At 64.8% G+C, this 57,671-nt stretch carries 54 protein-coding genes (1 of these 54 running past the window's edge); 27 read left to right on the forward strand and 27 right to left on the reverse strand.

Features of this window, described 5'->3' with window-relative positions:
* The first annotated feature begins 359 nt into the window (after nucleotides 1-359).
* The 3 genes from sdhC to ON44_RS32950 are packed head-to-tail and all read left to right on the forward strand — an operon-like array spanning nucleotide 360 to nucleotide 3,910.
* The gene (gene sdhC, locus ON44_RS32940) at nucleotides 360-1,190 is read left to right on the forward strand and encodes a succinate dehydrogenase subunit SdhC (protein ID WP_040697645.1); all 831 of its coding nucleotides are present in this window, start codon (nucleotides 360-362) and stop codon (nucleotides 1,188-1,190) included.
* A 30-nt stretch (nucleotides 1,191-1,220) separates the two neighbouring features.
* Nucleotides 1,221-3,161 carry a fumarate reductase/succinate dehydrogenase flavoprotein subunit gene (locus ON44_RS32945; RefSeq protein WP_040697648.1) on the forward strand — a complete coding sequence of 647 codons (1,941 nt, stop codon included), beginning with the start codon at nucleotides 1,221-1,223 and terminating at the stop codon, nucleotides 3,159-3,161.
* A gap of 2 nt (nucleotides 3,162-3,163) precedes the next feature.
* Nucleotides 3,164-3,910 carry a succinate dehydrogenase/fumarate reductase iron-sulfur subunit gene (locus ON44_RS32950; RefSeq protein ID WP_040697651.1) on the forward strand — a complete coding sequence of 249 codons (747 nt, stop codon included), beginning with the start codon at nucleotides 3,164-3,166 and terminating at the stop codon, nucleotides 3,908-3,910.
* 56 nt (nucleotides 3,911-3,966) lie between these two features.
* Here the strand turns inward: ON44_RS32950 and ON44_RS53540 are convergent, their stop codons facing one another.
* The 4 genes from ON44_RS53540 to ON44_RS32970 all read right to left on the reverse strand — a co-directional run bounded on the left by ON44_RS53540 (nucleotide 3,967) and on the right by ON44_RS32970 (nucleotide 5,688).
* Entirely contained in the window at nucleotides 3,967-4,089 is a 123-nt protein-coding gene (locus ON44_RS53540) for a hypothetical protein (RefSeq protein ID WP_281005320.1), read from the reverse strand.
* Between the two features lie 235 nt (nucleotides 4,090-4,324).
* Nucleotides 4,325-4,552, reverse strand: a complete 228-nt coding sequence (locus ON44_RS32960; protein WP_051182707.1) for a DUF397 domain-containing protein — start codon at nucleotides 4,550-4,552, stop codon at nucleotides 4,325-4,327.
* Nucleotides 4,553-4,564: 12 nt separating this feature from the next.
* On the reverse strand, nucleotides 4,565-4,762 hold the full coding sequence (locus ON44_RS32965; protein ID WP_040697659.1) for a DUF397 domain-containing protein: 198 nt from the start codon (nucleotides 4,760-4,762) through the stop codon (nucleotides 4,565-4,567).
* Nucleotides 4,759-5,688, reverse strand: coding sequence for a helix-turn-helix domain-containing protein (locus ON44_RS32970; protein WP_051182708.1), 930 nt, complete (start codon nucleotides 5,686-5,688; stop codon nucleotides 4,759-4,761). The genes ON44_RS32965 and ON44_RS32970 overlap by 4 nt, the downstream gene beginning before the upstream one ends.
* Nucleotides 5,689-6,217: 529 nt before the next feature.
* Here ON44_RS32970 and ON44_RS32975 point away from each other — a divergent pair.
* Both ON44_RS32975 and ON44_RS32980 read left to right on the forward strand, forming a co-directional pair.
* A complete protein-coding gene (locus ON44_RS32975) occupies nucleotides 6,218-6,511 on the forward strand; it encodes a hypothetical protein (RefSeq protein WP_306306531.1) in 294 nt (97 codons plus the stop codon).
* Nucleotides 6,511-6,717, forward strand: coding sequence for a hypothetical protein (locus ON44_RS32980; RefSeq protein WP_040697671.1), 207 nt, complete (start codon nucleotides 6,511-6,513; stop codon nucleotides 6,715-6,717). The genes ON44_RS32975 and ON44_RS32980 overlap by 1 nt, the downstream gene beginning before the upstream one ends.
* Nucleotides 6,718-6,869: 152 nt before the next feature.
* Here ON44_RS32980 and ON44_RS32985 read toward each other — a convergent pair whose 3' ends face one another.
* Both ON44_RS32985 and ON44_RS32990 read right to left on the reverse strand, forming a co-directional pair.
* A complete protein-coding gene (locus tag ON44_RS32985; protein ID WP_051182714.1) occupies nucleotides 6,870-7,817 on the reverse strand; it encodes a DNA-3-methyladenine glycosylase family protein in 948 nt (315 codons plus the stop codon).
* A gap of 313 nt (nucleotides 7,818-8,130) precedes the next feature.
* Entirely contained in the window at nucleotides 8,131-10,908 is a 2,778-nt protein-coding gene (locus ON44_RS32990) for an FAD-binding and (Fe-S)-binding domain-containing protein (protein ID WP_051182709.1), read from the reverse strand.
* 151 nt (nucleotides 10,909-11,059) lie between these two features.
* Between ON44_RS32990 and ON44_RS32995 the strand changes: the two genes are divergently transcribed.
* The gene (locus tag ON44_RS32995; protein WP_040697674.1) at nucleotides 11,060-12,940 is read left to right on the forward strand and encodes an ABC transporter ATP-binding protein; all 1,881 of its coding nucleotides are present in this window, start codon (nucleotides 11,060-11,062) and stop codon (nucleotides 12,938-12,940) included.
* Between the two features lie 48 nt (nucleotides 12,941-12,988).
* Here the strand turns inward: ON44_RS32995 and ON44_RS33000 are convergent, their stop codons facing one another.
* Together ON44_RS33000 and ON44_RS33005 are read right to left on the reverse strand one after the other, a co-directional pair.
* Nucleotides 12,989-13,984: an oxidoreductase gene (locus ON44_RS33000; RefSeq protein WP_040697830.1), complete on the reverse strand. Its 996-nt coding sequence runs from the start codon at nucleotides 13,982-13,984 to the stop codon at nucleotides 12,989-12,991.
* 52 nt (nucleotides 13,985-14,036) lie between these two features.
* A complete protein-coding gene (locus tag ON44_RS33005; protein WP_040697678.1) occupies nucleotides 14,037-15,107 on the reverse strand; it encodes a DNA polymerase IV in 1,071 nt (356 codons plus the stop codon).
* Nucleotides 15,108-15,218: 111 nt separating this feature from the next.
* Here ON44_RS33005 and ON44_RS33010 point away from each other — a divergent pair, with 111 nt between their 5' ends.
* Both ON44_RS33010 and ON44_RS33015 read left to right on the forward strand, forming a co-directional pair.
* Nucleotides 15,219-15,779 (forward strand): TetR/AcrR family transcriptional regulator, encoded by a 561-nt coding sequence (locus tag ON44_RS33010; protein WP_040697681.1) that lies wholly within the window; start codon nucleotides 15,219-15,221, stop codon nucleotides 15,777-15,779.
* A gap of 12 nt (nucleotides 15,780-15,791) precedes the next feature.
* Entirely contained in the window at nucleotides 15,792-16,235 is a 444-nt protein-coding gene (locus ON44_RS33015; RefSeq protein ID WP_040697683.1) for a PaaI family thioesterase, read from the forward strand.
* A gap of 47 nt (nucleotides 16,236-16,282) precedes the next feature.
* Here ON44_RS33015 and ON44_RS33020 read toward each other — a convergent pair whose 3' ends face one another.
* The gene (locus ON44_RS33020) at nucleotides 16,283-17,902 is read right to left on the reverse strand and encodes an FAD-dependent monooxygenase (RefSeq protein ID WP_040697686.1); all 1,620 of its coding nucleotides are present in this window, start codon (nucleotides 17,900-17,902) and stop codon (nucleotides 16,283-16,285) included.
* Nucleotides 17,903-18,009: 107 nt separating this feature from the next.
* On the reverse strand, nucleotides 18,010-20,352 hold the full coding sequence (lon, locus tag ON44_RS33025; protein WP_051182715.1) for an endopeptidase La: 2,343 nt from the start codon (nucleotides 20,350-20,352) through the stop codon (nucleotides 18,010-18,012).
* Nucleotides 20,353-20,536: 184 nt separating this feature from the next.
* Here lon and ON44_RS33030 point away from each other — a divergent pair, with 184 nt between their 5' ends.
* The 7 genes from ON44_RS33030 to ON44_RS33060 all read left to right on the forward strand — a co-directional run bounded on the left by ON44_RS33030 (nucleotide 20,537) and on the right by ON44_RS33060 (nucleotide 26,836).
* Nucleotides 20,537-20,980: a MerR family transcriptional regulator gene (locus tag ON44_RS33030; protein WP_040697691.1), complete on the forward strand. Its 444-nt coding sequence runs from the start codon at nucleotides 20,537-20,539 to the stop codon at nucleotides 20,978-20,980.
* 119 nt (nucleotides 20,981-21,099) lie between these two features.
* The gene (locus ON44_RS33035; RefSeq protein ID WP_040697693.1) at nucleotides 21,100-22,455 is read left to right on the forward strand and encodes a DUF445 domain-containing protein; all 1,356 of its coding nucleotides are present in this window, start codon (nucleotides 21,100-21,102) and stop codon (nucleotides 22,453-22,455) included.
* A gap of 130 nt (nucleotides 22,456-22,585) precedes the next feature.
* Entirely contained in the window at nucleotides 22,586-23,371 is a 786-nt protein-coding gene (locus tag ON44_RS33040) for a TIGR03084 family metal-binding protein (protein WP_040697695.1), read from the forward strand.
* A gap of 345 nt (nucleotides 23,372-23,716) precedes the next feature.
* Nucleotides 23,717-24,424, forward strand: a complete 708-nt coding sequence (locus ON44_RS33045; protein ID WP_157187380.1) for a hypothetical protein — start codon at nucleotides 23,717-23,719, stop codon at nucleotides 24,422-24,424.
* Nucleotides 24,425-24,443: 19 nt separating this feature from the next.
* On the forward strand, nucleotides 24,444-25,625 hold the full coding sequence (lhgD, locus tag ON44_RS33050; protein WP_040697699.1) for an L-2-hydroxyglutarate dehydrogenase: 1,182 nt from the start codon (nucleotides 24,444-24,446) through the stop codon (nucleotides 25,623-25,625).
* A gap of 151 nt (nucleotides 25,626-25,776) precedes the next feature.
* Nucleotides 25,777-26,247, forward strand: coding sequence for an SRPBCC family protein (locus ON44_RS33055; RefSeq protein WP_040697701.1), 471 nt, complete (start codon nucleotides 25,777-25,779; stop codon nucleotides 26,245-26,247).
* 10 nt (nucleotides 26,248-26,257) lie between these two features.
* Nucleotides 26,258-26,836 (forward strand): ribonuclease H family protein, encoded by a 579-nt coding sequence (locus ON44_RS33060; protein WP_040697702.1) that lies wholly within the window; start codon nucleotides 26,258-26,260, stop codon nucleotides 26,834-26,836.
* A gap of 101 nt (nucleotides 26,837-26,937) precedes the next feature.
* On the opposite strand, the gene ON44_RS33065 is transcribed toward ON44_RS33060, so the two are convergent.
* From ON44_RS33065 to ON44_RS33105, 9 genes are all read right to left on the reverse strand, one after another.
* Nucleotides 26,938-27,666 carry a hypothetical protein gene (locus ON44_RS33065; protein WP_051182710.1) on the reverse strand — a complete coding sequence of 243 codons (729 nt, stop codon included), beginning with the start codon at nucleotides 27,664-27,666 and terminating at the stop codon, nucleotides 26,938-26,940.
* A gap of 183 nt (nucleotides 27,667-27,849) precedes the next feature.
* The gene (locus ON44_RS33070; RefSeq protein WP_040697704.1) at nucleotides 27,850-29,028 is read right to left on the reverse strand and encodes an MlaD family protein; all 1,179 of its coding nucleotides are present in this window, start codon (nucleotides 29,026-29,028) and stop codon (nucleotides 27,850-27,852) included.
* On the reverse strand, nucleotides 29,025-30,131 hold the full coding sequence (locus ON44_RS33075) for an MCE family protein (protein WP_040697707.1): 1,107 nt from the start codon (nucleotides 30,129-30,131) through the stop codon (nucleotides 29,025-29,027). Before ON44_RS33075 ends, ON44_RS33070 begins: the two co-directional genes overlap by 4 nt.
* Nucleotides 30,128-31,240 (reverse strand): MlaD family protein, encoded by a 1,113-nt coding sequence (locus tag ON44_RS33080; RefSeq protein ID WP_040697834.1) that lies wholly within the window; start codon nucleotides 31,238-31,240, stop codon nucleotides 30,128-30,130. Before ON44_RS33080 ends, ON44_RS33075 begins: the two co-directional genes overlap by 4 nt.
* 5 nt (nucleotides 31,241-31,245) lie before the next feature.
* On the reverse strand, nucleotides 31,246-32,241 hold the full coding sequence (locus ON44_RS33085; protein ID WP_040697710.1) for an MCE family protein: 996 nt from the start codon (nucleotides 32,239-32,241) through the stop codon (nucleotides 31,246-31,248).
* Nucleotides 32,238-33,281, reverse strand: a complete 1,044-nt coding sequence (locus ON44_RS33090) for an MCE family protein (RefSeq protein ID WP_040697713.1) — start codon at nucleotides 33,279-33,281, stop codon at nucleotides 32,238-32,240. Before ON44_RS33090 ends, ON44_RS33085 begins: the two co-directional genes overlap by 4 nt.
* Nucleotides 33,278-34,777 carry an MlaD family protein gene (locus ON44_RS33095; protein WP_040697716.1) on the reverse strand — a complete coding sequence of 500 codons (1,500 nt, stop codon included), beginning with the start codon at nucleotides 34,775-34,777 and terminating at the stop codon, nucleotides 33,278-33,280. The genes ON44_RS33090 and ON44_RS33095 overlap by 4 nt, the downstream gene beginning before the upstream one ends.
* A 6-nt stretch (nucleotides 34,778-34,783) precedes the next feature.
* Complete coding sequence (locus ON44_RS33100) at nucleotides 34,784-35,647, reverse strand: ABC transporter permease (protein WP_040697719.1); 864 nt, start codon at nucleotides 35,645-35,647, stop codon at nucleotides 34,784-34,786.
* 4 nt (nucleotides 35,648-35,651) lie between these two features.
* The gene (locus ON44_RS33105; RefSeq protein ID WP_174415204.1) at nucleotides 35,652-36,470 is read right to left on the reverse strand and encodes an MlaE family ABC transporter permease; all 819 of its coding nucleotides are present in this window, start codon (nucleotides 36,468-36,470) and stop codon (nucleotides 35,652-35,654) included.
* A 566-nt stretch (nucleotides 36,471-37,036) separates the two neighbouring features.
* Between ON44_RS33105 and ON44_RS33110 the strand changes: the two genes are divergently transcribed.
* Nucleotides 37,037-37,711: a S1 family peptidase gene (locus ON44_RS33110; protein ID WP_040697725.1), complete on the forward strand. Its 675-nt coding sequence runs from the start codon at nucleotides 37,037-37,039 to the stop codon at nucleotides 37,709-37,711.
* A gap of 43 nt (nucleotides 37,712-37,754) precedes the next feature.
* Here the strand turns inward: ON44_RS33110 and ON44_RS33115 are convergent, their stop codons facing one another.
* Together ON44_RS33115 and lppU are read right to left on the reverse strand one after the other, a co-directional pair.
* Nucleotides 37,755-39,275, reverse strand: coding sequence for an MFS transporter (locus ON44_RS33115; RefSeq protein WP_040697728.1), 1,521 nt, complete (start codon nucleotides 39,273-39,275; stop codon nucleotides 37,755-37,757).
* 107 nt (nucleotides 39,276-39,382) lie between these two features.
* Nucleotides 39,383-40,018: an LppU family putative lipoprotein gene (gene lppU, locus ON44_RS33120; RefSeq protein ID WP_040697836.1), complete on the reverse strand. Its 636-nt coding sequence runs from the start codon at nucleotides 40,016-40,018 to the stop codon at nucleotides 39,383-39,385.
* A gap of 273 nt (nucleotides 40,019-40,291) precedes the next feature.
* On the opposite strand from lppU, the gene ON44_RS33130 reads away from it, so the two are divergent.
* From ON44_RS33130 to ON44_RS33165, 8 genes are all read left to right on the forward strand, one after another.
* Nucleotides 40,292-40,846 carry a DUF6764 family protein gene (locus ON44_RS33130; protein ID WP_040697732.1) on the forward strand — a complete coding sequence of 185 codons (555 nt, stop codon included), beginning with the start codon at nucleotides 40,292-40,294 and terminating at the stop codon, nucleotides 40,844-40,846.
* A 37-nt stretch (nucleotides 40,847-40,883) separates the two neighbouring features.
* Nucleotides 40,884-42,158, forward strand: coding sequence for a serine hydrolase domain-containing protein (locus ON44_RS33135; protein ID WP_040697734.1), 1,275 nt, complete (start codon nucleotides 40,884-40,886; stop codon nucleotides 42,156-42,158).
* Nucleotides 42,159-42,174: 16 nt separating this feature from the next.
* Nucleotides 42,175-43,566 carry a cytochrome P450 gene (locus ON44_RS33140; RefSeq protein WP_083898275.1) on the forward strand — a complete coding sequence of 464 codons (1,392 nt, stop codon included), beginning with the start codon at nucleotides 42,175-42,177 and terminating at the stop codon, nucleotides 43,564-43,566.
* 385 nt (nucleotides 43,567-43,951) lie between these two features.
* A complete protein-coding gene (locus ON44_RS33145; protein WP_040697736.1) occupies nucleotides 43,952-44,857 on the forward strand; it encodes a L,D-transpeptidase in 906 nt (301 codons plus the stop codon).
* A 342-nt stretch (nucleotides 44,858-45,199) separates the two neighbouring features.
* Nucleotides 45,200-46,129, forward strand: a complete 930-nt coding sequence (locus ON44_RS33150) for a carbohydrate ABC transporter permease (RefSeq protein WP_040697738.1) — start codon at nucleotides 45,200-45,202, stop codon at nucleotides 46,127-46,129.
* Between the two features lie 138 nt (nucleotides 46,130-46,267).
* Nucleotides 46,268-47,059: a carbohydrate ABC transporter permease gene (locus ON44_RS33155; protein WP_373283240.1), complete on the forward strand. Its 792-nt coding sequence runs from the start codon at nucleotides 46,268-46,270 to the stop codon at nucleotides 47,057-47,059.
* 56 nt (nucleotides 47,060-47,115) lie between these two features.
* A complete protein-coding gene (locus ON44_RS33160; protein ID WP_083898276.1) occupies nucleotides 47,116-48,444 on the forward strand; it encodes an ABC transporter substrate-binding protein in 1,329 nt (442 codons plus the stop codon).
* Between the two features lie 26 nt (nucleotides 48,445-48,470).
* Complete coding sequence (locus ON44_RS33165) at nucleotides 48,471-49,550, forward strand: ABC transporter ATP-binding protein (protein ID WP_040697742.1); 1,080 nt, start codon at nucleotides 48,471-48,473, stop codon at nucleotides 49,548-49,550.
* A 29-nt stretch (nucleotides 49,551-49,579) separates the two neighbouring features.
* Here the strand turns inward: ON44_RS33165 and ON44_RS33170 are convergent, their stop codons facing one another.
* The 3 genes from ON44_RS33170 to ON44_RS33180 form a co-directional block, all read right to left on the reverse strand.
* Entirely contained in the window at nucleotides 49,580-51,607 is a 2,028-nt protein-coding gene (locus tag ON44_RS33170; RefSeq protein WP_040697744.1) for a M13 family metallopeptidase, read from the reverse strand.
* A 70-nt stretch (nucleotides 51,608-51,677) separates the two neighbouring features.
* Entirely contained in the window at nucleotides 51,678-52,055 is a 378-nt protein-coding gene (locus ON44_RS33175; protein WP_040697841.1) for a DUF397 domain-containing protein, read from the reverse strand.
* 10 nt (nucleotides 52,056-52,065) lie between these two features.
* Nucleotides 52,066-52,917 (reverse strand): Scr1 family TA system antitoxin-like transcriptional regulator, encoded by an 852-nt coding sequence (locus tag ON44_RS33180; RefSeq protein ID WP_040697746.1) that lies wholly within the window; start codon nucleotides 52,915-52,917, stop codon nucleotides 52,066-52,068.
* Between the two features lie 132 nt (nucleotides 52,918-53,049).
* On the opposite strand from ON44_RS33180, the gene ON44_RS33185 reads away from it, so the two are divergent.
* Nucleotides 53,050-53,592 carry a hypothetical protein gene (locus ON44_RS33185; protein ID WP_051182711.1) on the forward strand — a complete coding sequence of 181 codons (543 nt, stop codon included), beginning with the start codon at nucleotides 53,050-53,052 and terminating at the stop codon, nucleotides 53,590-53,592.
* On the opposite strand, the gene ON44_RS33190 is transcribed toward ON44_RS33185, so the two are convergent.
* A complete protein-coding gene (locus tag ON44_RS33190; RefSeq protein ID WP_040697749.1) occupies nucleotides 53,570-54,046 on the reverse strand; it encodes a DUF4190 domain-containing protein in 477 nt (158 codons plus the stop codon). The two genes, ON44_RS33185 and ON44_RS33190, sit on opposite strands and share 23 nt — an antisense overlap.
* A gap of 83 nt (nucleotides 54,047-54,129) precedes the next feature.
* Nucleotides 54,130-54,909, reverse strand: a complete 780-nt coding sequence (locus tag ON44_RS33195) for a pirin family protein (RefSeq protein WP_040697753.1) — start codon at nucleotides 54,907-54,909, stop codon at nucleotides 54,130-54,132.
* A 295-nt stretch (nucleotides 54,910-55,204) separates the two neighbouring features.
* On the opposite strand from ON44_RS33195, the gene ON44_RS33200 reads away from it, so the two are divergent.
* Both ON44_RS33200 and ON44_RS33205 read left to right on the forward strand, forming a co-directional pair.
* A complete protein-coding gene (locus ON44_RS33200) occupies nucleotides 55,205-55,666 on the forward strand; it encodes an NUDIX domain-containing protein (RefSeq protein ID WP_040697756.1) in 462 nt (153 codons plus the stop codon).
* A gap of 194 nt (nucleotides 55,667-55,860) precedes the next feature.
* Nucleotides 55,861-57,213 carry an MFS transporter gene (locus tag ON44_RS33205; RefSeq protein WP_040697759.1) on the forward strand — a complete coding sequence of 451 codons (1,353 nt, stop codon included), beginning with the start codon at nucleotides 55,861-55,863 and terminating at the stop codon, nucleotides 57,211-57,213.
* Here ON44_RS33205 and ON44_RS47200 read toward each other — a convergent pair.
* A protein-coding gene (locus ON44_RS47200; protein ID WP_051182712.1) for a hypothetical protein crosses the window boundary here: on the reverse strand, nucleotides 57,203-57,671 show its 3' portion. The gene runs 62 nt beyond the window's last position; only the last 469 of its 531 coding nucleotides appear in the window; its start codon lies off the right edge, out of view — the gene reads right to left on this strand; its stop codon occupies nucleotides 57,203-57,205. The genes ON44_RS33205 and ON44_RS47200 overlap by 11 nt on opposite strands.

The raw sequence follows: 57,671 nt of genomic DNA on the forward strand, positions 1-57,671 counted from the left end.
GGTACCGGACAGCAAATCCGACGAAGCCGCGTGGATGGGCGCACAGGACGAGGGCCTCGGCTTCCATTCCCGCCCGCGCACAAAGTAATCCGGTTCGCGGCCCCGACTCGACGCCGAGCGGGCCCGCGACCGTATCTGCTCGCAATACCGCTCTGATCTGCGCGGTGTAACGGGTTCACCACCCTGTGTGGCGACCAAACCTGGATCGAATGTGGCAGAAATCACGGCCCCCTAGGCGGGCCGGCTTTGCCGGGACCCCGCTCGAGCCATAGCGGGGGTGTCGTATGGTGCTCAGCATCACATTCGATTGCGGAGGTCACGGGGACCATCCGCACAGCAGATCAGCGAGGCATCCACCTGTGAGTGCCGCACCGACCGCCGCCCCGGAAACGGGCACCGGCGTCTTCAGCAAGACCAGGGCCGCCATCTCCGCGCGCACACTGCGCACCGACCGGTGGTGGGTCCCACCGCTAGCAACCGCCGTCGGACTAGCCGCTTTCGTCATCTACGCGACGATCAGATCGTATGTGCGAACGGCATATTGGGTTCCGGAGTACCACTACCTGACCCCGTTCTACTCACCGTGCGTGAGCAGCGACTGCGTCGAGGGTTCCAGCCATTTCGGCGCATGGTTCGGCCACATCCCGGCGATCCTGCCGCTGGGCTTCCTGGTGCTGCCGTTCCTGCTCGGGTTCCGGCTCACCTGCTACTACTACCGCAAGGCCTACTACCGCGCGGTGTGGTTCTCCCCGCCCGCGTGCGCGGTCGCCGAACCGCACGCCAAGTACACCGGCGAAACCAAACTGCCCCTGATCATCCAGAACGCGCACCGCTACTTCTTCTATGTGGCCGTGCTGGTTTCGCTGATCAACACCTATGACGCGATCACCGCGTTCCACGGCAAGACCGGCGGCGTCGGCTTCGGTCTCGGCAATATCGTCCTGGTCGGCAATGTGGTGCTGCTGTGGGCCTACACGCTGTCGTGCCATTCCTGCCGGCACATCATGGGCGGCAAGCTCAAGCACTTCTCCGCCCACCCGGTGCGGTACTGGTTCTGGACCCAGGTCTCCAAGCTCAATACCCGCCATATGGCGCTGGCCTGGACCACCCTCGGCACGCTGGCGCTGACCGACTTCTACGTGATGTTGGTTGCCAGCGACACGATTTCGGATCTGCGGTTCATCAACTAACCGCCCTCACAAACCAGGAGTTTCGCGGCCATGCCAGAAGTGGAACGGCACAAGTACGACGTCGTCGTCATCGGTGCCGGGGGCGCCGGACTGCGCGCGGTGATCGAAGCACGCGAACACGGTCTCTCCGTCGCGGTGGTGTGCAAGTCGTTGTTCGGCAAGGCGCACACCGTGATGGCCGAGGGCGGATGCGCCGCCTCGATGGGTAATGCCAATGAAAAGGACAACTGGCAAGTCCATTTCAAGGACACCATGCGCGGTGGCAAGTTCCTCAACAACTGGCGGATGGCCGAACTGCACGCCCAGGAGGCACCCGACCGGGTGTGGGAACTGGAAACCTATGGGGCGCTGTTCGATCGGACCGCCGACGGCCGGATCAGCCAGCGCAACTTCGGCGGCCACACCTACCCGCGGCTGGCGCACGTCGGCGACCGCACCGGACTCGAGATCATCCGGACCATGCAGCAGAAGATCGTTTCGCTGCAGCAGGAGGATTTCGCGGAGACCGGCGACTACGAGTCACGCATCAAGGTTTTCGCCGAATGCACCATCACCGAATTGCTCAAGGACGGCGACCGGATCGCCGGTGCATTCGGATACTGGCGCGAGTCCGGTCGGTTCGTGCTGTTCGAGGCGCCCGCCGTGGTGGTCGCGACCGGCGGCATCGGCAAGTCCTACAAGGTCACCTCGAACTCGTGGGAGTACACCGGTGACGGCCACGCGCTGGCCCTGCGGGCAGGCGCGACGCTGATCAATATGGAGTTCCTGCAGTTCCATCCGACCGGCATGGTCTGGCCGCCCAGTGTGAAGGGCATTCTGGTCACCGAGGGTGTGCGCGGTGACGGTGGGGTGCTCAAGAACACCGAAGGCAAGCGGTTCATGTTCGAGTACATTCCGCCGGTCTTCAAGGGGCAGTATGCCGAGACCGAGGAAGAGGCCGATCAGTGGTTGCGCGATAACGACTCCGCCCGCCGCACACCGGATCTGCTGCCGCGCGACGAAGTGGCCCGCGCCATCAACTCGGAGGTGAAGGCGGGACGCGGCACCGAACACGGTGGTGTGTACCTGGATATCGCCTCGCGACTGCCCGCCGAGGAGATCCGGCGGCGGCTGCCCTCGATGCACCATCAGTTCAAAGAGCTTGCGGACGTGGACATTACGAAGGAGCCGATGGAGGTCGGTCCGACGTGCCACTACGTGATGGGCGGAATCGAGGTCGATCCGGATACCGGCGCGGCGACCGTACCCGGATTGTTCGCCGCGGGCGAGTGTTCCGGCGGTATGCACGGCTCGAACCGGCTCGGCGGCAATTCGCTGTCCGATCTGCTGGTATTCGGTCGACGGGCCGGACTCGGCGCCGCGACCTACGTCGAACAACTGTCCGCGCGCCCCGCGGTGGCCGATGTCGATATCGACGCGGCCGCGAAAGCCGCTGTGGCGCCGTTCGATCCGCCCGCCGAAGGGACCGGCGAGAACCCGTACACCCTGCACACCGATCTGCAGCAGGCCATGAACGATCTGGTCGGCATCATCCGCAAAGAACACGAGTTGCAAGAGGCGATCGAGCGCCTCGCGGAACTGCGGACCCGTTTCAACGGCGTGACGGTGGAGGGCCATCGGCAGTTCAATCCGGGCTGGCATCTTGCCCTCGACCTGCGCAATATGCTGCTGATCAGCGAATGTGTCGCGCAGGCGGCACTTTTGCGAACCGAAAGTCGCGGCGGACACACCCGCGACGACTTCCCCGCGATGGATCCGGAGTGGCGCAACAAGCTGCTGGTGTGCGCGATCGATCCAGCCGATGCGGACGGACCGGTGCCCGGCGTGCGGGTCACCCCGGAGGACCAGATCCCGATGCGGGACGATCTGCTCGCGCTCTTCGATCTGGGTGAGCTCGAAAAGTATTACAACTCAGCCGATCTCGCCTCCCATCCGGCAGGTTCGGTTTCGGCCACGGAAGGCGAGGCGTAAGAATGGGTTACGACGCCAAATTCCGCGTGTGGCGCGGTGATATCGACGGCGGGGAACTGCACGACTTCACCGTCCTGGTGAACGAGGGCGAGGTGGTGCTCGACATCATCCACCGGCTGCAGGCCACCCAGGCCCCGGATCTCGCGGTGCGGTGGAATTGTAAAGCGGGCAAATGCGGTTCGTGTTCGGCCGAGGTGAACGGTCGGCCGCGGCTGCTGTGCATGACCCGGATGTCGACCTTCCAGCCGGACGAGCTGATCACCGTCACGCCGATGCGCACCTTTCCGGTGATCCGCGATCTGGTGACCGATGTGTCGTTCAACTACCAGAAGGCAAGGGAGATACCGTCTTTCACGCCGCCTGAGGATCTGAAGCCGGGCGACTACCGGATGCAGCAGGTCGATGTGGAGCGCTCCCAGGAGTTCCGCAAGTGCATCGAATGTTTCCTGTGCCAGAACACCTGTCACGTGGTCCGCGACCACGAGGAGAACAAGGAAGCGTTCGCCGGTCCGCGCTTCCTGATGCGGATCGCCGAATTGGAGATGCATCCACTCGACGTGGCCGACCGTCGCGATCTGGCTCAGGAAGATCAGGGGCTCGGGCTCTGCAATATCACCAAATGCTGCACCGAGGTCTGCCCGGAGCACATCAAGATCACCGACAATGCCCTGATTCCGATGAAGGAGCGGGTGGCGGACAAGAAGTACGATCCACTGGTCTGGTTGGGCAACAAGCTCTTCCGGCGCTGATCAACCGATATTGGACCACCGGCCGGGGTAAGAACACCCGGCCGGTTGGCGCACCCTTATAACAACGCGACAACCCCGACGGCGACGACCCACACGAGCACCCCGACGAAAAGCGCCGAGAGGAACGAGCCGGTCAGGACGAATACGCCGACCGCGGACACCGCGAAAAGCAGTGCCACGATCAGCCATTCAACCCAATCGCCCGGCCGCAATTTCTTGTACCGGGGATGGGAACTCTTGAGCCCACGGTCCACAAGATGTGGGCTACCCGTAATGACCCTCGGCAAACGCGATTTCGTTGTCGAATCTGCGCTAATTCGTGATCTTTCCGAGCACATCCGATCAATACGGCGGGACCCAGTCTGCCGTCAGGTGACAGGACCCGGCGGACACGACACCGCCGGGTCGGTCGCCCTATGACTCGGGCCGGTCGAACTCACCATCGTGCACACCCGCCGTGAAAGCGGCCCATTCACCGGGAGTGAAGACCAGAACCGGCCCGTCCGGGTCCTTACCGTCGCGCAGCGCCACGTGCCCGGCATCCAATAGCGCCACCTCGACGCTGTCCTTACCCGCGCCCTCGCCGGCTTTACGCCAGACCGCACCGGTCAAATCTACTTTCGCCCCGTCATTGATGCTCACGCCCGCAACTCCTCAGAACTCGCCGCCCGCAACACCTGCGGTGAAAGCGTCCCATGCGCCCGTACCGAAGACGAGGGCAGGTCCACCGGGATTTTTGCTGTCGCGCACGCCGACCCGGCCGCCGGCGAGAAATGCGACCTCGACGCAGTCCTTGCCCGCACCGCTGTGCATGCTCTTGAACCATTGCGCGCCAACCAAATCCATACTCATGCCACATACTCCTTCGCTATCTGCCGGAGCAGATGTCTACTGGGTTGAATATCCAGCGCGCAGCGCTGGAGGCACTCGTGCGCACGCTCGTACCGCCGTACATCAGCATGTCTTTCGAGGTAGAGATCCCCCGTGAAGCCCTCTGCGTACACAACCGGCGGCTCGACCGGCTGGCCTTTGCCATCGATACCGAATTCGAGAACTGTGAACGGTCCGGTGGACACTCCGAGCGGAACACCGGCCGCGAACGGCAGAATACGCAGGGAGATATTGGGTTGGGTGCTGATATCGGCAAGATGACGTAGCTGCGCCGCCATCACTTTGGCGCCACCGACCACCCGGCGCAAAACCGACTCGTGCAGGATTACGTTCACCGTAGCCGGTGCGACCTTGCGGGTGATCAAAGCCTGCCGCTGCATACGCAATTGGACCCGGCGCTCGATCTCCGCGTCCGAATCATCCGGGTAGCCGAGACGATTGAGTGCCCTTGCGTAGTCTGCAATCTGAAGTAGGCCGAGTACGATTTCGGATTGGTAGGAGGTGAGTTTCTGAGCCGATGCCTCCAAACCGACATAGACGTCGAAGTTTTCGGGGATGAGATCGCCGTAGGCATGCCACCAACTCTTGACGGCGGCTTGTTGGGCCAGGCCCTTCAGACCATCGGACAATTCGTCCGGTATGCCGTAGATACGACACAGTTCTTGGATATCGATCGTTCGGATGCGGTCGGCCTGGCCTTTTTCCAAGCGCTGCAACGTGCTTGCGCCCCACTCCATCAGCCTGGATGCCTCCGCGATGGTGAGACCCGACTGGGTGCGCCAGTCCCGGAGATACCTGCCGAGCTGGCGTCTGGGTAGAGTGGAGGCGGCGTTCTCAGGGGATAGCCGGTCCGGGGTTGCCGACGCTCTTGCCGAATTCGCTGACACAGCACGCTCCGTTCTGTATTCAATTGCGATGTTCGCGGGCGCCTACGTGGTTGCGCAGGCTTCCGCCACCGGGCCCGTCGCTCACGCGATGCGCCCTGCGACATGGTTCGCTCGCTACGCTCGCTCACGTCGCGGGCTCGGATGCAAACCCAACGGTTGCTCCGGGTCGACCCCCACAAGCTCGGTTTCCCCGGCACTTCGCTTGGGCAGAGAGCTCTTTCGTCCACTATGGAGAATCCTCCCTTCCCTGCTGGGTTTTGTGCTGGGAATTCGCCTCAAATCTTTGGATATCCACGAAGGACGCTGTTCGTGACCTGCCGCGATGGTGTGCTGGGAGTGTGCCCGGAGCGGAACAGGCGCCTTTCCCTCCTCCTGTGAAACCTCCGGGCGCGCACAGTATTCGATGGCGACGCTCGCGGCGCCCTCCGTGGTCACGCAAGCTACCGCCTCCGGGCGCGTCGCGAGCGTCGCAGGAATCGCACCGAAGGAACGAGGAGTCATGGCTGTTAGTGTCATAGCGTCGTCCTTGATGACCAGCGATTTGACCCCGCATCGTGCCCGCAGCGTCGGGCAGGAGAGCTGGGTGGTTTCCTATTTGCCCGGACGCACGCTGACCTGCGACCAGGCGGTTGCCGCGTTGAAGGTTGCTGAGGTGGTGCCATCGCTGTTCGCCGCGGTCGGCGATCTCGCGGACGAGGTCGGCCTGACCGTACTCGAGGCGCTCGGTATGGCCGTTCGACAGGCCCCGTGGGACCAGGGACCGATTTCCCGGTACACCCGACAAGTCCGGGCGGTGCGCCGCCGGGCGGAGGTCGTCGCCTGATGCAACTCACCAACCTGCACATGCCGGTCGCATCCCTATTGGCCTGCGGAAACGACCCTGGTGTGCTGACAACCGAACAAGCCCACGCCGCAATGCAGTTGCATATCGACTGCACCGTCGACCGGTGCCGGGTCCGCCGTGCGGCGCGGACCACGCTGGTCGAGGCGGGCAAATGTGTGCTGGACGAGCGCGCCCTGCCGTTATGAGGCCCGCTGCCGAACCACCGGGTGTCCCGGAGGTGCTTGCCGACTGCATTCGGGTGCTGCGCTGGGTGACCGCCGAGTCTGTGTCATATCGACGTCACGCTGTCGCGCAGACGAAATACGGCCTGCCGAAACGAGCTGTCCGGCGGATCCGCTCAGTGCCAGGTGTGATCGGTGAGCGGGGTGCGCGGGCCGAACTTCGGCTTGTGCGCGTAACCGCTGATCTCCAGCAGGCGGACGGCCCGATAGCGATGTGGCCGTAGCGGTTCCAGATATTCGACCATCGCGTCGTCGTCGATGGGTTCACCGAGCAGCGTCCAGCCGACGATGGCCGCCAGGTGGTAGTCGCCGACCGAGAGGGCATCCGCGTCACCGAAGGCGCGCTGCCCGATCTCGGCGGCGGTCCACACGCCGATACCGGGCACCGTGCGCAGGCGGCGGGCGGCTTCGGCCGGACTTTCGGCCGCCGCCCGCTCCAGCGCGTCCGCCACCCGGGCCGCGCGCACGATCGTCTGCGCGCGCTGCGGCCCGACATTGGCGCGGTGCCAGGTCCAGGACGGGATCTTGCGCCAGGTATCGGCGTCGGGTGGCAGCAGCAGTCCGGCCGGTGCTGGGCCGGGTGCGGGAGAGCCGAACTGTCGCACCAGCTTTCGCCAGGATGCGCGGGCGGAGACGGTGTGCACCTTCTGTTCCAGCACGGCCGGGACCAAGGCCTCGAAGACCAGACCGGTGCACAGCATGCGCAGCCCGGGAAAGCGGCGGTGCGCGTCGACGATCTTCGGATGTTCGGGGGCGAAGTCGGAAACGTCCTCGTCCAGGCACAGCATGTGATCGAGGCCGTCGAGGAATTCGGCCGCTCCTGGACCCCAGGCGCGGGCGTCGACGGTTTGGCGATCGGCTTGGATAAGACGGTAGGTGACCGGGCCGGTCGGCATTCGAGAGGCGTGCCAGTGCGCGCCGTCATGGGCGACCTGGTGACACGGGTCACCGCGGCCGCGGGACAGTGGCGCGAGGGTGGGCGCGAGATCGATCGGCCGCTCGGCCGTGATCGTCCTGGTCAGGCCGGTCCGGTTCAGGTCCGGCGCGGCCGTCTGATTGCGCACCGCCTCATTGTGCCCCCGTAGGTGGGCGGCGAGCGCGCGGGTCTCGAATGTTGCCCGGCTCACAATTATTTCGGTCCTAATGCGCGATTTGTCATACAGATTCGGCATAACCGCAGATCGCCGCTATTTTGTAACGCGGATAATTAGCGTGGCGATATTGATGCGTTCGGCAAACAGCTGGCAGTCGCCATATCGGAGGTACGAAATGATCACCAACGCGCTCAACTGGTTGCTCAATGCCTGGGGTGCGGTTTCCGCGGGCAGCTCGGGCTACCAGATTCCGTCCGGCACGCTGCCGTTCGGCAGCTGAGACTCATTCGCCGAGCAAGAATTGCGCGAGGTGTATGCCTCGGCGGCCGCTCAGCTGCACGGCCTGGGTTCGACACGAGAAGCCATCGGCTATCAAGATCGAATCATCGTCGGCATTCCGTAGCGCCGGGAGCAAGCCATTCTCGGCGACAGCGACCGAAATGTCGTAATGGTCGGATTGCATTCCGAAGTTTCCGGCCAGACCGCAGCATCCGGTGACCTCTGTCACATTTATCTGCATGCTGGCTAATAGTTGGCGATCTACGTCGAAGCCCATTACGGCATGGTGATGGCAATGCGGTTGGACGACCACCGACTGTCCCGGTCGCGATGGCGGCCGCCAGTTCGGCTGTTCGGCAAGGAATTCGGCGAGTGTGCGCACAGCCGCTGCGGTAGCGGCCGCGCGCGGGTCGTCCGGTAGCAGTTCCGGCAGGTCCGAGCGCAGCACCGCCGTACATGACGGTTCGAGGCCGACGACTATGCCGCCGCCGCGCACATGCTCGTCCAGTTCGGTCAGTGTCGCGCGCAGCCGAGCCCGAGCACCGTCGAGTTGTCCGGTGCTGATCCAGGTGAGCCCGCAGCACACGCGCCGCCGCGGTATGCGGACTCGGTAGCCGAGGGATTCCATCAGTTGCACTGCGGCCTGGGCTATTTCGGGGTCGAAGGCATCGGTGAAGGTATCGATCCACAGCAGCACTTCGGGTGCCCCGTCCGAATTCCCCCGGTCGTGCCAGCTCCTGCGGAAACCGCGGTCGGCGAGTCGCGGTACCGGACGTCGCGGATCCATTCCGCCCGCACGCAAGGCGATTCGGCGCAACCACCCGATTTCGGCCAGCGCATTCGCCGCTCGCGGCATGCGACCCGCGACACCGAGCCAGCGCGGCAGCCATCCCAGCGTGTAATGATCAACGGGACGCGGGCGGTGCCGGTAACGACGGTAGAGCGCCTCGGATTTATAGGTCGCCAGATCGACCCCGGCCGGGCAGTCGGAGCGACATGCCTTGCAAGACAGGCACAGATCGAGCGATTCGGCGACCGCCTCGGACGACCAGGGGAGTGCACCGCGCACCACCTCCTGCAGCACACGCGCCCGGCCGCGGGTGCTGTCCTTCTCGTCGGCGGTGGCCAGATACGACGGGCACATGAAACCACCGGTCGCGCGGGTGTCGGCACGGCATTTGCCGATACCGACGCAGCGATGGACGGCGGCGGCGACATCGCCGTTGTCGTGTGGAAATGCGAAACCGCCCGCTCCGATCGGCCGCACTCCGACCAGCCGCAGGTCGGCATCGATGGGGCGCGGCGCAACCAGGACGCCCGGGTTCAACACATCATCTGGATCGAAAAGCGCCTTGTACCCCGCGAATGCGTCGAGCGCGTCCTGGGAGTACATGATCGAGAGCAATTCCGAGCGGGCCCGGCCATCGCCGTGCTCGCCGGAGAGTGAGCCGCCGTAGCGGACCACCAGCTCGGTCGCATCCTGTATGAAGTTCCGAAAGCGTTGCGGCGCATCGGCAATCGGCAGATCGAGACGGACGTGGATGCAGCCGTCACCGACGTGACCGTAGAGCAGTCCGTCCACGCCGTGGTCCTTTGTCAGCGTGGCGAAATCGCGCAGATACGCACCGAGGTGCTCCGGTGGGACGGCCGCATCCTCCCAGCCCGGCCAGGCCGGATGACCCGCCGGAGTGCGACCGGCCAGGCCCGCGCCTTCGGCTCGAATGCGCCAAAGTGCTGCGGCGGCACCGGGATCGGCGACAATCCTGGAGTCCAGCGCACCGACGGTTCGGCAAAGCTTCTCGGCCGCGGCATACGCCTCGGCGGGGGTATCACCGGCGGACTCGACGAACAGCCAGCCGCTACCGCGCGGCAGTTCCGGCACACCGCTGGTGGCCCCTCGGTGCACGCGCACGATATCGACCAGTCGCGCATCTATACCCTCGACCGCAATCGGGTCGCAGGCCATGACCGCAGCGACATCGTCGGCGGCCGTTGCGATATCGGGATAGCCGAGCACTGTGAGAACGGTGGCCCGCGGCAACGGGACCAGATCTACCGTTGCTTCGAGCAGCAACCCGCAGGTCCCCTCGGTGCCCACGAATGACTTCGCAACCGCCGAACCACGTTCCGGCAGTAGATGTTCCAGCCCGTAGCCGGAGGCCTGCCGATCGAATCGGCCGAGTTCGGTGCGGATCACCGCGAGACCGGCTCTGGTGAATTCGGGCAGGCCAGGAATTGCGGACGGGTCGGCCGCCAGCCTCCGCTCGGCTCCTGTTCCGTCGAGAATGCGCAGCTCACGCACATTATCCGAGGTGCGCCCCCACGCCACCGCATGCGGTCCGCACGCATTGTTGCCGATCATCCCGCCGAGCGTGCACCTGTTCTGCGTCGAGGGATCGGGTCCGAACCGCAGCCCGTGCACAGCTGCCCTTCGCTGGAGCTCGCCGAGGACGACACCAGGCTGGACGCGTGCGATGCGCTGCTCGGGGTCCAGCTCACCGATGCCATTCATGTACCGGCTGAAGTCCACCACGATCCCGGGCCCGATGGCATTGCCCGCCACCGAGGTCCCCGCACCCCGCGCGGTAACCGACAGCCCATTACCCCTGGCGAATTCGAGCGTGCGCGCCACATCCTCGGCACCACGCGGAAAAACGACCGCGACCGGGAGCACCCGATAATTCGACGCATCGGAGGAGTACTCGGCACGCCTACGCGCGGACGCATCGACCTCGCCCGCAATCCCGCGCCCCAACGTCGCCGCCAGCCTATGTACACCCACCCCGCCAGCCTATGCACCCGCGCGACGCAAGATCAGCACTCTGTTCGCTGTGCGCGGAATCGATGCGGAATGGGCTTGCACTCAACCTTTGTTGAGGTCTTAGTGTCGGTGACCAGGTGTTCGATGGGTGGGGACGAGAGGGAGCAACACAGTGAGTATCGAATCGGTGGCCTGGAGCCAGATGTATCGGCGGGCGAACGCGCCGCAGGAGCAGCGGCCGTTCCGGCTCGCGACCGCGCAGCGCATTCTGCGCTTCGCGCGCCCGCACCGCCGCCGGATCGGTGCGTTCCTGCTGTTCAGCGTGGTGTCCGCATTGCTCGCGGTGGCGACGCCGGTGCTGGCGGGACGGGTGGTCAACGACATCGTCGGCGGCGCGGCGCCGCGCGCCGTGGTCACCCTCGCCGTCCTGATCGGCGGGCTCGCGGTGGTCGATGCCGCACTCGGGGTGATCATTCGCTGGCTGTCCTCGCGGATCGGTGAGGGGCTGATCCTGGATCTACGCACGGCCGTGTTCGATCATGTGCAGAAGATGCCGGTCGCGTTCTTCACTCGGACCCGCACCGGTGCGCTGGTCAGCCGCTTGAACAGTGATGTGATCGGGGCGCAGCGCGCGTTCAGCGACACACTCTCCGGTGTCGTCACGAATCTGGTCACCCTCGCGCTCACCCTCGCCGTCATGGTCCGCATCTCCTGGCAGATCACGCTGCTCGCGCTGGTGCTGCTACCGGTATTCGTGGTTCCGGCGCGGCGGATGGGTAATCGACTGGCCGGATTGCAGCGCGAAGCCGCGGGCCTCAATGCGGCGATGAGCACCCAGATGACCGAACGGTTCTCCGCGCCCGGCGCGACGCTGGTGAAGCTGTTCGGACGGCCGCAGCAGGAGTCGGACGAATTCGCACTCCGCGCACGTCGGGTACGCGATATCGGGGTGCGCACCGCGATGCTGCAGACGGTTTTCGTCACCTCGCTGACCCTGGTTTCGGCACTGGCACTGGCCCTGGTCTACGGACTCGGCGGGTGGTACGCGCTGCGCGGTCAGTTGGATGCCGGTGCGGTGGTGTCGCTTTCGCTGCTGCTGACCCGCCTCTACACGCCGCTTACCGCACTGGCCAGTGCCCGGATGGAGATCATGTCCGCGCTGGTGAGCTTCGAGCGGGTCTTCGAGGTGCTGGATCTGAAACCGCTGATCGAAGATGCACCGGATGCCGTCGCGGTGCCCGCGGGTCCGGTCGCGGTGGAACTGGACAATGTCACCTTCGGCTACCCGTCGGCCGATAAAGTGTCGCTCGCCTCGCTCGAGGATGTCGCGACACTCGATACCCGCGGCGGGGTGGAGGTGCTGCACAATATTTCGCTGCGGGCCGAGCCAGGTCAGCTCGTCGCGCTGGTCGGTTCCTCCGGTGCCGGGAAATCTACTGTGGCCCAACTCGTTTCCCGGCTCTACGATGTGGTCGGCGGTACGGTGCGGCTCAACGGAACCGATGTGCGCGACCTGACCACGACCTCGATCCGGGACACCGTCGGCCTGGTCACCCAGGACGGCCACCTGTTCCACGACACCATCCGCGCCAATCTGCTGCTGGCCCGACCGGAGGCCACCGAGCCCGAGCTGTGGGATGCGTTGCATCGGGCTCGGTTGCGTGAGCTGGTGACGTCACTGCAGGACGGCCTGGATACCGTCGTCGGCGAACGCGGCTACCGCCTCTCCGGCGGTGAGCGCCAGCGTCTGACCATTGCCCGGCTGCTGCTCAAGCAACCACGCGTGGTGATCCTGGACGAGGCGACCGCCTCGCTGGACTCGACCTCGGAAGCCGCTGTCCAAGAGGCGCTTTCCGAAGCGCTGGACGGTCGAACCGCACTGGTCATCGCACATCGCCTCTCCACCATTCGGGCCGCCGACCAGATCCTGGTGCTCGAGGACGGCCGAATCGTGGAGCGCGGCACGCACACCCAACTGCTCGCCGCCGATGGACGCTATGCGGAGCTGTACCGCACACAGTTCGCGGACGAGCCGGTCGAAGTCGCGGCCTGAGTCCGAACCCACCGAAGCCCGGCTCGTTCCGGGCTTCGGTGGTTACCGTCAGAATTCGCCTGCGACGCCGAATACGGTGCGGCCGGAGTGGCTGCCCTGCTGAATGGCGTGCAGGACCCTCTCGGCCTCGGTGATGGGAACTAAGTTCTCGATGGTCGAAAGGTGTTGTGGCCGCAGCTCATTGGCGAGTCGCGCCCACAGCACGCGCCGCTTGTCGATCGGGACGTACGCGGAGTCGATGCCGAGCAGCGATACGCCGCGCAGGATGAAGGGCATGACGGTGGTCGGCAGATCCGAGCCGCCGGTGAGGCCGCTGACCGCGACCGCACCGCCGTAGCCGATCGCGCTGAGAATATAGGCGAGGGATTTGCCGCCGACGCTGTCCACCGCACCGGCCCAGGTGGCCTTCGACAGTGGACGCAGTTTCGCATTCGGATCCTCCGGCAGCCGACCGATCACCTCGTTCGCACCGAGTTCGGCGAGCAGATCACCCGCATCGGTCTTTCCGGTGGAGGCGATCACCTCGAAACCGAGGCCCGACAGGATATCGATGGCCACGCTGCCGACACCGCCCGTCGCTCCGGTGACGAGCACCGCGCCGGTCTCCGGGGTGAGCTCGTGATCGAGCAGACCCTGCACGCTGAGTGCGGCGGTGAAACCGGCGGTACCGAGCGCGGCAGCGTCACGGGTGCTGAGACCATCGAGTTCGACCACCCAGTCGGCGGGCACCCTGGCATATTCGGCGAAGCCACCATGATGCGAAACGCCGATGTCATAGCCGTGCGCCACCACCTGGTCACCGGGCGCGAAATCGTCGACCTCGGAGGTGACGACCTCGCCGGTGATATCGATGCCGGGGATGATCGGATACTTCCGGACCACGCCACCGCCCGCGGTGATAGCAAGCCCGTCCTTGTAGTTCGCGCTCGAGTAGTGCACCTTGATCGTGACCTCACCCGGCCCGAGGAAGTCCTCGTTGACCTGCTGCCGCGTGAGCACGATCCCACTGTCCGATTCGTGTGCCACCATCGCCCAGAACTCCATGCCGACGAGCATACGAGCGTCGGGCGGTGCCGGGGTGGATCTTCGCCGGTGGCTATTGCGGTACGAGTTCGAGGCGCACGCCGAGCAGCCTGACGGGGCGATCCAATTCGAACCGGTCGATGATACGCAGGGCGGTTTCCACGATGGCCGCGATATCGGTGGTCGGCTCGGGGAGTTTCTCCTGTTTGCTGCGGGTATAGAAGGTATTGCTGCGGACGGTCACCGAGACGCGCAGCGGGGTGCGGCCCGCGGCGGCCATCTCCTCGCCGACCTCGGTGGCCAGTCGCGCCACCTGTGCGCGGATCTCCCCGGGATCGGTCAGGTCGTGTGGGAAGGTCTCGGATTTACTGCGGCCCACCGGAATTCGCGGTTCGGTGGTGACATCGGTATCGCCCTTGCCGTGGCCGAGCACCCAGAAATACGGGCCGGTATTCGGACCGAATTCGGCGGCGAGACGCTGGCGATCGGCGGCCATCAGGTCGGCGACGGTTTCGATGCCGAGTTCGGCCATCCGCGCGGCGATCCGATTTCCGATGCCCCACAGCGCATTCGTCGGACGGTGCGCCATCACCTCGACCCAGTTCGCGGCGGTGAGCCGGAAGATCCCCGCCGCCGCGCCGACGGTATCGGCGGGCGCGGCCGAGGACTTGCCTGCGGATTTGGCGAAACCGGTCGCCAGCTTGGCCGTGAGCTTGTTGTCGCCGATGCCGATGGCGCAGGTCAGTGCCAATTGTGCGATGGCGCTGCGGATTTCGCGTGCGAGCTGCTCCGGATCGTCGGTATCGGCGGCGAGGAAGGCCTCGTCCCAGCCCCACACCTCGACGCGGCCGGGAAAGGTCCGCAGCAGCGCCATGACTTCGTCGGACGCCTCCTCGTAGGTGGCCATATCCAACGGCAGGAAGATCCCGTCGGGACATTTGCGCTTGGCCGAGCGCAATGCCATCCCCGCGCGCACTCCGAATGCCCTGGCCGGATATGAAGCGCAGGTCACTACCTTGCGCGGTTCGTCGGGATCGCCATTGCCGCCGACGATGACCGGCAGACCGCGCAACTCCGGATGGCGGCGGAATTCCACCGCCGCCTGGAACTGGTCGAGATCGACGTGCAGCAGCCACCTGGGCATATATAGGTCTTACCGCATGACCATGACAAGCAGCGGAAATTGGCCACGAACGTCCGTGGTCGACTCGGAAACGGCATTGCGCCGCCCACAAAACAGAACTAAATTCTGGTCATGAAGATTCGAGATCGGTTGCTGTTGGCGGCCGAGCGACAGTTCGCGGAACGGGGGACGCTGGAGACCACGCTGACCCAGATCCGCGATGCGGCGGGGGCCAGTGTCGGCGCGCTCTACCACCACTTTCCGGATAAGGCGGAGCTGTATCGCGAGGTGTGGACGCATGCGCTCGCCGACTATCAGGAGCACTTCTGGGTGGTTGTCGGCGAAAGCACCGATGCGCGCGCGGGGGTCACCGCGGGCGTCATCGAGCATCTGCGGTGGGTTACCGAAAATCAGTACCGCGCAAAGGTTCTCACCTCGGCCCGGCCGCCCGGCGTCCGCGACAGCGACAGCAACCGCGAATTCCTGCGCAATATATTGCGCTGGTGGCGTACCCACGCCCGCTACGGCGCGGTGCGCGATCTCGAGTTCGACCTCGTCTACGCACTGTGGCTCGGCCCCGCGCAGGAGTACTCGCGACACTGGCTCGGCGGTGAAATCCGCACCGCCCCAATCGATGTCGCGCGCGAGCTTGCCGATGCCGCCTGGCAGGCGCTGGGCACAACCAACGACTGAACGGAGTCATCTATGCCAACGATCACCCTCGACTTGGATCTCGCGAAGCAGGTGCTCGCCGCGCAGCCGTTCGCGCAGTTGGTCGGCACCGAGATCACCGCCTTCGGCGACGGCGCGGCGACCCTCATCATTCCCATCCGTCCCGAGCTGCGCCAGCAATTCGGCTTCGTACACGGCGGTGTGGTGTCCTACGCGGCCGACAACGCCCTCACCTTCGCCGCGGGCACGGTGCTCGGCGCCAATGTGCTGACCGGCGGCTTCACCATCACCTACCTGCGGCCTGCCGCCGGTACCCGGCTGCGCGCCGAAGCCACCGTCACCGGGTCGACGCGGCGGCAGGCCGTCGTCGCGTGTGAAATCTATGCCGAGAGTGCGGACGCCGAACCAGTGCTGTGCGCGGTCGCCCAGGGCAATGCGCGCTCCGTCGAGCGCGAACCAGGGCCCGACGGCAGCTGAGGTCCATTACGGATCATTGTGCGGCACAGCGGAAACGCCCCTCAGGATCAAGCCGTGGCCTTGGTGTCCAGCACCGACGCCGACAAACCCACGAGCGACCGCAACATCGCGACCAGCGACCGGGGATACAGGCCCTGATCGGAGCGTGCCGCCACATGCCCGTCCGGACGCACCAGCAGCGCCCCGCCCTCCGGCAGATCGGTGCAGGCACCCCATTCGGCGCCCAAGCCGTGCACCGCGATCTCGATACCGGTCTCGCGCTGCGCATCGGCCGCGGCATCGCGCCAGGCAGCCGAGTTTCCGGCGATCAGGATCGCGTAACCGGGTCCACAGAGATCCAAGGTCGACGTGGTGCGCTCGGCGTCGAGCCACAGGTGCGGCAGTCGCGTTCCGACCTGTCCGGTCAGCCGATCGACGTGCGGCTCGACCCATTCGACGCAATCCGCCGGCTTACGCGATACCGCGCTCGACGCGTACCGGAAGCGCGACATCACCGCCCCGAAATCCAATCGACGCGCCAAAATCTCCGCATTGTCAGGGGTTTCGATGCCGTAGCGGGTTTCGAAGTCGTCTCCCAGATTGGCCTGTTCGGCGGCGATGATCGCACGTGACCAGCGTTCGGCCTGATAGGAATCGAGCAGTGCGGGTCCGCCGGTACCCGACAGCACGGCGGCCAGCTTCCAGACCAGATTATGTGCGTCGGCGACACCGGTATTGCCGCCGAAACCACCCCACGGCGCGTGCCGGTGGGCGGCGTCACCGGCGAGGAAGATCCGGCCGCGCCGATACTCGTCGGCCACGAAACTGCCGGTGTCCCAAGCACTTCGCGCCAGCACCTCGACCTCGATATCGGGCACGCCGATCACGGCGCGGATCAGCTCGACGCAGCGTTCGTCCGGATAGTCCGCGGCCGTCTCACGGGTCGGATCGTATTCGAGCTGGAAGGACCATTCGTCGGTGTTGTTCTTGGACAAAACGAGTCCGCGCACGGTGTCGTTGCTGATCTCGCACTGGCTGAAGGTGCGACCGCCCAGCACCCCCGTAAGATCCGTCCGCACAAAGGCATTGATGTAGTAGCGCGTCGGCGGCAGCTCCCAACCATCGATACCCAGTGCCCGACGGATCGGGCTGGCCGCACCGTCGGCCGCGATGAGGTAGTCGGCCCGGATAACCGAGCTGCGGCCCGACTCGTCACGCAGGGTTGCGGTGACACCCGCGTCATCGGTTTCGAAGTCGATGAGCTCGACCCCGAATCGGAGGTCACCACCGCGTTCGCGTGCCTGCTCCGCGAGCACCGGCTCGAGCAGTACCTGGGGCAGGAAGCAGAACTGCGACGGGCTGGGATCGGCCGCCGCCATTGCCGCCCGCAAGTGACCGAGGTCGAGCGGCTCGGCGGTGATCAGACTGGTGCCTCGGCTCGCGCCACCGAAGCTGCCCGCCCGCAATGCGGTCGCGGCGGCCTGCTCGACCCGCCCCTCGACGCCGACCTGACGGAACAGCTCGGTGGTCCTGGTGTGCAGGCCGCGCGCCTTCGGCAACGCCGATGCCCTGGTCCGTTTTTCGACGAGAACATAAGGGACATCGTGATATTCGAGGAACAGCGCGGCCGATAGTCCGACCAGGCCGCCACCGACAACGAGAACGGGAATCCGCTGCGTAGGAGTCATGCCACGATCGTGTGCGCACAGGCTTGCACCGCCCTTGCGTCGCGGTCACGGCGACCATGCATACGAAACGGGCCGTACCCGCAGGTACGGCCCGTTTCAGGCGAATATCAGGCGCTCGCCGCGAAGGCGGGGGCGCCCAGGGCCGGTTCGGCGACCGGCTCGATGGCGTAGGCCAGGATGTCGGCCACATCGGCGACCGGGCGCACATCCAGGGCGGCCAACACCTCGGCGGGCACGTCGTCCAGGTCCGGCTCGTTGCGGGCCGGGATGAACACCGTCTTCAGCCCCGCACGCTGCGCGGCCATCAGCTTCTGCTTCACACCGCCGATCGGCAGCACCCGGCCGTTCAGCGTGACCTCACCGGTCATGCCGACATCCGCGCGCACCTGCCGGCCGAGCGCCAGCGACACCAGGGCGGTGACCATGGTGACACCCGCCGACGGCCCGTCCTTCGGCACCGCACCCGCCGGGAAGTGGATGTGGATATTGCGATCCAGCACGGACGGTTCGATGCCGATCTCTGCCAGGTGCGACCGCACGTAGGTGAGGGCGATCTGCGCCGACTCCTTCATGACATCACCCAGCTGACCGGTCAGGGTGAGCGCACGCTCGCCCTCGGCGCCATTGGCCTCGATGTAGAGGACATCACCGCCGAGACCGGTGACCGCCAAACCCGTTGCCACACCGGGGACCGCGGTGCGTTCCACCGAATCCGGGGTGAAGCGCGGGCGACCCAGGTAGTCCTTCAGGTTGTCCAGGTCTATGGTCAACGACTCCAGCGCGTCGTAACCGAGCTCGGCGTCGTAACCCAGCGACACCACATTGTCGGCCGAACCACTTCCATCCTCGGACAGCCGAGTCGCGGCCTTGCGCAATGCCTTCGCGATCAACCGCTCCATCTGCCGCACACCGGCTTCCCGGGTGTAGTTGGCCGCGACCTCGCGCAATGCCTCGTCGGTGATCGAAACCTCCTCGGCGGTAAGCGCATTGCGTTCCAGCTGCCGTGGCACCAGGAAGTCGCGGGCGATGGCCACCTTGTCGTCCTCGGTGTAACCGTCGACGGTGATCATTTCCATGCGGTCCAGCAGCGGGCCGGGAATGGTGTCCATGACATTCGCGGTCGCGATGAACAGCACGTCGGACAGGTCCAGATCCAGATCCAGATAGTGGTCGCGGAATGTGTGGTTCTGCGCCGGATCCAGCACCTCGAGCAGTGCGGCGGCCGGATCGCCGCGGAAGTCGGAGCCGACCTTGTCGATTTCGTCCAGCAGGACAACGGGATTCATCGATCCCGCCTCCTTGATGGCACGCACGATCCGGCCCGGCAGCGCACCGACGTAGGTGCGCCGGTGACCGCGGATCTCCGCCTCGTCGCGCACACCACCGAGGGCGACGCGAACGAACTTGCGGCCCATGGCCCGTGCCACCGACTCACCGAGCGAGGTCTTGCCGACACCGGGCGGGCCGACCAGCGCGAGCACGGCGCCGGAACCACGTCCGCCGACGACCTCGAGTCCGCGCGCGGCCCGGCGGGATCGCACGGCCAGGTACTCGACCATGCGATCCTTGACCTCGTCCAGGCCGTGGTGATCGGCGTCCAACACCGCGCGGGCGGCCGAAACATCGGCGCTGTCGGTGGTTTTCACGGTCCACGGCAGGTCGAGGACGGTGTCCAGCCAGGTCCGGATCCAGCCGGATTCCGGGCTCTGATCGCTGGCCCGCTCCAGTCGACCGACCTCGCGCAACGCCTCGGCGCGCACGTCATCGGGCAGTTCGGCCTGCTCGACCCGGGTGCGGTAGTCGTCGGCACCGTCGGGCTCGTCCTCGCCGAGTTCCTTGCGAATGGCATTGAGCTGCTGGCGCAGCAGGAATTCGCGCTGACTCTTCTCCATGCCCTCGCGGACATCCTCACTGATCTTCTCGGTGACCTCCGCCTCGGCGATATGTGCCTTGGTCCACTCGATCAGCTTGGTCAAACGCTGTGCGGTATCCGGAGTTTCGAGCAGCTCACGCTTCTCGTCGGCGGTCAGGTACGGCGCGTAGCCCGCGGTGTCGGCGATCGCCGACGGATCGGTCAGCTGATTGACCGCGTCGATGATCTGCCAGGCCTCGCGACGCTGCAGCACCGAAACGACCAGCTTCTTGTATTCGGCGGCAAGCTCTTTGGTGCGACCGTCGGCGACGGGCGTCTCGACCGGTTCGGCCTCGACCCACAGCGCGGCGCCCGGCCCGGTGACCCCGTGGCCGATCTTGGCACGCCGTTCGGCCTTCAGCACCGCGGCGGGCGCGCCACCGCGCATCCGCCCGACCTGTTCGATGGTGGCGACGACGCCGTAGGAGGCGTAGCCCTCGGTCAATCGGGGCGCGAGCAGCACCGCGTCGGTATTCGCGGCGCGCGCGGCGTCGATGGCGGCCTGCGCCGATTCGTCCAGTTCGATGGGCACGACCATGCCCGGCAGCACGATCGGATCGGTCAGGAACAGCACCGGCAGGTTCTGTGGTGTAGTCACGTGTTCGACCCTTCCAAAAGTTGAGCGATGTCCAGTCAACCCCGGGCATTCCACGTTTGTTCCACACCGCTGCCCACGTTCGCTCAGGGCGATCAGTGTTCGATGCGGCACTAGAATTCAGAGCGTGTTCGAAGTCGATGCGCGGCCGGTATCCGGACCTGTTCGCTGCGACAACCCGGACGGGCTGAGTATCGGCGAGGCCGCCCGCCGCACCGGTGTCAGCGTGCACACCCTGCGCTACTACGAGCGCGCCGGCCTGGTCATCACCCCCGTCGACCGCACCGCCAGCGGCCGGCGGCGCTACCACCAGCTCGACCTGGACTGGATCTACGTATGCACCCGGCTGCGAGCCACCGGAATGCCCATCCAGACCATCCGTCGCTACGCCGAACTCGTGGCCGCCGGAAACGGCAACGAATCGGAACGCATCGCGCTGATGGAGGCACATCGCGCCGAGGTGGTCGCCAAGCTGGCCGAGATCCAGGAGAACCTCGTGCTCATCGACCGCAAGCTCGATATCTACCGAGGTCGGCTCGCGATCGGCGACCGCACTGCACACCCGGGCTGATACGTCCGAGTCCGGTCACCGTCGATCGAGGTAATCCCGCATTGACACCCCGTCGGAGCCAATGAGAATGTTGGCAGCTAGATATCTCACCACTTGGGCGGCTTCAGGGGGATCCCACGATGACAACACTCACCTCCGGAGTGTTCATCGATTGGGAAGCGCTGACCGGCCTGTCCAAGTTCTCCGTCGATCTGATCACCTTTCCGATCTTCAGTGCGCTCGCCGGTTGGCTCACCAACTGGACCGGTGTGCTGATGCTGTTCTGGCCGGTCGTTTTTCGCGGAATCCGGATTCCTGGCCTCCAGGTGTTGTATCCGTATTTTCCGCGCCGAGTCCAGGTGCTGCCGACATTCTCCGGTGACGGCCGCCGGTTCGGATTCCAGGGATTCATTCCGGCGCGTGCGGAGAAGATGGCGAGTATTTGCGTCGACAAGGCGCTGATGCGCATCGGCAGTCCGCGGGATTTCATCCACGAACTGGATCTGGAGAGTATTGCCGATTACATCGCGATACTCGCGAGCAAGCAGGTCAAACCGCTCGTCGACGAGGTGATGTACCGGGAGAATCCGGACCTGTGGCGCGGTGTGCCGAAGACGATGAAGCAGGTCATCTATCAGCGGGTGGACCGGGAGTTGCCCGGATTGACCAGGCGGGCCTTCGAATCGCTCGGCGACAATGTCGACCAGCTCATCGATATCAAAACCTTCGTCATCCGGTACCTGCAGGAAAACCCGTACATCCTCAAGGATCTGACCACGACCATTGCCGCCCCCGAATTGCGTTTCATGGTGCGCATCGGCCTGCTCGGTGCGCCGTTCGGCCTGCTGCTCGCACTGTATATGCATGTGCACCACACCATTCCGGTGTTCGGTTGGGTGCCGGGTTGGGTGATCGTGCTGCTTGCCTCGGCGGCGATCGGTGTGATCGTGAATGTCATCGCGGTCAAAATGGTCTTCGAACCGGGTGATCCGCAGCCGCGCTACAAGTATTTGTGGAAGCAGGCGCTGCTGGCCAAGCGGCAGCCGCAGGCGGCGACCGATCTCGCGCACATCCTCGCCTACCAGGTGCTGACCCTGCCGAACCTGTCCAAGGAACTGCTCGACGGTCCGAACGGCGATAAGACCAGGCAGCTGATCGAGCGGCTGGTCTCCGATGAGATCCATCGCCAACTCGGCCCGACCACCTCGATCGTGCGCGTCGCCTTCGGCCGCCGCCAGTTCGACAATCTCAAGGTCGGCGCCGCGGGCGCGGCGGTCGGACTGGCTCCCAGCCTGGTCGAGGACGAGGCGTTCACCCTCGAACAGGCCAAGAAGATCGACGAGTTCGCCGCACGCAAACTCCAGGACCTCACCCCGGGGGAGTTCATGGAGATGTTCTACGCCTCCGTCGAACAGGATGCCTGGCTGTTATACCTGCACGGCGCACTGCTCGGCCTGCTGGTCGGCGCCGCCCACCTGACGATTTTCGGCTGGTAACCGGCCCGAATCCGGTCGTTGGCGGACCCGGGGCAAATACAAGCACGCATGCTTGCATTTTTTCGGACCCGCTGCGATGCTGAATCACGACGGTGTACGAAGCAGTGCGCCTGGACGGGACAGGGATCTGATGGCCGACCTAGACGCGCTTCTGCGCGATTTCGCCGACGACTGCGCGGAACTGGAACGAATCGTCGCCCCGCTGGCGGACTGGTCCGCGCCGACACCGGCGCCCGGCTGGAGTGTCGCGCATCAGATCGGCCATCTGGCCTGGACCGACGAGGTCGCCGCACTGGCCGCCACCGATCCGGACGGTTTCGCGAAGCTGGTCGAGGAGGCGGGCCCGAAGGTGTTCACCTTCGTCGACGAGGCCGCCGAGGAGGCGGCCACCGCACCCGCCGCCGAACTGCTCGACCGATGGCGCCGCGGCCGTGCCGGTCTGATCGAAGCGCTGCGCGCGCTGCCGTCCGGCACCAAACTGCCGTGGTTCGGACCGCCGATGAGCCCGGCATCCATGGTCAGCGCGCGCATGATGGAGACCTTTGCGCACGGCCAGGACATCGCCGACGCACTCGGGTTGACCAGGACACCGACCGCTCGGCTGCGCACGGTCGCCCATATCGGCGTGCGGACCAGGAACTTCGCCTACACAGTGCGCGGTAAGACCGTGCCGGCCGAGGAATTCCGAGTCGAACTCACCGCACCGGACGACAGCGTGTGGTCCTGGGGTCCCGAGGATGCCGCGCAGAAAGTGACCGGTCAGGCAGTCGACTTCTGCCTGCTGGTGACGCAGCGACGTCACCGTGACGATCTCGCGCTGGCAACAGTGGGCGCGGACGCCGCCGAATGGCTCACCATCGCACAGGCTTTCGCGGGGCCGACGGGTGACGGGCGGTCGGCGGGCCAGTTCGCCTGACCCGCCGCATCCGAACCATCGGGTCCGACCGGAATTCTGAGTGCGGGCGAGCGCCACACTTGGGTGCGCCGTTCGTGTCGGCCGGACGCCGTTGGCCGGGTGTCTCGATGTGGCAGTCGAGAATGGCGCTCGCCAGCTAAGTGTATTTACCCGCTCGTCAGCTTGTAGAAACATTGACGACGCCATTCGGCTCGAGATCGGTATCGCGGGCGTCCCGGCTTTGTGATGCTGATCTCCCCCATGCGGTGCTACCTGCGGCCGCCCCTGTAACCTGGACAAGCGTACGGCTTTCAACGATGCGGGCCACGTTGTGAGGGGATCAGGGGCGGATGGAAGGAACGCATCGTGGCACATAAGCCTGCCCAAATCGCTCGGCATGCCGCCATCGTGCTCGCGGGCGCCGCCAGCCTCAGTCTCACCGTTACCGCGGGGGCCTACATCGGCCACCAGATGGCCGACACCCAGCACGCCACCAACGACGTGGCCGCACCACCTGCGGTCCGGATTCCAGATGTCGACACCGACTACGGACCTGTGCTCTCCGATGCCGTATTGACCGGTGGAACTCGCGATTTGCCCGCACTATTCGGCCGCTTCCCCGCGGAATCCAGCGATGGCGTGGTGAAAATCTCTCAGGCCCATACAGATTCGCCCGCCTCCGCCGGAATCAGCGGCAAACTGCGCCTCGGCACCGCCTATGTCGGCGCGGAGGTGGCACCGGGCCGCGCGAATTCCGTCGCCTTCACGGTGGATACCAATGCGCTGACAGCACTGACGGATTTCCTGCTCACCGAACCGGTTCGGAACCGGCTCGGCATCCACGCCGAGCCGGGCGGGGTCACCCAGTTGCGCACCGAGGTCGATACGCACAACGGCGAAGTGACATTCACCTTCTCGGATCCGACCCTCGGTGAACACGGCCTGCGCCTCGATCGCAATCCCGCGCCGAGCACCGAATATGCTGCGAACGTTGAAGATTCGGCCACGTCGGGAACGGGCGACGCGCCCCCGAATCCGACCATGACGACGGCGAACCACACCATCGCGGTCTAGTCCGCCTACGCTGCGTCCCATGTACGACTTCTGTGTCATCGGGGGCGGGATCGTCGGAGTCGCGACGGCGCATCGGATTCTGCGCCGTCATCCGGGTGCGAGCCTGGTGCTCGTCGATAAGGCCGACGCACTCGCGACCCATCAGACCGGACACAACAGCGGCGTCATCCATTCCGGCATCTACTACCCGCCGGACAGTCTGAAGGCGCGCCTGTGCCGAAAAGGCGCCGCCTGGACCAAGGAATTCGCCGCGGCACACGGCATTCCGTTCGAGGTCTGCGGAAAGCTGCTGGTGGCCACCGATGCCGCCGAATATCGGCGAATGCTCGCGCTGCACGAACGCTCGGTCAGCAACGATGTCGATGTCGAACTCATCGACACTGCCGAACTAACTCGCCGCGAACCGCACGTGGCCGGCGTCGGCGCATTGTTCGTGCCCGCCACCGGCATCATCGACTTCACCCGCGTCACCAACGCACTCGCCGAGGAGGTCCGGGCCGCGGGCGGCGAAATCGTGCTGAATGCCGAGGTCACCGCGCTCACCGAAACCGCCGACGCGATCACCGCGGCGGCGGGTCCCGCGGGTTCCTGGACGGCGCGCACCCTGGTGGTCTGTGCGGGTCTGCAGGCCGATCGGATGGCCGCACTCGCCGGTCTGCACACCGATTTCCGCATCGTGCCGTTCCGCGGCGAGTACTACCAGCTACCGCCCAGCCGATCCGGACTGGTGCGCACGCTGATCTATCCGATTCCCGATCCGAATCTGCCCTTCCTCGGGGTTCATCTGAGCCCGATGATCGATGGCACCCTGACCGTCGGCCCCAATGCGGTGCTCGGCCTGGCCAGGGAGGGCTACCGCAAGAACAGCTTCGACGCCCGCGACGCCCGTGCGGTGCTCGGTTTTCCCGGCTTCCACCGGGTGGCCCGCGCCCATGTGCGCACCGGACTGCGCGAGTTGCGCAACTCCCTGTTCAAACGCGGTTATCTGGCCGAATGCCGAAGGTACTGCCCGGAGCTCACGATCGCGGATCTGCGACCACGCGAGGCGGGCATCCGCGCGCAAGCGGTACTGCGCGACGGCACCCTCGTACACGACTTCCTGATCGAACGCACACCGCGCTCGATTCACGTGCTCAACGCACCGTCACCGGCGGCGACCTCCGCCATGCCGATCGCCGAATACATCGTCGACCAACTGTGACTCCGCCGAGTTAGCTGGGTTGCGCATTCCAGCAAACCAAGCGACCACCCGGTCATGAATGCGGTAAGCCCGCCAACCAAATTCCGGGCAACACCTCGAATAAAGAGGAGAGCTGTAGTACTTTTAGCGGCAGCCAACAGGGAGGGGCCCTATGGGCCACATCAAGTACGCGAGCGACGTCGGAGCCCCGGTCGAGGTGGCCTTCACCTATACGGACAATCATCAGTTCGTGCCGGATTGGATGTTCGCCGTCGCCGCGTTCGAGCCGAAAGGCGAGCTCGACCAGGGTCTCGGTGCGGTTTTCACGACTCGGATCAGGCTGGGACTGTGGCGGCCGGCCATCGAATGCGAAATCACCGAATACCGGCGCAATGTCGTGATCGGCTACACATTGCACGGGCGGTTGGCGGGCACTTTGACGCTGCGGTTCGACCCGCTCGGCTACGGACGCTCGGTGCTGACCTCGCAGGCGGAGTACGCTCCACCGAGTGGGCTGTTCGGTCGGCTGTGCCTGCGCCTGGTGGATTCCGCCGTGCGTTCGGCGCTGCGCCGCACCGAATCCCAGTTGCGAAGGGAGATAGAGGAATTCCACGGTACCGATCTTGTCGGTCGGATTGCGTAGGGTGCCATCCATGATCATCGTGAGCACCGACGGATCCTGCCTCCGCAATCCCGGCGGCGCTATCGGCTGGGCTTGGGTCAATCATCAGGGCGGTTCACGCAGCGGGGGAGCCGCCACCGGAACCAACCAGGTCGCGGAGCTGCGCGCGCTATTGGAGGCGGTACTCGCCCATCCCGGCGAGGAACCGCTGTTCATCGAGAGCGATTCGCTCTACGCGATCAAATGCGCCTCGGAGTGGATCTTCGGCTGGCGGACCAACGGCTGGCGGACCGCCAGCGGCGGCGCGGTGAAGAATATCGAACTCATCAAACAGATCGACCGGGCCATCGCCTCCCGGCCGGGACCGGTCCGGTTCCGTTGGGTGCGTGGACACGTCGGCAATTACTTCAACGAGATGGCCGACACCCTCGCGGGCGAGGCGGCCAGACAGGCCGCGGCCTCCGCGGCGGCCGGTGAGGTCCCGACCGCGGAACTCCCCGAGCTGCAACCGGTGCTCGAGGACTCCTCCGAGAAGACCACAAAATCCGCCCGGCCGCGGTCAGCGGGGAAGCCGGTCGCGCCAGCACCTCAGGCATTGACGCTGTTCTGAGCCCGCCGGGCGCGACCGGACGCAAGACCGCCGGAAAGACCTCCGGGCGGGTGGTGCCATTCCCACCCGCCCGGAGGCGCTTTTCCGAGTAGATAATCCGATCAGTTGCCCATCTGCTTCAGGATGGGCAGGTCGAACTTGTCGACCAGCCACTTGTCGCCGATCTTCTTCAGACCGGCCACCACCACGAGCTCCACCTTGCTCGGCGGCTTGTTCGCGGCGGCGATATTCACGTTGGTCGTGGTCTGACCGATCACCACCAGCACATTCGCGTTCTCGATATCGCCGGACTGGAAGCCGCACTGCATGTCGTAGGTAGACGAGGTGGCCTTGGCATCGATGACGACGCCCTTGAGGTCCTGGCCGAGCTTGGCGAACTGATCCTTCCAGTCACCGGTCGACGCGGCATCCACCTTCTTCAGGTACTCGTCGATGGTCTGCGGATCGTAGGTGGAGATCAGCTTGCCGTATTCACACGCCGCCGCGGTGGCGTCGGCATGCGCGTCCAACTCGTCGCCGCGATTGCTCGCCTGCCGGTAGAACACCACGACGGCGGTGACCGCCGCGACGAGCAGCACACCAGCGACGAACGCCGCGATAATCGGGACCAGCGCGCCGCCCTTGGCCACCGGTTGCGACGCACCCTTGGCGGGCTTGTCGGTTGCCTGCTTCGGCGCCGCTGGCGGCGCGGCGGCTACCGCATCGCCCGACTTCCCGATCTCGACCGTCTTGTCCTCGGCGGACGCGTCGACGGTGGCGTCGGCTTTCTTGGCATCGGCTTCCTCGGCATCCGAGTTCTGCTTCTCGGCGCCGACATCATCAGTGGCCATCGATACAATCCTGCACTTTCCCGGCGCACCCGAGCGCACCGATATTGCCTTGTCGGTCCGCGTCGGACGAACCGCTCGCACTCTGCGGGGGAGTATTCCCGGCCCGGGATCGCACGCCCGGGCCGGGGTAACTCACCATCGAATACGTACCGCTCACTGCGTCAACTCACCGCAATGTTCGGATCACCGGAGCGGCGGCGGGGTCATTTCATTTGGATCCGCACCCGGCGGCATCTGCGCGCCGTTGTCCGGAACATTCGGCCGAGGCGCATTCGCCGAACCGCGAACCTGCAGTCCGGGCGGCGGATTCTCGCAGTAGTTCCACTTGGGCAGTGAGCCGTCCTGGACGACCTCATTGCGGATCGGCACATGCTTGTACTGGCAGATCGGCCGAATCCAGATATCCGCGACAGCGTGGAACTCGTTGTCGTGCGCAGGCACACCAGCGGCGGACAACCCGATGTTAAGGGAGGGGAACAGCGCCTGCAGCGCCGGAATCCGCAGCTGCGCGGCCCTGGTCATCGCCGCGAAGTTGGCCGCCAGACTGGTGATCGGATCGGCCGTCTTGTCCAGTACCGCACCGAGACTGGTCAGCTGTCCCGGCGCCTTCTCCAGGATCGCCTGCAATTCGGCGTTGGCATTATTGAACTGATCGAACAACTGACCCGAATTGCGGGTCAGCGTCCCCAGATCGGGCTGCGCATTCGAGGTGGTGTTCGCGATGGTGCGCAGGTTGGTAATCAGGTTCTGGGTCTGCGGCAGCAGATTGTCGAAACCGGCCATCGCCAGGCTGATGCCATTGACCATGCCGCGCAACTGATCCGGGCCACCGCTGAGCGCGGTGTCCAGGTTGGCCAGGATGACACTGAACTTATCCGGATCGACCTGGGCGATCAGCGCGCTGGAGTTGTCGAGCACCGACCAGATCGGGGTCGGGGTCTTGATCTTCTCCGCATCGAATTCGATGACCGAGCCGTCCTTCAGGAACGGCGCCTGCTCGGTATTCGGCCGGAAGTCGATGTACTGCTCACCGGCACCGGAGAGCGCGCCCACCGAGACCTTGGTGTCGACCGGAATCTTGTACTTCGAGTCGATTTCGGCCTTCGCGGCGATGGACTGTCCGCGATCGACCAACTCGATCGAGGTCACTTTGCCGATGCGATAGCCACGCAGGGTCACATCGTTGCCCGGCTGCAGACCGCCGGAGCGGTCCAGGTCCACCGTGACGGCATAGGTCGACTTCAGCGGATTCACCCGCATGACACTCACCAACAGGTAGCTCGCGCCGACAATGAACACCAGCACCAGGCCGATGCTGGACAGCAGCATCTTGCGCTGCATCAGTTTGCCGAGCCAGCTCATCGGTGCCCCCCCTGCAGTCGTCCTTGAATCGCCTGCAGGACGGTGATCAGGCTGCCCGCGAGGTCGCTGAGATCGCGGCCGTCGAAGAACTTGCCCTGCGCCGGATCCGACAACAAGCTGAAGTTGTGGATATTGGTGATGGTGGCGTAGACCGCGAGGCTGTTACCGCGGAAGGACGCATCGATCGGGCCACGTATCTCGTGCAGCGCATCCAACGCGGGACCGAAGTTCTGCTCGGTCCGCGACAGGGCGTCCATCAGCTTGTGCACATTGTCGAGTAGATCGCCCAGCTGGTCGCTGGAGGTATTCGCATAATCACCGAGGGCCGCGCTGGTCACCGAAATCTTCTGCAGCAGATCACCGATCGCCCGGTTGTTCTCCGCGATGGCGCCGATCATCTGCGGCAGGGTGTCCGCGACCTGCCCCAACTCCGAATGCCTCGACTCGATGGTGGTGGCCAGCGAGCCGAACTGGGCGAGCACACTGTCGATCCGAGCGCTGTTGTCGTTCAAACTGCCGACCACGCCGGTCATTTCGGTGATCAGATGCGCTATCTGGTCACCGCGGCCGCCGACGATCGAGTCCATCTCCGAGGTCAGCTTGGTGAGTGCCGCGACACCACCGCCGTTGAACAACATGGATACCGAGATCAGCAGCTCCTCGACGGTGGCGCCCGCCGAGGTCTTGTCCAAACCGAGAGTGTCGCCGTCGTGCAGCATCGGCGCGCCCGGATCCGCCTTGATCTTCGACACCGCGATGAACACATCGCCGAGCGGGGTGGCTTGCCGTAGTTCGGCCGTGCTGCCGACCGGAAGCTCGATGTCCTTGCTGATCTTCAGATCGACAATGGCCTCGAAGTTCTTGGTCTGGATATTCGAGACCACGCCGACATCGGAACCACCGATCTTCACCTTCGCCTGATCCGGCAGGTTCAGCGCGTTCTCGAATTTCGCGTGCAGGGTGTAGGTTTCACCGGCCGTGCCCGGTTTGGGCAGCGGCAGGCTCTCCACCGTGAGACCACAGCCGGAGGTGATGGCCACCCCGGATGCCGCGGCCAGCGTGATCACCGCGCGACGGGCTTTGGATACGAACCGGTCGCTCATTTGGTCATCCCCAGCAGTGCCGCCGTAATACCGAGGTCCGGGCCGAGATCCTCCAGTTTGCCGGTCCGGCAACCATCCGAGCGCATTTGAATCCGTTCACAGAACACGCTCAGCAGTTCGCCGTTGAGGAAAGTCGGCAGGTTGCCGTGCAGCCGGACGTACCCCAACTCCCGGTTCATCGACCGGTCCAGGTTCTGCATGAGCAGCGGTGCGAGGTCGACGACCTCGGTGAGGCCGCGGGCGTTGGCGCGCAGCTGATCGGTCACCTTGGTCAGACCCTCCAGCGAACTGCCCAGCTGATCCTGGTACTGCACGAAGACCGAACTCGTATTGGCCAGGAAGTCGTTGAGCTGCTGCAGCGTGGCCTCCAGACCGGGGGCCTGATCGCTGAGCAGTCCGGTCATCTGCGTCATCCGATTGCTGAAATCGCGTACGGACTGGTCGTTTTCGGCCAACATCGTGGTCAGCTCGTTCAACTTGACGATGATGCTGGAGACCGCGTCCTTATTGTCGACGCCGACCTTCAACGCGCCGGAGAGCGCCTTGAGGGTGTCACGCATCTTCTCGCCGTTGCCGTTCAACATCGGATAGAGCACTCGACCCGACAGCGGACCGATGCCTTCGGTACCCGGTTCCGGCTTGAGCGCCGCAGCGAACTGATCGATGGTCTTGAGCATCGTGTCCAACTCGACCGGTGTCTTGGTCTTCGCCTTCGGCAGATGCGCGCCGTTGGACATGGCCTCGCCCTGGGTATAGGCCGGGGTGAGTTCGACGTGCCGGTCGGTCACGATGGACGGCGAAATGATCGCTGCCATCGCGTCTTTCGGGATCTTGACGTCTTTATCGATCGTCATGTGCACCTCGACCATGGTGCCCTTGGGAATGATCTTGTCGATCTTGCCCACTTCCAGGCCGAGCACCGTAACCGGATTGCCCTCGAAGACACCCGCGATATTCTCGAAGTCCGCGGTGATCGTCATCGTGTTGCCCAGTGCGCTGTTCATCGAACTCGGAATCAGCGAGCAACTGCCCACAGCCAGGGCTGCGGCGCTGATCATCAGTGGTTTGGCCATCCGCCGCACATTCGGCAGGCGCAGGTTGATTCGCATCAGTCTCATCCCTTGCACCCCTCGATCACGTGGGCGAAGCACAACCAGTTGTCGGGGAAGAGCCACGGAATGGCGACCTCACCGTACGGACCATTGCCGAACGCGTTGTTGAAGGTGCGCACCGACACCGGCATGATCTGCAGCATCCGGTCGAGGTTGTCCTTGTTCTTCTGCAGGCCCTCGGCCATGGTGTTCAGCTGCTCGATGGTCGGGCCGAGCTGGTTGTTATTGGCCGCGCCGATCTCCTGCAGCTGGCGGCTCAGCGTCGATACATTGTCGAGCAGCTGCCGCAGCAGACCCTGACGCTCCATCACCCTGTTGGCGATGGCCTCGCCCTGGGTGATCACCAACAGCACGCTGTTGCGGTTGTCGCCGAGAATCCTGGTGACCCGGTCGAGATCCTTGAGCAGGCTGTCGACCTCCGCCTTGCGCGAATCCATCACCTTCGCCAGCGCGCCGATGCTGTCCAGCGCCTGCGCCGTCAGCGCGGGCGAATCGCCCATCTGCTTGTTGATCAGATCGAGCGAGGTGGCCAACTGCTTGGTGTCGAGCGCCTCGAACTTCGGGGTGCCGTACTCGACCACATCGGCCAGGTTGTATGGAACCGAGGTGTTGGACAACGGAATTCGGCTGTCCTTCAGTCCCGATCCATCACCCGGGTCCAGATCGACATAGCGTGCGCCGAGCAGCGTCGCCATCTTGATCGAGGCCTTGGCATCGGGCCCGAGTTTGACATCATTGTTCACGCTGAGGGTGAGCAGGATATGCCCGTTCTCCAGCTTCGCACCGGCCACATGGCCGCTCGGGATACCGGCCACATTGACCTTGTCGCCGACCTTGACCCCGGCGGTCTGCACGAACTCGGCCTTGACCGTCTTCTCACCGACACCGATCAACTTGTAAGCGCTCGAGCCGATCAGCAGCACGATGATGAGGACGCCACCGATGACACCCAGCCAGAAGTAACGGTTGCTGTTGAACCTGTCCTTGATCTTGGTCATGGGCGGCACACCGCCGACTGTCCGTTGCCACCGATCTGTGGGAGCAGACCGCGGGGGAGCAGGATGTTGTACAGCGAGACGTCCAGCTTGCAGAAGTACGCATTCGCGTAGGCGCCGTCCTGGGTGAACTTGCCGAGGTCGGCCAGCGCCGCGGGCAGGTCGATCGCGGCTTGGTCGAGCTTGGCGCCGTTGGCGATCAACAGTGTCAGCGCCGCGCTCGTCGAATCCTGTGCGGTGGCCAGCTTCGGCTGGATCTTGCCCAGCATGTCGACCAGGGAGCTGGTCGCGTCCGCGATCTGCACCGTGGACGATTGCAGCGACTGGCCCTGGTCGTACAGGCCGCCGATCAGTGCCCGGGTCTGGGTAACCAGGGTCTCCAATTCATCACCTCGCTTGGCCAACCCGGACATCACGCCGCTGAGGTTGGTGATCACATCGCTGAGAATCGCATCCCTGCGCTGGAAATCCGTGGCCAGGGTCGCGGCCTGGGTGATGAACGAGCTCAACGAAACACCGTCACCCTGCAATGCCTGGATGAAGGTCTCCGAGAGCCGGTTCACCTGTTCGGGCTGCAACACCTGGAACAGCGGCTGGAATCCGTTGAGCAGACCCGAGACGTCGAAGGACGGTTCGGTGCGCTCGAGCGGAATGGTGGCCTTGTTCTTCAACGCCGCCGGGCTCGCCGCCTTGCCCGGGGCCAGTGCGACATAACGCTGCCCGATCAGGTTCTGGTAGCGCACCAATGCCTTGGTGTCGTCGTACACCGTCTGGTTGCGCTGCACGATGAACGTCACGTTGGCGAGGGACTTCTTGGTCTTGGTATCCCGGGTGAGTTCGATCTTCTCGACCTTGCCGACCCGCACGCCTGCCATCCGGACGTCATCGCCCTCGTGCAGGCCGAGCACATCGCTGAAAGTCGCGGTGTAGGTGTTGGTATCACCCTCCACGACCCGCGCCAGCGTATTCCAGACGACAACGGTGACCAGGATCGAGACGATCGCGAAGAGGCCGAAGCCGATCAATGGTTTACGAACGCTCATTTGTCGGTACCGCTTTCGCCGACCTGCAGGGTGCCCCCGCGCATTGCCGAACTGAGCAGCAGATATTCGGCCGCGGTCGGCCGACGACCGAGCAGCGCCACGATCGCGGCATCTCCTTCGTACGAAATCGGACCGGCGGTAACCGGCGCACTCGCTGGTTGGGCGGGCACGACCGGAGCCGCGGGCTGGTCGGCGGAGGGCTGTGCATTCGGCGCCGGCGGCGCCGGATTCGGGAACAACCCCTCCAGTGGCGTACCCGCGAACGGGCTGGCCGGCTTCGGCTCGGCCGAGCTCGCCGCGAGCGGATCACCCGGCGAGGTCAGACCAGGGATCTCCGGGAAACCCGCGGGCAGTGGCAGTTTCGCCAAACCCTGCGCCGTTTCCAGCGAGCGTGGCTTCATAGACTCCGGCAGGTAGCCGGGATCGGAGACCGCGGGCGCGGTGGCACAGCTCGGGCCTGCCAGATTGCCGTAGCGCGGGCAGTCCGCCTGTTCGTATGGCCGGTACGGGGTGAGCGTCGCACCGGCATTCCAGACCATCTGCCGCTGTGGACCCCAGTGGAAGGTCGTGCTCAACTTGCGCAGCGAGTTGTTCAGCGAGGCGATGGTGTCCGGGATCGAATTCGCATCCGCGGCGAGCGCGCCGAACATATCGCTGGTGCCCGCGGTGATCTGCTTACCGATATCACCGTTGCGGGCGAACAGGCCGTTGACCGTATCCACCGTGCCCGCCGTTCCGCTGATCAACGCGACCAGGGCGGACCGGTGATCCGCGATCGTCTGCGCGGTCTTGACCGAACTGTTGAGCACATCGAGCAATTCCGGCGCGGACTCGTTGAGCGCATGGGCGGAGGCCGAGAAATCGTCGAGCAGCACACCGAGATTCGGGATGGACTCGTCCACCGAGGTGAGCCACCTGTCCAACCGCTCGATGGTGGAGCCCGGCATCCGGCCGCTGCCGTCCAGCGCCTGGGAAAGCGTGCCGAGCACCCGGCCGAACTGCACCGGATCCAGCTTGGTGAGGATCGTCCGAACGGTGGTCAGGGTGTCCTGCAGCGCGATGGTGCCCTGGCTGGTGTCCTCCGCGATGGTGGAGCCCTCGTGCAGGTACTTATCGGCCGGACCGTTGAAGACCAGCTCCACCGAGGTGACGGCGAACAGGTTGCTCGGTACCACCCGCGCGGTCACATTCGACGGAATGTCGCCGGCGAACTCCGGCTTCAGGTCGATCTGCACTTTCTGCCGCTCGCCCTTGGCGACGACATCGACATCCTTGACCGCACCGACCAGCACGCCGCGGAACTTCACATCCGCCTCGCTCGGCAGCCCGTCGCCGGTGCTTTTCAGCTCGGCGACCACATGCACCTTGGGTACGAAATAGCCACGGTATCTGGCCATCAGGAAGCCGAGGATCAGCGCGAAGACGATGAGTCCGCATACGCCGGCGACCAACAACTGTCGCATGGTGGGGCCACGCCCACTGGGATCGATGATCATCTCGTCCTACCCCGAGATCCGGATGCCGGGATTGACGCCCCAGATCGCCAATGTCATGAACAGGTCAGCGAAAACCACGATGATGATGCACATCTTGATGGCCCGACCAGCCGCGACACCCACACCCTCCGGACCGCCCGAGGCGAAAAAGCCGTAGTAGCACTGGATGAACGTGGTGATCGCGACGAACACCATCGCCTTGAGCAGCGAGTAGAGCACGTCTCCCGGTATCAGGAACTGATAGAAGTAGTGCGCGTAGGTACCGCTGGAGGTGTTGCCGATCAGCTGCACCGTGAGCGAGCAGGAAATGTAGGCCATCGCCAGGCCCAGGCAGTAGAGCGGAACGATGGCGACCATCGCCGCGAACATCCTGGTGCTCACCAGATACGGCAGCGGCCGGATCGCGATCGACTCGAGCGCGTCGATCTCCTCGGAGATCCGCATCGCGCCGAGCTGAGCGGTGAATCGACAGCCGGCCTGGGCGGCGAAGGCGAGTGCCGCGAGCAGCGGACCCAACTCCCTGGTGGTCGCGAATGCGGAGATGGCGCCGGTGATCGGACTCAGGCCGAGCAGATTCAGCGAGGTATAGCCTTGGATGCCGACCGTCATCCCGCCGAACGCGCTGAGGATGAGGATGACGCCGATGGTGCCGCCACCGACGACCAGGCTGCCGTTGCCCCAGGTGACATCCGAAAGCAGCCGCCAGACTTCCTTCGGATAGTGCCGCAGCGCCAACGGGATCGAGCCCACCGACCGCAGGAAGAAGAACACCTGGTGACCCAGGCGCGCAACCATATCCACCGGAACCTGCGCGGACTTCTTTATTTGCCGAAGTGGCCGCAGCAGCGGCGGTACATAGGTTGTTGACACCGGCTCAGACCACCTGTGGGGGGAGAAGAACGTTGTAGATCTGGGTGATGATCAAGTTCACGCCGAACAACATGATGGCGGAACTGACCACCGCGGAGTTCACCGAGTTGGCGACTCCGCCCGGACCGCCCCGGGTATTGAGCCCGGTATCACAGGCGATGATTGCCGCGAGCAACCCGAAGATCAACGATTTCACCAGTGCGACAAGCAGATCGATGGTGACGGCGAACGAGGAGAAGGTGCCGATATAGGAACCCGGGGTGCCGTCCTGCGCGAAAATATTGAAAATGTAGCCAGTCAAAAATCCGACGAATACGACGAAACCACACAGCAATACGCTGACCAGCATGGCCGCACCGAGCCGGGGCGCGACCAGACGACGCAGCGGATCCACCCCCATCACCCGCATCGCGTCGATCTCTTCGCGGATGGTGCGCGAACCGAGATCGGCGGTGATCGCCGATCCGACCGCGCCCGCGATCATCAGCGAGGTGACCAGCGGCGCACCCTGCTGAATGATGCCGAGACCGTTCGCCGCACCGATGAACGAGGTCGCACCGACCTGGCTCGCGACCGCGCCGACCTGGATGGAAACGATCACGCCGATCGGGATGGCGACCAGCAGCGTCGGTGCCGCGGCGACACTGGACATGAACGCGCACTGGCGGATGAACTCACGATAAGGAAAGCGGCGTCGGAATATCGCGATGAACAACTCCGCTACCGCTGCGAACCCCATCGTGATCTGCCTGCCGAAGGTCTCCAAGGAGCGCTTCGGATGGTCTTCCCAGTAGGCCTTCGTCCAATCAACCGCGTCACTCATCCGTGACTGCGCTGGTGGACTCTTGGTCGACTGCACTGGCTAACCCCTCTCGACGCCGGTAACCAAACCCCGACGACTTGTTTGCTTGACGCACCCTACTACGGAGTAGTGCAGAACACACCCACCACCGTGTGATTGCAGTCATAGATTGGAGTCACTGTAGGGAAAACGCTATGAGCAGTGCCCCGACGCTTGGGATCGGTCCCAAAGTTAACGGTGATACTTCCGGAACAAGCTACAGTTCCACCGGCTCCGATCAGCCCCGCATATGACCTGTTCCACCATTTTCGCGGATAATATTCATGCAAAATCTGCGCGCGATTCGAATGGCTTCTGCGACACCGATCAACATACAACTGAAACGCAATCAGTCGCATTGCGAGGATTACAGTAATAGTGATTCGCTATCGCGAGAAAATGAGACGCTGCATCATAAATGTCGAAAAGTGCGGTCTACACCGACGCGCTCGACACCAGAGGGCAGTACAGGACGCGCCCGGAGCCGAATACTGACACGATGGGTGCGACAGATTGATATCGTGCGGACTTCCGACGTCTGGAGGGACATGTTCAGCAAACTCGCCAAGGTGGCCAACGCTGCCTTCGCCGTAGCTCTTGGTGCGGCACTGGTCGCGACGGGGGCCGGCACCGCGGACGCCGCGCCGGGGCCGCCCGTCATCGGCGGTGGGTCGGGAATCATTATCGATAATCAGTTCGAGTGCACTGTCACGACGGTCGGTTACGACGGCGGAGGCCGGTTGGTCGGACTGACCGCGGGACACTGCGGCGACCCGGGCGCTCAGGTGTACGCCGAAATCGACCGCGGCGCAGGCGTGATCGGCCGGTTCGTCTACTCCAACCACGATCTCGACTACGCCATCATCCAATTCGATCCGGCCAAGATCACCCCGGTGAACCGGATCGGCAATGTCACCATCACCGGGATCGGCGGCCCGGCCCAGTTCCCGATGATCGTCTGCAAGGAGGGCCGCACCACCGGCAATACCTGCGGCATCGCCTACGGTGACCTGTTCGGCACGAATATGGAGACCTGGTCGCAGATGTGTGTGGTGGAGGGCGATTCCGGGGCGCCGGTCGTCGTCGGCACCACCCTGGTCGGGATGGTGAACGCGTATCTCGCCATCGCCTGCTTCGGACCCGAGGTCGGCACCAATATGAGCTCGATCATGGGCGATATCAATGCTCGTGGCAGCGTCGGGGCGGGCTTCAACCCGATCTAGCGAAGATCAGTCGAATACCGAATGAGCGGGTCGAATGACCCGCTCATTCTGTTTTGTGGAGCGGCGCCAGCGCCGGACCCGCCACCCCGCACTGCGGCATACAGTCGACATTGTCCAGTGTCGCGGCGCGGCGCGGCGCGCGCAGTAGTACTGCCGCGATCAGCGCACCGGCCACCAGCAGGCCGACGCAGATCCACATCGCGACACCGAAGCCGCGGTCGAATTCCACTGGGTCGCCGAGCGATCCGGAGATGCCGGCGAGGCCGGGTAGCGCGGCGACCGCGAGCAGCTGAGCGGTACGGGCCACGGCATTGTTCACCCCGGAGGCGATACCGGCCTCACTGGCGGGCACCGCGCCGAGTACCGCGCCGGTGAGTGGAGCGACCAATACCGACAGGCCGAGACCGAACACCAGCACACCCGGGAGTACATCGGTCAGATAGGTGGTGTCGGGTCCGATGCGCAGCAGCAACATCAGGCCGAGCGCGGCGAGCAGCGGACCGACCGTCATCGGAATGCGCGCACCGTGCACCTGCGCCCAACGACCCGCGGGCGCGGAAAGCACCAGCATGATCAAAGTGACCGGGACGGTGGCCACCCCCGACATCAGCGGCGTGTACTTCGCCACCAATTGCAGCTGCATGACCAGGAGGAAGAAGACACCGCCGAGCGCGGCGTAGACCGCGAGGGTGACCAGATTCGCGGCGGTGAAGACCCGCCCGCCGGATGCGACGGGCCCGGAGGAGGCAGTCTGCGGAACCACGGAGGACCCCGCGCCCGACGAAAATGTCCCAGCGAACAGTGACGGCGGCACCAGCGGATGGTCGCTGCGCATTTCGATCACCACGAAGACCGCGAGCAGCAGCAGTCCGACGACCACCAGCAGCGGCATCGCATCGATCAGACCGAAGGTCAGCGCGCCGAGGGCCACCGCGACCACCACCGCACCCGGAATATCCAGTCGCGCCGAGGCATTCGGGTCGTGACTCTCCGGCACATGCCGCAACGTGACGAGTACGACGACCACCGCGAGCGGCACATTGATGAAGAAGATGGACTGCCAGCCGGCCAGCTCGATCAGCCAGCCGCCGAGGAACGGACCGAGTGCGCCGGCGACACCGCCGAAACCGGACCACAGGCCGATCGCCGCACCCTGATCCCGTTGATCGATGGATGAGGAAATCAACGCCAGGCTGCCTGGGGTGAGCATCGCACCCGCCACACCCTGCAGGATCCGGGCGACGACGAGCATCTCGATATCGACCGCGGCACCGCAGAGCACCGAGGCCAATGCGAATCCGATGACACCCCAGACGAACACCTTGCGGCGGCCGAGATGATCGCCGAGCGAGCCGCCGAGCAGGATGAACGAGGCCAGGGTCAGCGTGTAGCCGTTGAGCGTCCACTGCAGCCCCGCGACATCGGTGTCGAGGGATTCGCCGATGCGCGGCAACGCGATATTGACGACGGTGGCATCCAGCGAGGCCACCGACGAACCGAGGATGGTGGCCAGCAGGATCCAGCGGCCGGTTGCCGAACCCAGACGGGGTAGCTCAGAACTCACGGCCGCACCTCGCTGGGGCTCGGTTCCGCCGTTCGTTCCGACGCTGTGTCTATGGTTCGCTCGCGCACTGACCAAACGTAGCCGCTACCGGCCGATTATCGTGGGCGTCAGAGATTTTGGACGCAGACCACGAAGCGCCGCGTCGGGTACTCGAAGCCGCTGCTGCTGCCGCAGACGCTGGCATCGTCGGCGCCCTGCTGGATGTTGGTCACCTTCACGCCCTGGCTGACGCGTTCGGTGCAGTCGATGCGCTTGGGATCCTCGCCGCTGATATCCATGCAGCCACCGACGACCCAGTCGATATCCAGGCAGATCGCGCCCTGCTGCACACCGTTCAGGGTTTCGAAGTAGGCGGAGTCGCGGTCGGCGACGCACTGCGAGCTGGTCGCCGCCTTGCCGATGACCTTGTAGTTCGAGGCCCGGCTGCCACAGGAGGCCTTGGCGATGGTGGCGTTATCGGTGGTGCCGCCGAGCGTCACGCAGTCACCGACATTGGCCTGGAAATCGGTGCTGCCGCCCTTGGTCGCCGAGGTGGTCGCCGTCGGCTTACCGGAGGACGGACGCGCGCTGGTGGTGGGCCTGGCCCCTGAGGTTTTCGGCGTGTTGGTGGACGAGACCGCATCGATGGTCCCGTTTATGGCGGGCTGGGCATTGCCGCTGATTTTATTGCCGCAGCCCGCTAGCGAGAGCGCGGCGACGACGGCGACCGCGGCGACGGCCGCCGTCGCGAGGCGACCAGAGATCGGTTGACGAGACACTTACAGTCCTCCCGGCTGTAACGCTCCGAACTCATACCCCCGTCGGAATCCGAAGTGATCTAGCAATGCGTGAAATACCACGCCATGCATACACCACCGAGCGCAGGTGCGTCGAGTCGACAGCAACCGCATCGGAGAAGCACTGTGCCGGCCCAAATGTCGGTTCGATCACTGTGGCACTGCGGCGTACCAGCGGAATCGGTATCACAGCAACCGATCTGGGTATGGTGGGGTTTCCGGTGTGAGAGGAATTCGTCCGTGAAGCTGATCAGCGCGATCACCTGCACCGCCGCTGCGTTCGGTGCCGCGCTGATCCTCCCCGCGACGGCCTCGGCAACCGATGTGCACTGCGCTTCCGACGGCGGGGCGGATGTCACCGTGATCGACGGAAGCACCGCATGCCGGGCCTCGGCCGAATCCCTCGGCCGGGCACGGGCGGCCGGATACGACGGAGTCGGCTACGCCCGTGCCGGCCTGGGTGCCGCCGCGTTCGGTATCGGTGCGGCGGGCGGTGTGGGTGCCAGCGACGGAGTCGGTGGAATTCCGATCGCGCTCGGCTTCGGCGCCGATGCCGTCGCGCTGACCTCGATCGCCGCTGCGGCAACGGATTCGGAGACCGACCAACCGAGCCCGCCCACCCCGCTGTTCGCGGTATCGATCGCCTTCGACGGCTCGCGCGCACAGGTCACGACGGCCGACAGCGCGGTGGTGTGCCTGGGCGCGGCAGCCTTCGCGTGGAATTCGGCAACCGGCGCGACCTGTCTGACCACCCCTTTCGGTCGCTGGCAAACGCCACGATCCGAGTTAGGCTGAGAATTCGGCCCCAGCCAGCCAGCAGGAGGTGTGACCCATGGTTTCAGCCTTCCCCGCACCGGACCGGTGGCCAGCCGCGCCACTGGAGATGCTCGTCGATCCGAGATTCGTCCGCCTCGCGGACCATTTCTTCGGCATGTTCGCCCAGCCGGCGCGTGGTGGCGGTGCGCTCGCGATCTATCTCGACGGTCGGCCCGTCGTCGATATCTGGGCGGGCTGGGCGGCCAAGGATCGACGTTGGAACGGTGAGAATGTCGCGCTCACCTTCTCCACCGGCAAGGGCGTCGCCGCGACCGTGGTGCACCGGCTGGCCGAGCGCGGGCAGATCGAATACGAAGCCCCGGTCGCCACCTACTGGCCGGAGTTCGGCGCACACGGCAAGGACGACATAACGGTGCGCGATGTGCTCTCGCACCGCGCCGGACTGCACCGGGTGCGCGGCCTGGTCCCCGGCCGGGAGGGCATCCTCGACTACGACGCCGTGGTGGCGGCGCTGGCCGAGAGTCCCGCCGACCCGCGGCGCATCCGCACATCGGGCTATCACGCGATCACCTTCGGCTGGCTCGTGGCCGAGATCGTGCAGCGCGTCACCGGTGATCCGTTCACCGATGTGGTGCGGCGCGAGATCGCGGAACCACTCGGCTATGACGAATTCTGGTTCCGGGTACCGGAATCCGAGCGCTATCGGATCGCCAAGATCTTTCCGCATCTGAATCCACCCGGAATCCGTTGGAATACCGCGTCATCGGTGCTGTCCTGGGTGCGGCCGGTGCGCGGACTCGCCGAGGCGGGGATGCCGGAGAGCTTCGACGAACTCGTCCGCGATCCGCGCGTGCACGATGCGGTGATGCCCGGCTGGAACGGTGTCTTCTCGGCGCGCTCACTGGCCAGAATGTATGGGGCCCTTGCGAATGATGGGCGGGTCGAGGCGCTCGATCCCGAACGCGGTGGTCACGCCATCGACGCGGTGCAGTTCCTGCAACCGGAGACGATCGCGATCATCAATGAGACGCAGCGGGCCGATAGCCGCGACTATGTGCTCGGGGTGCCGTTGAAATTCACCCTCGGCTATCACCGTCCGGTGGTGATGTCCAAACAGCAGCCGCGGAAAGCCTTCGGCCACTATGGACTCGGCGGTTCGGGCGCCTATGCCGATCCCGAACTGGGCATGTCGATCGCCTTCGTCACCAACCGGCTCGGGAATGCGGTGACCGCGCTCGGGGACGCCCGGCTCGCGCGCTTGGCCGCCCTCGCCGGCAATACGGTGCGCAGGGTGCGCCCGAAGGGGGCAGTCGAACCGGGACCGGCGTGAGTTCGTAGCTATAGATATGGAGCAGGCGGGCGCACCCGAGGAAGCGGCGCTGGACACCGCGCCTTCGACGCCGCGCGCACCGAGAATGGTGGTTGCGCACGCGTTGGCGGCGGGCATCGATTTCGAGCGGTACTTCCGGTGGCGACGCGCACGCGAGGGCGACCCGTTCTACGTGCGGTTTCCCGGTTTCGGCGCGGCGCTGTTCACCGGCACGGCCGACGGCGCCCGCGAATTCTTCCGAGCGCCGATCGATCTGCTCGAACCGCCGCGACCGAATCCGATCGAACCGCTGGTCGGCTCCGCGTCACTCATCCTGACCGCCGGCGAACGACATCGACGCGATCGGGCATTGCTCGCACCCGCCTTCCACGGCACGCGGATCCGCGCCTACGGCGAACTCATCCGCGAGTCCACCATCGCCGAAATGTCCGGCAGCACAGGCGAATCCCGCCCGGCCTGGACACCGGGCACGCGCATCGACTCGCGGGCGGCAGCCAGGGCGATCACTTTGCGGGTGATTCTGGAGGCGGTATTCGGGGTGGACAGCCGCGAGCGCCGCGCCGAGTACACCGCCGCGGTCGCGGAATTCCTCACCGCCTACTCCGGACCGCTGATGCTGGTGCCCGCACTGCGCCGCGGGCTGTTCGGTCGGGCGCCGTGGGATCGGTTCGTGGCCGCGCGCGAGCGGCTCGACGAGCTGATCCTGACCGATATCGCGCGGCGTCGGGCCGTCGGCTCGGTCGGCGCCGACATTCTCGGTCTACTGCTCGCGACCAGCTATGACGACGGCAGCTCGATCACCGATGACGATCTGTGCGACCAATTGCGCACCCTGCTCGTCGCCGGACACGAGACCACCGCGACCGGTCTGGTGTGGGCGCTGTTCCATCTGCATCGAGAACCCGAGGCGTTGCAGCGCCTGCGCGCCGAACTGGACGCGGCCGGACCCGACGCCTCCCCGCTCGAGCTGGCCGGGCTGCCGTTTCTGGACGCGGTCTGCCAGGAGACACTGCGGCTGCATCCCGCGGTGCCGATCGTGCTGCGCAGGCTGACCGCGCCGTTCGCACTGCGTGGTGTCGAGCTCGCGGCGGGCGACACCATGGGCATCGCGCTGCCGCTGCTGCATTCCGATCCCGCGGTGTGGACGGATGCGGAGCTGTTCCGGCCGGAGCGGTTCATCGAGCGCAAGTACCGGCCGTACGAGTTCGCACCCTTCGGCGGCGGACATCGTCGGTGCGTCGGGGCATCGCTGGCCGACTACGAACTGCGGATCGTGCTCGCGACCATTCTCGGTCGACGGCGGCTGCGATTGCCACCGCGGTATGCGCGCGGGCGGGCGCCGCTGTCGGTGCCGCACAACATCGCGACGGGGCCGCATCGGTCGATCCCATTCGATGTCGTTTCGTGATTTATCTCACGAAGGAGTTTCGCCCATCCGGGGGTCGAAAGACTTGACGGCCGTCCTGAGCCATCGAGGCTCACGGACCTGACCGGCCAGTTTCGCGAATGATCATGACCCCCAACAGCATATGTGTCGCTCGCCACATCACGTGGTCAGCACGAATCAATCCGAAACGCCGGTGGCCGCGGATGGCTCTGGACGGTAGGAAGGACGCCAGGGTCGGGTGCGTCATATACCCGTGGGGTGCTTCGTGTGCCCCGCGCCGTTTTTCCGTGGGCGTTCGCACGGAATCCACGAAGCGTCTTCGTGAAACCGCCCTGCGAGCTCCACACCGATGAGAGATCTCACCGCGCCACCGGCGTGGGCGAGAGATGGATTGGACGAGAAACCTATGCATGCCGCTTTGCACACCGGGACGTCGACTGCTCCCCGTCGGGGAGCGCTAGCCCGCCGACTCCGGCAGGGCATCCTATTGTCGGCGGCGATCGCCGCGGTCGGCATCACCGCCGTCGCGCCGGCTCAGGCCGATCCGGCATTGCCGGGTGTCGGCACCGGCTCCGCCAACTCGACCGCCACCGATCCGGGTGCCACGGCGAACTTCGCACCGCCGAGTATCAGCCCCGGTGACGGCGAGACCGTCGGTGTCGCGCAGCCGGTCATCATCAACTTCCAGGAACCGGTGACCGATCACGCCACCGCCGAGCAGGCCATCAAGATCACCTCCTCGAATCCGGCGCCGGGTCACTTCTACTGGTTCAGCGACAAGCAGGTGCGCTGGCGGCCGAACGAGTTCTGGCCGGCCAATACCGATGTGACCGTGGAGGCGGGCGGTACCCGCACCGCATACCGGATCGGTGACGCATTCATCACCACCGCCGACGACGACACCCACACCATCACGATCACTCGCAACGGCGAGGAGATCATGACGATGCCGACCTCGATGGGTAAGACCAAGCACGAGACCCCGAACGGCACCTACTTCGTCGGCGAGCAGCTGCGCAAGATGACCATGGATTCGTCCACCTACGGTGTGCCGACCACCGATCCAGAGGGTTACAAGGTCGACGTCGAGTACGCCACCCGGATCTCCAACAGCGGTATCTTCGTGCACGCGGCCCCGTGGTCGGTTGCGCAGCAAGGTGTTTCGAACGCCAGCCACGGCTGCCTGAACGTCAGCACCGAGAACGCCAAGTGGTTCTTCGAGAACGCCAAGAAGGGCGACCCGGTCATCGTCCAGAACACCAAGGGCGGCACCCTGAACGCCCGCGACGGCTACGGCGACTGGAACGACTGAGGTAGCACCTCGGAAGTCCAAGCTCAACTCGGCCCAGGCGCGATCGCCTGGGCCGAGTTCGTTTTGTTCAACTGATGGTGTTCCGGAATTCCCGGACGACAGACCAGTTGCCGGTTAATCTCCCGAGTGGCGCAACGCTACAACTGATTGCGGGAGAACATGGGTAACTCGTCGGGTACGCCCAGCATCCAGCCACCAGCCCGACCGTCGGCCCGCGACGAAGGTGGCCTCGCACCCCACGACCGTCAAGAGGTTCCGGAAGGCGGGGGAGCGCGCGAGAAGTTCAGCGCGTCGGCGTTCAGAGTTAACCGACTGTTTGCTGTGCGCCGTAGAGTCTCGGCCGTGCGAACCAGGCCGGAACGAGTACTGCCCCAACCGCGCGGGCGTGGCCTACGCAGTCGGCCGTGGCAGGACTATGCGCTGTTCCTGGTGTTGCTCGGACCCAATCTGGTGCTGCTGACGCTGTTCGTCTACCGCCCGCTGGCCGACAATATCCGGCTCTCGTTCACCGACTTCAATATCTCCGACAACTTCGTGACCTACATCGGGTTCGCGAACTACCGGGAATGGTGGGGCCGCGACGACTCCTGGCAGATCGTCACCAATACGGTGGTTTTCACCCTGGCCGCGGTGGTCGGCAGCATGGTGCTCGGCCTGGCGCTGGCCCTGCTGCTGGACCGTAAGCTGTTCGGCCGCAATGTGGTTCGCTCGGCCATCTTCGCCCCGTTCGTCATCTCCGGCGCGGCCATCGGCGTGGCCTTCCAGTTCATCTTCGATCCCAGCTTCGGGCTGATCCAGGATGTGCTGCACCGCATCGGCGTCGACAAGGTCCCGGACTTCTACCAGGACCCGCACTGGGCGCTGTTCATGGTGACGGTCACCTATATCTGGAAGAACCTCGGCTACACCTTCGTCATCTACCTGGCCGCGCTGCAGGGCACCCGGGCCGATCTCATGGAAGCGGCCGAGATGGACGGTGCCGGCCGCTGGACCACCTTCACCAAAGTGCTACTGCCACAACTGCGCCCGACCACTTTCTTCTTGTCGATCACGGTGCTGCTGAACTCGCTGCAGGTCTTCGACATCATCAATGTGATGACGCGCGGCGGGCCGCTCGGCACCGGCACCACGACCATGGTCTACCAGGTCTACGAAGAGTCCTTCCGCAACTTCCGGGCCGGCTACGGCGCGACGGTCGCCACCATCATGTTCCTCGTGCTGCTGGTCGTCACGCTGGTCCAGGTACGCATCATGGATCGGGGCGACCAGTGAAACACGTGCACCCGGAGCGACGGGCGCCCAGGAGGCAGCATGCGTAACCGCGTAGCGACCCGCGCGGGCCGCCATGGGAACGAGACTCTTTCGTATCGCCGCGGACAGCGCGCGGTGACGGTGCTCGGATACGCCGCGATGGTGTGCGTGCTGATCATCGTCGGTGTTCCGCTGTTCTGGATCTTCATCACCTCGTTCAAGGCACGTCCGGATATCTACACCCAGCCCGCGGTGTACTGGCCGCACAGTTGGCATCCGGCGAACTACGAGGACGCCACCACGACGCTGCCGTTCTGGACGTTCCTGCGCAATTCGCTGATCATCACCGGGATCATCGCGCTGGTGAAATTCGTGCTGGGAGTGTTCAGCGCGTACGGCCTGGTGTTCCTGCGGTTTCCGGGCAAGACCCTGGTGTTCCTGGTGATCATCGCGGCGCTGATGGTGCCAAACCAGATCACGGTGATCTCCAACTACGCGCTGATCGCCCAGTTGGGTTGGCGAAATACCTTTCAGGGCATCATCATTCCGCTCTGCGGGGTGGCCTTCGGCACCTTCCTGATGCGCAATCACTTCCTCTCGCTGCCCTCGGAGGTGATCGAGGCGGCCCGGATGGACGGTGCCAACTGGTGGCGCCTGCTCACCCGGGTGGTGCTGCCGATGTCCGGACCGACGATGGTGGCATTCGCGGTGGTCACGCTGGTCAACGAGTGGAACGAATACCTCTGGCCGTTCCTGATGGCCGACGACACCACGGTCGCCACACTGCCGGTCGGCCTGACCTTGCTGCAGAACACCGAGAATCCGAGCGTCACCAATTGGGGACCGGTGATGGCGGGGACGCTGCTGACCATGCTGCCGATCCTCGTCGTCTTCCTGCTGCTACAGCGCCACATGATCAAGGGCCTCACCTCAGGTGCGGTCAAGGGTTGAGCCCACCCGCCACCCCTCAAGGAATCGCTACGCGATACCGAGACAAGGAGATTCCAGTGTCCAATTCACAATTCCCGGCACTGTCACGGCGCGGATTCATCGGCCTGGCCGGTGCGCTTGCGGCGGGTACCGCACTGACCGCATGTGCGGGCAGCGGCGGTGGCGGCAAGCAGTCCGGTGACGCCAACACCATTACCTTCTGGTCGAATCACCCTGGCACCTCGAAGGAACTCGAGGCCGAGCTGATCAACCGGTTCCAGGCGAAGTATCCGGATCTGAAGGTCAATCTGGTCGACGCGGGTAAGAACTACGAGGAGGTGTCGCAGAAGTTCAATGCGGCGCTATCCGGCGGCGAGCTGCCCGATGTCGTTGTGCTGTCGGATGTCTGGTGGTTCAACTACGCGTTGAACGGCACCATCGAACCGCTCGATTCGCACTTCGCCGACGCCGGGGTCAAGCTCGACGACTACGTCGATTCGCTGGCCGCCGACTACGTCTTCAACGGTAAGCACTACGCACTGCCGTACGCGCGCTCGACGCCGCTGTTCTACTACAACAAGGATGTCTGGGCGAAGGCCGGTCTGCCCGACCGCGGCCCGCAGAGCTGGCCGGAATTCGACGAGTGGGGCCCGAAGATCCAGTCGGTGGTCGGCGACGGCAAGCTCGCGCACGGCTGGGGTGACGCCAAGAACTACCTGGCCTGGACCTTCCAGGGTCCGAACTGGACCTTCGGCGGCGCCTACTCGGACCAGTGGACGCTGAAGTTCACCGATCCCAAAACCATTGCGGCGGGCCAATTCCTGCGCGATATGATCCACACCAAGAAGTACGCGGGTATCAAACCGCAGATCGCCGTCGACTTCGGCACCGGCGTCATCGCCTCAACTATCGCCTCCACCGGCGATCTGAAGGGCATCCAGAAGAACGCCGAGGGCAAACTGCAATTCGGCACCGCATTCCTGCCGCATCCCAACGGCCCCGGCGTCACCACCGGCGGTGCCGGGCTGGCGATTCCGTCCCGGATCTCGGATCAGCGGAAGGTGAACGCGCTGAAGTTCATCGAGTTCATCACCAATGCCGCGAATACCGCGTACTTCTCGCAGGGCACCGGATATATGCCGGTGCGCAAGTCCGCGGTGACCGATCCGAGCGAGGTCGACTTCCTCGCGAAGAACCCGAATTCGAAGGTCGCCATCGAGCAGCTCGCGGTGACCAAATCGCAGGATTACGCACGGGTGTTCGTACCCGGCGGTGACCAGATCATCGGCACCGGTCTGGAGCAGATCGGTCTGCAGAATGCCGATCCGGCAACGGCTTTCGCGAATGTCGCCAGTCAGCTGCAGACCATTATCGACCGGCAGATCACGCCGAAGCTGCCCAAGTAATACCGACGAAGAGGGAGATCGACGCCGTGGCAACAGTGCACTTCGATGGGGTGACGCATCTGTATCCCGGTGCGCCGGCGCCCGCCGTCGACAACCTGGAGCTCGATATCGCCGACGGGGAATTCATCGTCCTCGTCGGCCCATCGGGTTGCGGCAAATCGACCAGTCTGCGGATGCTGGCCGGATTGGAATCCGTAGCGGCGGGTCGCATACTGATCGGCGGTAAGGACGTCACCGGACTGCCGCCGCGCGCCCGCGATGTGGCGATGGTATTCCAGAGCTACGCGCTCTATCCGAATATGACGGTCGCGCAGAATATGGGCTTCGCACTGCGCAATGCCGGAATGAACAAGGCGGACACCGCGGTTCGGGTGCAGGAGGCGGCGAAGATGCTCGAACTCGAGCATCTGCTCGACCGCAGACCGGCGAAACTTTCCGGTGGACAACGCCAGCGCGTTGCGATGGGGCGCGCCATCGTGCGCCGACCCCAGGTCTTCTGCATGGACGAACCCCTGTCCAACCTGGATGCGAAACTGCGGGTGAGCACCCGCTCCCAGATCGCCGCGCTGCAGAAGCGCCTCGGCACCACCACCGTCTACGTCACCCACGACCAGGTCGAGGCCATGACCATGGGCGATCGGGTCGCGGTGCTGCGCGAAGGGAAACTCCAGCAGATCGCCAAACCCCGTGAGCTCTATGACGATCCGGTCAATACTTTCGTCGCGGGGTTCATCGGCTCACCCGGCATGAATCTGCTCGACGCCCCTGTTCGGGACGGTGCCGCCGTCCTTGGTGACCTGCGAATTCCCCTGCCACGCACCGCAACCGGCGAGCGGGTCATTGTCGGCATCCGTCCAGAATCGTGGGAAACCACCACCGAGATCGATAACAGTCTCGCCGTGGCCGCCGAACTGCTCGAGGAACTCGGCGCCGAATCTTTCATCTACAGCCACGGCGTCACCGATGAATGGAACAGCCGCTCCGGGAAGGTGGTGGCCCGGGTGGACCGCCGCTTCCAGGTGGCCCTCGGCGACCGCCTGCGCCTGCGCCCGAAAATCGACGAGATCTTCTTCTTCGACGGCGAAACCGAGGAACGCCTGCGCTGAGCGCTCGGCGTCCTCGGCCCGCCGCGTGCTCACCAGATCTTGACGCGCTGCGCGGGTTCCAGATACAGCTCGTCGCCCGGCTTCACATCGAAGGCCTCGTGGAAACTGTCGATATTGCGAACCACCGCATTGCAACGGAACTCGGGCGGCGAGTGCGGATCGGTGGCCAGGCGGCGGATGGCCTCCTCATTGCGGGCCTTGGTCCGCCACACCTGTGCCCAGCCGTAGAAGACGCGCTGCAGACCGCTCAGTCCGTCGATGACCGGCGGCTCCTCGCCTTCGATCGAAATCCGGTAGGCGGCCAGGGCAATGGACAGTCCACCCAGATCACCGATGTTCTCGCCGATAGTGAATTCGCCGTTGACGGTGTGGTCGTCGGACAGCGCCTTGGGTGAGAGCACGTTGTACTGGTCGATCAAAGCCTTTGTGCGCTTACCGAATTCGGTGCGATCGGCATCGGTCCACCAGTCGATCATATTGCCGTCGCCGTCGTACTTGGCGCCCTGATCGTCGAAACCGTGGCCGATCTCGTGACCGATCACCGCACCGATGCCACCGTAGTTGGCGGCGTCGTCGGCGTGCATGTCGAAGAACGGCGGTTGCAGAATGGCCGCGGGGAAGACGATTTCGTTCATGCCCGGGTTGTAGTAGGCGTTAACCGTCTGCGGGGTCATGAACCATTCGCCACGATCGACCGGACCGCCGAGCTTGTTCAGATCGCGATCGTGTTCGGCGGCATAGCCGCGTCGGTAGTTGCCGACCAGATCGGACGGGACGATGACGATGGCGGAGTAGTCGCGCCACTTGTCCGGATAGCCGATCTTGGGGGTGAACTTTTCCAGTTTGGCCAGCGCGGCCGCCCTGGTATCCGGCCCCATCCAGTCCAGCTCGGCGATATTGCGGCGGTAGGCCTCCTGCAGATTGGCGACCAGCTCGACCATCCGAGCCTTGGCCTCTGGCGGAAAGTGTTCGCCGACATACAGTTTGCCGACCGCCTCACCGAGCAGATCCTGCACCAGCGAAACACCGCGCTTCCAGCGTTCCCTGTTCTCCTGCGCGCCGGTGAGGGTGCGGCCGTAGAAGTCGAAGTTCTCCTCGACGATCGGATCGGTGAGATAGGCCGCCCGCGAACGCAACAGCCGCCAGATCGCCCACGCCTGCCAGTCGGCGAGCGGTTCGGCCGCCCAGGTCTGCGCGAAGGTGCGCACGTAGTCCGGCTGGCGCACAACCACTTCAGCGAACAGTTCGGGACCCGACTTCGAGATACCCTCGGCGAGCGCGGCAGTCCAGGCGTGCCAATCGAATTCCGGATGCGCGGCGACCAGCGCGTCGTAGGTGGTGAGGTTGTAGCTCAACTCGGCATCGCGGCGACGCACCACATCCCAGTGCCCGGCCGCGAGCTTGCGCTCCAATTCGAAGATCCGCTGTCCGACCGTCGCCAGGTCGGCGGGCAGCAGCGCGGCGATCTGCGGTTCGGCGGCGGCCAGCGCGAACATCCGGCCGATGTGCTCGACATATCGGTCCCGGATCTCGGCGAATTCGTCCTGCCGGTAGTAGGACTCGTCGGGCAGCCCGATCCCGGACTGGGTGGCGTGCACCAGATACCGGTTGGAGTTCTTGTCGTCGGTGTCGACATAGAAACCGAGCGCGCCGCCGACGCCGGTGCGCTGCAGGCGACCCAGTAGCGCGGCGAAGGCACTGCGATCGGCGACCTCGTGGATCTCGGTGAGTTCCCCCGCGATGGGCGCCAGCCCGAGCGAGGCCACCGTATCGGTGTCCATGAAGCTCGAATACAGATCACCGATCTTGCGCGCGTCACTGCCGTGCGGCGCCGCCGATTCCGCGGCCTGCCGGATGATCGTCTGCACATCCAGCTCCGCCTGGTCGTACAGCGTCCGGAAAGCGCCGTCGACCGCACGATCCGCCGGTATCTCATAGGTATCCAGCCACCCGCCGTTGACATGGGCGAACAGATCGTCCTGAACGCGCACGGCGTGGTCGAGGTGAGAGAGATCGATACCGGAGGGACTGCTCAGATCGGAAGTCACGATCTCCAGTATGCAGAGATGGGGCGAAGGCTGCCGTCGCCGAGGTTGGCCCCGGCCGCGTCACGGCCGGGGTAGGCGGTCAGGCGGGCAGGATGATGCGATCGAATTCGCCGTCGCGCGCGCCGGCGATGAACGCATCCCACTCTTCGGGGGTGTAGGAGAGGGTGATATCGCCGTGGCGCAGGGTGGCGCTGCCGTCGGCGCAAGTTTGTGCGATCAGCTCGTTATGCGATCGGCCGCTGTTGAGAAGGTTGATGAACGAGGTCCAGAGGCTCGCGGTGACGGTGATGATGGGCTCTTCAGCGGGGCGGTTGGCCGGGTTGCGGCGGTATTTGCTGTCACGGATGAGCACCGCGTCACCATCGAACCGGACTTCGACACATTGATTGCCGTTGTTCGATCGACTCGACGTGAACCAGTCAGTGAAAACCGACCGGAGGGTAGCGGTGGTGGCCATGGGCAGGATTTTACACTCGTGCATACCTGCTGATCAGGGCCAATGATGCTGCACGATTCAACGATTGTTCCAGTGCGCGAACGTAAGCGAAGCTCAAATCGCGCACCTGTTCCGGATCGTCGACCGCGCCACCGAAGACCGCGCTCTCGGCCCACGCGAAGGTCGGCAGCTGTTCCCCGGCGAAGTCGATCAGGTGGAAACTGGACCCGCCGAGCACCGCGCCCGCCCGCGCCGCGAACGGGATGACGCGCACCTCGATATTGTCGAGCTGCTCGATCGTCTTCGCCAGATACTCCAACTGCCCGCGCAACACCTCCGGCCCACCGGTCTGCTGCAGCAGGGTGCCCTCGCCGATGACCGCGGTCAGTTCCACCCGGCCCTTACCGCGCAACCGCTCCTGCCGCCGCATCCGAATGGCTACCAGTTGCTCGACTTGAACCGGCCGGATCATCACATCGGCACTGATGAGCGCCCGCGCGTAGTCCTCGGACTGCAGCAGACCAGGGAAAACCAAACTGTCATAGCTGCGAATGCTCTGCGCGCCGAACTCCATGCCGTACAGCCGCTGCAGTTCCGGCCCGATCAGAGCCGACGATTTGGCCCACCAGCCGCGCTGCTTACTCGCCTCGAGCAGTGTCAGCAACTCCCCGCGTTCTTCGGAATCCACCTCGAGCAGTTCGAGCACCGGGCCGATGGTGTTCGTGGTGAGCACCCGTCGCCCCTTCTCGACATGCGACCAGTTGGCCGGGGTGAAGCCGACCCGCTTGGCGAAGGTGGCCGAATCGAAGCCGCGCTGTTCGCGCAATTCACGCAGGCGCAGGACCAGCTCCCAGCGAGCAACGGTCGGGGAAACGGGCGCCATGGCCCGAGATGGTACGCCGGAAATTTACTCGGCGTGTGACTATTGTCAAGGAACTTGTGCGGGTCTAGGGTCGATTTCAGCGGCAACTTTGGTTTTTACGTCGATCCACTCAGAGTCGAGGCGAGGTTCCTCATGAGTACGTCGCGAATGGAATCGGGTAGCTACCTGGCAGCCCAGGATTTCGCGGCGGCCCAGGACGCCTTGGCGCGATGTCGCCGCTATCGCAAGGACAACGGTCTCTACGGGGTGGTCGATCCGGGACTCGGGCGAATTCTGTTGGAAGTCGGCGCGGTCGGCGCGGTCGTCATGCCCGCCGAACTCGGCAAGCGGGTGCGCGCCTACCTCCTCGCCAACTACGGGCGGACCGGACCGATCATCGCGCATCCGCGCTCCAGCCGTTGGTCATTCCTGACCGGTCCAACCGATAACTCGTACCTGGATATGACGCTGTTCCCGGAGTTGTTCCGGGTCTGCGCTTCGGTGGTGCTGCCGGGCACCCGGATCGTGCTGCCCTCACCGACCGATGAGCTCAGCGGCTACCGGATCTGGATCGCACCGCCCGAAGGCGACTACCGCCCCGAACTCGGCGATGTCATCGCCGCCACCCGGACGTGCGCGCACAGCGGCGGCCGGTCGGTCGTCAAGGGTGTCGTCAAGGGGTCGGCCGCGGAGTGAGCGTCACGCTGAAGCTCTGCTCGATGCTGTGCTCCCACTTGTCTCGACACTCGTTTTGTTTGGTCTGATCGTCGCCCGCCTTTTGCATGCAGTCCAGATAGTCCTTGCCACCGGAGTCTACGAAGAAGCGCCAGCCGATGATGCTGAGCACAACCGCGGCGACCAGCGCGAGCACACCCAGGATCAATCCGGTGACCGCCATGCCGGTGCCGCCCGCACTGCCGGAACGAATCTTGACCAGCGCGATGATGCCGAAGATCAGCGCGAAGAAGCCGAACAGGTAGCCGCCGATCAGTGTCCAGCAACTCAGGAAGCCGAGGATGCCGAGCACAAGTGCGGTGATCGCCATGCCCTTGCGCTTGGGGGATTCCTGCCAGTAGTTCGGCTGCCCCTGGCCCGGCGGCGGGTACTGACCCGGTGGCGGATATTGACCGGGCGGCGGATATTGCGCCATAGGACTTCCTCTCAGCCGGTGCGCTTGCGCTGCAGTCGCCTTCTGATCGCACTTCCTGAGCAGGGATGTTAATGACGAGCGAGTTATTTCGAGCCGAGCCGCGCGTGCATCTCCCAGACCAGGATCTCCGCCGGCCCGTGGGCGGTCACCAGCTGCCCACCCGATCTGGTCAGGCGCACGGCGTCACCCGCGTACAACGGACCGACGCCCTCCATCTCCACCTCACCCCTCGCGACGAACAGATGCAGATACGGCGCATCCGGTAGGTCGATCGCCTCGGTTTCCCCGCTGTCCGCCAGCCGCGCCACATGCAGCGCCGAATGGCTGCTGCCGATGGCGATCGCGGTCCGATCGCGATAGCGCGGCAGGCCGGAGGCCACGGTCACCAGGCCGCCGCGGGCCAATTCGTCGTCGATCTCGAGCTGCTGATATCCGGGCTCCAGGCTCGGTTCGTCCGGCACGACCCACATCTGCACGAAATGGACCGGCTGGTCGTGTTCGGTGCTGTGGTCCAGACGCCAGGAGTCGTTCTTCTCCGAATGCAGAATTCCGGTGCCCGCGCTCATCCGCTGCGCCAGACCGGGATAGATGACACCGCTGTGCCCGAGCGAATCCTGGTGCACCAGCGAGCCGCCGAGCACCCAGGTCACGATCTCCATATCCCGGTGCGGATGGGTTTCGAAGCCCTGACCAGGGGAAACAATATCTTCGTTATTGACGAGCAGCAGTCCGTGATGGGTGTTGTCGGGATCGTAGTGCTCCCCGAAGGAGAACGAGTGCTTCGAATCCAGCCAGGACACGCGCGTTTTCATGCGATCGCCGCCGCGATGGACATCGATGTGTGGTGTCGTGAGTGTGGACATCGTGGTCCTCCTCTCGGGACCGTGCACCGATCACCTTTCAGGGTAGGAGCACTTACGACGTGGTACTCCGAATTCCTAGTAAATTGTCCTGCACTCGGCATTTTACGCGAGCTGATCTTCGTGAGTGACGTGCAAGCAGTCACTCGCGGCTGCGGGTGAACGGCAGGCGAGCAGTACCGACCGGTTAGTCGAGTCGGCGGTCGGCACGGCCCGCCAGCACACGACGGGGGTCTGTACGCGTGCACGGCGGATTCGTAACATCATGTGCCACAACGGAATCGGAGGTGACGAACGGATGCGAACCGAGGTGCTCGCACGCATCGAGCAGCAACTCCGCGATGCGGCAGAGCGCGACGGGATCAGCGATTTCGTCGTCGGTGTCGCGGTATTCCGCGATCGCAAACTCCTGGTAGTGCGCCGCGTACCCGACGATTACCACGGCGGCATGTACGAACTGCCCGGTGGCGGAGTCGAATCCGGGGAGACCCTGGCCGAATGCGTGGTACGGGAACTGTACGAGGAGACCGGGCTGCGGGTGCGCGCCATCACCGAGTTCCTCGGCGACTTCGACTACGCCACCAGGACCAAGCCCCGAGTGCGCAAGTACAGCTTCATCGTCGAGGTGGAGCCCGGCGAGGTCGCGCTGGCCCCGGGCGAACACGACGCCTTCGCCTGGATCGATGCGGCCGCGCTCGCCGATCTGCCGATGGCACCGGATATGCGCGAAACAATCTCCACACTGGTGAACTGCGTTTGATCTGTCACAGGCCCACATTGCTGACCGCCACGGAGCGAGTCTTACGAGCGACCTGTTCGCGGCCCGTCTCGCGTCCGAGTCGTCGAAGCGCATGCGACGAAGTCGCGAGTCTCGACGGCTCGGACGCGAGACACAGGGGGCCGCGAACACGCAGCGCCGAAGGCGCTGCAAATCGAGCACAGTAGCCTCTGGGCGTGTCTACTGGTCGCCCCGACGGCAACACCCCCGCGGACGCGCGGCCGGTTTCGCTACAGACGGCGCTGCGCGAAAGTCCCGGCGTGTTGCGTTTGGCGCTGATCCGCTTTACCGGTCAGTTCGGTGACGGCATGTTCCAGGCGGCGCTGTCCGGTGCCATTCTGTTCAACCCGGAACGGGAGACCGATCCACTCGCCATCGCGGCCGCGTTCGCGGTATTGCTGCTGCCGTACTCGCTGATCGGGCCGTATGCCGGTGCGCTGCTGGACCGCTGGGATCGGCGGGCGGTGCTGCTGGTCGCCAATGTGCTGCGGACAGTGCTGATCGGTGCGGTGAGCATCGGGCTGTTGGCGGGCAGTAGTGCGACGCCGTTGTTGTTGCTCGCGCTTGCTGTGGTCGGGATCAGCAGGTTCGTGCTCTCGGGCGTATCGGCTGCGTTGCCCCGAGTGCTCGATCTGCACTGGCTGGTGCCCGCGAATTCGGTGCTGGCCACGGTGGCGTCCGGATGTGCCGGTGTCGGCGCCGCAGCTGCGGTCGCGATCATCGGGCTGATCGGTGCAGGTGATTTCGCGTCGGCAGTGGCGGTGGCGATCAGTGCCGTGTGGTCGGTCTGCGGTGCGGTATTCGCGGCCGGATTCGGGGCCGGGGTGCTCGGTCCGGAACCGGGTACTGCGACGCGCGACAGTGCGGTGCGGGCGATCGCGACCGGTCTGCGCCACGGTGCGGCCGCGGTCTGGGGAGCGGTTCAGGTCACCACCGCGATGATCGGCATCGGCACGCATCGAATCGTATTCGGAACCAATACGCTGATCATGGTGCTGGTGCTGCGGCAGGCGCCCGTCGACGGCGGCGGCGCGAATACCGGACTGACCCGGTTCGGGCTCGCCATCGGCTGTACCGCCGCCGGGATGTTGGTGGCGGCGGTCGTCGCACCGGTATTGATTCCGCGGCTCGGCCGCTCACGCACGGTGGTCCTCGGGCTGTTGACCGCGACCGTGGTGCAGTTGGCGCTGGTCACCCCGACCGCGATCGCGACGGCGGGGACCGCGGCGCATCGGGCGCATCAATTGCTGCTGGTCGCGGCATTCCTGTTCGGGCTCGCGGGGCAGACCATCAAACTGACCGGCGATGCGACCATGCAGATCGATATCGATGACACCAGGCGCGGTCAGGTATTCGCATTGCAGGACACCGTATTCAATATCGCGTTCGTGCTGGCGATCGCGCTCACCGCATCGGTGATACCGGCCGATGGGCGCTCTATCGGCGTGGTGCTGGTCGGCGCCGGGATCTATTGCGCCGGAATAGTGGCCATTGCCGTCAACAGCCGGCGGGTGCCGGTTACTCGTTGAACGGCATTGTCGGATAAGTGGATTCATCGCCCGACCAGGTCCGGTGATCCCGAAGCGCGGCGACATGCTCGATCGGAGCTTGCGGATCGAACCAGCGCGAATCCCGCGTCGGCTCATCGTGATTCGACAAGGCAGCGCCGAATTGATCAGCGGCGAGATGATCCGGCTCGGGCTCGGTACGCTCGATCCAGGCCAGGTGTTCGCTGTCCGCATCGGCCTGGCTCCCGGTGATCTGGTGATTCCAGGTGCCGTTGCCGGTCGGATCGGTGAAGAAATGGTCGAGTACACCGTCGTCGTCGAGATCCAGCCCGGCCACATCGGCAATGCCGGTGCCGTGCGAATCCCACAGCACATCATCGACCAGGCCGTCGCCGTCGAAGTCGAGTCCCACCGCATCGCCAACGCCCGACCCGGATAGGTCCAGATCCGCCTGGCTGGTCCAGACGTGCACCGTGCCG

Origin of the sequence: Nocardia vinacea NBRC 16497, assembly GCF_000308835.1 — a bacterium.
Taxonomy (GTDB): domain Bacteria; phylum Actinomycetota; class Actinomycetes; order Mycobacteriales; family Mycobacteriaceae; genus Nocardia; species Nocardia vinacea.

Excerpts from the sequence above, each read along its gene's own strand:
- ON44_RS33105 (WP_174415204.1), bottom strand. The coding sequence starts at position 36,470 with ATGAGTGACGCGGTTGATTGGACGAAGGCCTACTGGGAAGACCATCCG.
- ON44_RS33020 (WP_040697686.1), bottom strand. The coding sequence starts at position 17,902 with ATGACTCCTACGCAGCGGATTCCCGTTCTCGTTGTCGGTGGCGGCCTG.
- ON44_RS32945 (WP_040697648.1), top strand. The coding sequence starts at position 1,221 with ATGCCAGAAGTGGAACGGCACAAGTACGACGTCGTCGTCATCGGTGCC.
- ON44_RS33090 (WP_040697713.1), bottom strand. The coding sequence starts at position 33,281 with ATGAGCGTTCGTAAACCATTGATCGGCTTCGGCCTCTTCGCGATCGTC.
- ON44_RS33040 (WP_040697695.1), top strand. The coding sequence starts at position 22,586 with ATGGCCGACCTAGACGCGCTTCTGCGCGATTTCGCCGACGACTGCGCG.
- ON44_RS33075 (WP_040697707.1), bottom strand. The coding sequence starts at position 30,131 with ATGAGCGACCGGTTCGTATCCAAAGCCCGTCGCGCGGTGATCACGCTG.
- ON44_RS33055 (WP_040697701.1), top strand. The coding sequence starts at position 25,777 with ATGGGCCACATCAAGTACGCGAGCGACGTCGGAGCCCCGGTCGAGGTG.
- ON44_RS33065 (WP_051182710.1), bottom strand. The coding sequence starts at position 27,666 with ATGGCCACTGATGATGTCGGCGCCGAGAAGCAGAACTCGGATGCCGAG.
- ON44_RS33195 (WP_040697753.1), bottom strand. The coding sequence starts at position 54,909 with ATGTCCACACTCACGACACCACACATCGATGTCCATCGCGGCGGCGAT.
- ON44_RS33015 (WP_040697683.1), top strand. The coding sequence starts at position 15,792 with ATGCCAACGATCACCCTCGACTTGGATCTCGCGAAGCAGGTGCTCGCC.
- ON44_RS33085 (WP_040697710.1), bottom strand. The coding sequence starts at position 32,241 with ATGACCAAGATCAAGGACAGGTTCAACAGCAACCGTTACTTCTGGCTG.
- ON44_RS33070 (WP_040697704.1), bottom strand. The coding sequence starts at position 29,028 with ATGAGCTGGCTCGGCAAACTGATGCAGCGCAAGATGCTGCTGTCCAGC.
- ON44_RS33180 (WP_040697746.1), bottom strand. The coding sequence starts at position 52,917 with ATGGCGCCCGTTTCCCCGACCGTTGCTCGCTGGGAGCTGGTCCTGCGC.
- ON44_RS33060 (WP_040697702.1), top strand. The coding sequence starts at position 26,258 with ATGATCATCGTGAGCACCGACGGATCCTGCCTCCGCAATCCCGGCGGC.
- ON44_RS33095 (WP_040697716.1), bottom strand. The coding sequence starts at position 34,777 with ATGATCATCGATCCCAGTGGGCGTGGCCCCACCATGCGACAGTTGTTG.
- ON44_RS33185 (WP_051182711.1), top strand. The coding sequence starts at position 53,050 with ATGAGTACGTCGCGAATGGAATCGGGTAGCTACCTGGCAGCCCAGGAT.
- ON44_RS33190 (WP_040697749.1), bottom strand. The coding sequence starts at position 54,046 with ATGGCGCAATATCCGCCGCCCGGTCAATATCCGCCACCGGGTCAGTAC.
- ON44_RS33135 (WP_040697734.1), top strand. The coding sequence starts at position 40,884 with ATGGTTTCAGCCTTCCCCGCACCGGACCGGTGGCCAGCCGCGCCACTG.
- ON44_RS33080 (WP_040697834.1), bottom strand. The coding sequence starts at position 31,240 with ATGCGAATCAACCTGCGCCTGCCGAATGTGCGGCGGATGGCCAAACCA.
- ON44_RS33145 (WP_040697736.1), top strand. The coding sequence starts at position 43,952 with ATGCATGCCGCTTTGCACACCGGGACGTCGACTGCTCCCCGTCGGGGA.
- ON44_RS32975 (WP_306306531.1), top strand. The coding sequence starts at position 6,218 with ATGACCAGCGATTTGACCCCGCATCGTGCCCGCAGCGTCGGGCAGGAG.
- ON44_RS32950 (WP_040697651.1), top strand. The coding sequence starts at position 3,164 with ATGGGTTACGACGCCAAATTCCGCGTGTGGCGCGGTGATATCGACGGC.
- ON44_RS33035 (WP_040697693.1), top strand. The coding sequence starts at position 21,100 with ATGACAACACTCACCTCCGGAGTGTTCATCGATTGGGAAGCGCTGACC.
- ON44_RS33155 (WP_373283240.1), top strand. The coding sequence starts at position 46,268 with ATGGTGTGCGTGCTGATCATCGTCGGTGTTCCGCTGTTCTGGATCTTC.
- ON44_RS33140 (WP_083898275.1), top strand. The coding sequence starts at position 42,175 with ATGGAGCAGGCGGGCGCACCCGAGGAAGCGGCGCTGGACACCGCGCCT.
- ON44_RS33175 (WP_040697841.1), bottom strand. The coding sequence starts at position 52,055 with ATGGCCACCACCGCTACCCTCCGGTCGGTTTTCACTGACTGGTTCACG.
- ON44_RS33005 (WP_040697678.1), bottom strand. The coding sequence starts at position 15,107 with ATGCCCAGGTGGCTGCTGCACGTCGATCTCGACCAGTTCCAGGCGGCG.
- ON44_RS33010 (WP_040697681.1), top strand. The coding sequence starts at position 15,219 with ATGAAGATTCGAGATCGGTTGCTGTTGGCGGCCGAGCGACAGTTCGCG.
- ON44_RS33200 (WP_040697756.1), top strand. The coding sequence starts at position 55,205 with ATGCGAACCGAGGTGCTCGCACGCATCGAGCAGCAACTCCGCGATGCG.
- ON44_RS32980 (WP_040697671.1), top strand. The coding sequence starts at position 6,511 with ATGCAACTCACCAACCTGCACATGCCGGTCGCATCCCTATTGGCCTGC.
- ON44_RS33000 (WP_040697830.1), bottom strand. The coding sequence starts at position 13,984 with ATGGAGTTCTGGGCGATGGTGGCACACGAATCGGACAGTGGGATCGTG.
- lhgD (WP_040697699.1), top strand. The coding sequence starts at position 24,444 with ATGTACGACTTCTGTGTCATCGGGGGCGGGATCGTCGGAGTCGCGACG.
- ON44_RS33110 (WP_040697725.1), top strand. The coding sequence starts at position 37,037 with ATGTTCAGCAAACTCGCCAAGGTGGCCAACGCTGCCTTCGCCGTAGCT.
- ON44_RS32965 (WP_040697659.1), bottom strand. The coding sequence starts at position 4,762 with ATGAGTATGGATTTGGTTGGCGCGCAATGGTTCAAGAGCATGCACAGC.
- lon (WP_051182715.1), bottom strand. The coding sequence starts at position 20,352 with ATGGTCGTGCCCATCGAACTGGACGAATCGGCGCAGGCCGCCATCGAC.